This window comes from Mesorhizobium sp. WSM4815 (assembly GCF_055811575.1).
Genome location: NZ_JBVVQS010000102.1, coordinates 112,192 through 167,903 on the forward strand (window position 1 = coordinate 112,192; position 55,712 = coordinate 167,903).

55 protein-coding genes, 1 tRNA gene and 1 pseudogene (2 of these 57 only partly in view) are annotated in these 55,712 nt (G+C 63.2%); 37 read left to right on the top strand and 20 right to left on the bottom strand.

The features are described from left to right. From AC0L2B_RS29280 to AC0L2B_RS29300, 5 genes are all read right to left on the bottom strand, one after another. Positions 1–805, bottom strand: partial view of a fumarylacetoacetate hydrolase family protein gene (locus tag AC0L2B_RS29280; RefSeq protein WP_473747847.1) — the 5' portion only. It extends 41 nt beyond the left edge of the window; the window shows 805 of its 846 coding nt (coding positions 1–805); its start codon is at positions 803–805; the stop codon falls past the left edge of the window. A gap of 61 nt (positions 806–866) precedes the next feature. Next, the gene (locus AC0L2B_RS29285; protein ID WP_473747848.1) at positions 867–1,598 is read right to left on the bottom strand and encodes an SDR family oxidoreductase; all 732 of its coding nucleotides are present in this window, start codon (positions 1,596–1,598) and stop codon (positions 867–869) included. Between the two features lie 328 nt (positions 1,599–1,926). Next, complete coding sequence (locus AC0L2B_RS29290) at positions 1,927–4,299, bottom strand: aldehyde dehydrogenase family protein (RefSeq protein ID WP_473747849.1); 2,373 nt, start codon at positions 4,297–4,299, stop codon at positions 1,927–1,929. A 16-nt stretch (positions 4,300–4,315) separates the two neighbouring features. Beyond that, positions 4,316–5,365 (bottom strand): deoxyribose-phosphate aldolase, encoded by a 1,050-nt coding sequence (deoC, locus tag AC0L2B_RS29295; RefSeq protein WP_473747850.1) that lies wholly within the window; start codon positions 5,363–5,365, stop codon positions 4,316–4,318. A gap of 433 nt (positions 5,366–5,798) precedes the next feature. Further along, the gene (locus AC0L2B_RS29300; protein WP_287203042.1) at positions 5,799–6,626 is read right to left on the bottom strand and encodes a ferredoxin--NADP reductase; all 828 of its coding nucleotides are present in this window, start codon (positions 6,624–6,626) and stop codon (positions 5,799–5,801) included. Positions 6,627–6,847: 221 nt separating this feature from the next. Between AC0L2B_RS29300 and AC0L2B_RS29305 the strand changes: the two genes are divergently transcribed. The 10 genes from AC0L2B_RS29305 to AC0L2B_RS29350 all read left to right on the top strand — a co-directional run bounded on the left by AC0L2B_RS29305 (position 6,848) and on the right by AC0L2B_RS29350 (position 20,325). Continuing rightward, on the top strand, positions 6,848–8,932 hold the full coding sequence (locus AC0L2B_RS29305; RefSeq protein WP_473747851.1) for a hydantoinase/oxoprolinase family protein: 2,085 nt from the start codon (positions 6,848–6,850) through the stop codon (positions 8,930–8,932). 211 nt (positions 8,933–9,143) lie between these two features. Continuing rightward, positions 9,144–10,889: a hydantoinase B/oxoprolinase family protein gene (locus AC0L2B_RS29310; RefSeq protein WP_473747852.1), complete on the top strand. Its 1,746-nt coding sequence runs from the start codon at positions 9,144–9,146 to the stop codon at positions 10,887–10,889. Positions 10,890–11,006: 117 nt separating this feature from the next. Continuing rightward, entirely contained in the window at positions 11,007–11,783 is a 777-nt protein-coding gene (locus AC0L2B_RS29315; RefSeq protein WP_473747853.1) for an ABC transporter substrate-binding protein, read from the top strand. A gap of 397 nt (positions 11,784–12,180) precedes the next feature. Next, complete coding sequence (locus AC0L2B_RS29320; RefSeq protein WP_473747854.1) at positions 12,181–13,308, top strand: transporter substrate-binding protein; 1,128 nt, start codon at positions 12,181–12,183, stop codon at positions 13,306–13,308. After that, on the top strand, positions 13,305–13,907 hold the full coding sequence (locus AC0L2B_RS29325) for an ANTAR domain-containing response regulator (RefSeq protein WP_473747855.1): 603 nt from the start codon (positions 13,305–13,307) through the stop codon (positions 13,905–13,907). Before AC0L2B_RS29320 ends, AC0L2B_RS29325 begins: the two co-directional genes overlap by 4 nt. Then, on the top strand, positions 13,885–14,793 hold the full coding sequence (locus tag AC0L2B_RS29330) for an ABC transporter permease (protein WP_128170086.1): 909 nt from the start codon (positions 13,885–13,887) through the stop codon (positions 14,791–14,793). Before AC0L2B_RS29325 ends, AC0L2B_RS29330 begins: the two co-directional genes overlap by 23 nt. Then, positions 14,790–15,710: an ABC transporter permease gene (locus AC0L2B_RS29335; protein WP_128170087.1), complete on the top strand. Its 921-nt coding sequence runs from the start codon at positions 14,790–14,792 to the stop codon at positions 15,708–15,710. The genes AC0L2B_RS29330 and AC0L2B_RS29335 overlap by 4 nt, the downstream gene beginning before the upstream one ends. Before the next feature lie 92 nt (positions 15,711–15,802). Continuing rightward, positions 15,803–17,398 carry an ABC transporter substrate-binding protein gene (locus AC0L2B_RS29340; protein ID WP_473748257.1) on the top strand — a complete coding sequence of 532 codons (1,596 nt, stop codon included), beginning with the start codon at positions 15,803–15,805 and terminating at the stop codon, positions 17,396–17,398. After that, positions 17,388–18,332, top strand: a complete 945-nt coding sequence (locus AC0L2B_RS29345; protein WP_473747856.1) for an acetamidase/formamidase family protein — start codon at positions 17,388–17,390, stop codon at positions 18,330–18,332. The genes AC0L2B_RS29340 and AC0L2B_RS29345 overlap by 11 nt, the downstream gene beginning before the upstream one ends. 208 nt (positions 18,333–18,540) lie before the next feature. After that, positions 18,541–20,325 (top strand): ABC transporter ATP-binding protein, encoded by a 1,785-nt coding sequence (locus AC0L2B_RS29350; RefSeq protein WP_473747857.1) that lies wholly within the window; start codon positions 18,541–18,543, stop codon positions 20,323–20,325. A 30-nt stretch (positions 20,326–20,355) separates the two neighbouring features. Here the strand turns inward: AC0L2B_RS29350 and AC0L2B_RS29355 are convergent, their stop codons facing one another. Further along, a complete protein-coding gene (locus AC0L2B_RS29355) occupies positions 20,356–20,844 on the bottom strand; it encodes a methyltransferase family protein (RefSeq protein ID WP_473747858.1) in 489 nt (162 codons plus the stop codon). Between the two features lie 120 nt (positions 20,845–20,964). Between AC0L2B_RS29355 and AC0L2B_RS29360 the strand changes: the two genes are divergently transcribed. Continuing rightward, the gene (locus AC0L2B_RS29360; RefSeq protein ID WP_473747859.1) at positions 20,965–21,474 is read left to right on the top strand and encodes a MarR family winged helix-turn-helix transcriptional regulator; all 510 of its coding nucleotides are present in this window, start codon (positions 20,965–20,967) and stop codon (positions 21,472–21,474) included. A 210-nt stretch (positions 21,475–21,684) separates the two neighbouring features. Further along, positions 21,685–22,008 carry a hypothetical protein gene (locus tag AC0L2B_RS29365; protein ID WP_473747860.1) on the top strand — a complete coding sequence of 108 codons (324 nt, stop codon included), beginning with the start codon at positions 21,685–21,687 and terminating at the stop codon, positions 22,006–22,008. A gap of 73 nt (positions 22,009–22,081) precedes the next feature. On the opposite strand, the gene AC0L2B_RS29370 is transcribed toward AC0L2B_RS29365, so the two are convergent. Continuing rightward, entirely contained in the window at positions 22,082–22,315 is a 234-nt protein-coding gene (locus AC0L2B_RS29370; protein WP_473747862.1) for a hypothetical protein, read from the bottom strand. Between the two features lie 273 nt (positions 22,316–22,588). Here AC0L2B_RS29370 and AC0L2B_RS29375 point away from each other — a divergent pair, with 273 nt between their 5' ends. Further along, positions 22,589–26,227, top strand: coding sequence for a class I SAM-dependent DNA methyltransferase (locus AC0L2B_RS29375; RefSeq protein ID WP_473747864.1), 3,639 nt, complete (start codon positions 22,589–22,591; stop codon positions 26,225–26,227). A 29-nt stretch (positions 26,228–26,256) separates the two neighbouring features. On the opposite strand, the gene AC0L2B_RS29380 is transcribed toward AC0L2B_RS29375, so the two are convergent. From AC0L2B_RS29380 to AC0L2B_RS29400, 5 genes are all read right to left on the bottom strand, one after another. Then, positions 26,257–26,664, bottom strand: a complete 408-nt coding sequence (locus AC0L2B_RS29380; RefSeq protein WP_473747866.1) for a hypothetical protein — start codon at positions 26,662–26,664, stop codon at positions 26,257–26,259. 10 nt (positions 26,665–26,674) lie between these two features. Then, entirely contained in the window at positions 26,675–26,977 is a 303-nt protein-coding gene (locus AC0L2B_RS29385; protein WP_473747868.1) for a hypothetical protein, read from the bottom strand. 23 nt (positions 26,978–27,000) lie between these two features. Then, positions 27,001–28,005, bottom strand: a complete 1,005-nt coding sequence (locus tag AC0L2B_RS29390; protein ID WP_473747869.1) for a hypothetical protein — start codon at positions 28,003–28,005, stop codon at positions 27,001–27,003. 448 nt (positions 28,006–28,453) lie between these two features. Next, a tRNA-Arg gene (locus AC0L2B_RS29395) sits at positions 28,454–28,530 on the bottom strand. A 385-nt stretch (positions 28,531–28,915) separates the two neighbouring features. After that, entirely contained in the window at positions 28,916–29,800 is an 885-nt protein-coding gene (locus AC0L2B_RS29400) for a D-alanyl-D-alanine carboxypeptidase family protein (protein WP_473747870.1), read from the bottom strand. 592 nt (positions 29,801–30,392) lie between these two features. Here AC0L2B_RS29400 and AC0L2B_RS29405 point away from each other — a divergent pair. Together AC0L2B_RS29405 and AC0L2B_RS29410 are read left to right on the top strand one after the other, a co-directional pair. Continuing rightward, positions 30,393–31,499 carry a hypothetical protein gene (locus AC0L2B_RS29405; protein ID WP_473747871.1) on the top strand — a complete coding sequence of 369 codons (1,107 nt, stop codon included), beginning with the start codon at positions 30,393–30,395 and terminating at the stop codon, positions 31,497–31,499. A 308-nt stretch (positions 31,500–31,807) separates the two neighbouring features. Beyond that, positions 31,808–32,428 carry a nucleoside triphosphate hydrolase gene (locus AC0L2B_RS29410; protein WP_473747872.1) on the top strand — a complete coding sequence of 207 codons (621 nt, stop codon included), beginning with the start codon at positions 31,808–31,810 and terminating at the stop codon, positions 32,426–32,428. Between the two features lie 50 nt (positions 32,429–32,478). On the opposite strand, the gene AC0L2B_RS29415 is transcribed toward AC0L2B_RS29410, so the two are convergent. Further along, positions 32,479–32,805: a hypothetical protein gene (locus AC0L2B_RS29415; RefSeq protein WP_473747873.1), complete on the bottom strand. Its 327-nt coding sequence runs from the start codon at positions 32,803–32,805 to the stop codon at positions 32,479–32,481. Between AC0L2B_RS29415 and AC0L2B_RS29420 the strand changes: the two genes are divergently transcribed. Next, entirely contained in the window at positions 32,792–32,920 is a 129-nt protein-coding gene (locus AC0L2B_RS29420; RefSeq protein WP_287303274.1) for a hypothetical protein, read from the top strand. The two genes, AC0L2B_RS29415 and AC0L2B_RS29420, sit on opposite strands and share 14 nt — an antisense overlap. A 29-nt stretch (positions 32,921–32,949) precedes the next feature. Here the strand turns inward: AC0L2B_RS29420 and AC0L2B_RS29425 are convergent, their stop codons facing one another. The 3 genes from AC0L2B_RS29425 to AC0L2B_RS29435 all read right to left on the bottom strand — a co-directional run bounded on the left by AC0L2B_RS29425 (position 32,950) and on the right by AC0L2B_RS29435 (position 35,199). Beyond that, positions 32,950–33,654 (bottom strand): glutathione S-transferase family protein, encoded by a 705-nt coding sequence (locus AC0L2B_RS29425; RefSeq protein WP_473747875.1) that lies wholly within the window; start codon positions 33,652–33,654, stop codon positions 32,950–32,952. A 77-nt stretch (positions 33,655–33,731) separates the two neighbouring features. Continuing rightward, positions 33,732–34,940 (bottom strand): beta-ketoacyl-[acyl-carrier-protein] synthase family protein, encoded by a 1,209-nt coding sequence (locus AC0L2B_RS29430; RefSeq protein ID WP_473747876.1) that lies wholly within the window; start codon positions 34,938–34,940, stop codon positions 33,732–33,734. Between the two features lie 4 nt (positions 34,941–34,944). Continuing rightward, entirely contained in the window at positions 34,945–35,199 is a 255-nt protein-coding gene (locus AC0L2B_RS29435) for an acyl carrier protein (protein WP_010912831.1), read from the bottom strand. A 204-nt stretch (positions 35,200–35,403) separates the two neighbouring features. On the opposite strand from AC0L2B_RS29435, the gene AC0L2B_RS29440 reads away from it, so the two are divergent. The 4 genes and pseudogenes from AC0L2B_RS29440 (at position 35,404) to AC0L2B_RS29455 (ending at position 37,315) form a co-directional block, all read left to right on the top strand. Continuing rightward, on the top strand, positions 35,404–36,246 hold the full coding sequence (locus AC0L2B_RS29440) for an urease accessory protein UreD (protein ID WP_473747877.1): 843 nt from the start codon (positions 35,404–35,406) through the stop codon (positions 36,244–36,246). Positions 36,247–36,289: 43 nt separating this feature from the next. Next, entirely contained in the window at positions 36,290–36,592 is a 303-nt protein-coding gene (locus AC0L2B_RS29445; RefSeq protein ID WP_292523071.1) for an urease subunit gamma, read from the top strand. A 40-nt stretch (positions 36,593–36,632) separates the two neighbouring features. Further along, positions 36,633–36,872 (top strand): annotated as a pseudogene (locus AC0L2B_RS29450) (DUF1272 domain-containing protein); the annotation flags it as partial. Positions 36,873–37,009: 137 nt separating this feature from the next. Beyond that, positions 37,010–37,315, top strand: coding sequence for an urease subunit beta (locus AC0L2B_RS29455; RefSeq protein ID WP_473747878.1), 306 nt, complete (start codon positions 37,010–37,012; stop codon positions 37,313–37,315). Between the two features lie 68 nt (positions 37,316–37,383). On the opposite strand, the gene AC0L2B_RS29460 is transcribed toward AC0L2B_RS29455, so the two are convergent. Together AC0L2B_RS29460 and AC0L2B_RS29465 are read right to left on the bottom strand one after the other, a co-directional pair. Further along, positions 37,384–37,878, bottom strand: coding sequence for a hypothetical protein (locus AC0L2B_RS29460; RefSeq protein WP_473747879.1), 495 nt, complete (start codon positions 37,876–37,878; stop codon positions 37,384–37,386). A gap of 126 nt (positions 37,879–38,004) precedes the next feature. Then, positions 38,005–38,388, bottom strand: a complete 384-nt coding sequence (locus AC0L2B_RS29465) for a hypothetical protein (RefSeq protein WP_023801509.1) — start codon at positions 38,386–38,388, stop codon at positions 38,005–38,007. A gap of 191 nt (positions 38,389–38,579) precedes the next feature. Here AC0L2B_RS29465 and ureC point away from each other — a divergent pair, with 191 nt between their 5' ends. From ureC to AC0L2B_RS29500, 7 genes are all read left to right on the top strand, one after another. Then, the gene (gene ureC, locus AC0L2B_RS29470; protein WP_473747880.1) at positions 38,580–40,292 is read left to right on the top strand and encodes an urease subunit alpha; all 1,713 of its coding nucleotides are present in this window, start codon (positions 38,580–38,582) and stop codon (positions 40,290–40,292) included. 106 nt (positions 40,293–40,398) lie between these two features. After that, on the top strand, positions 40,399–40,887 hold the full coding sequence (locus AC0L2B_RS29475; protein WP_473747881.1) for a DUF29 domain-containing protein: 489 nt from the start codon (positions 40,399–40,401) through the stop codon (positions 40,885–40,887). Positions 40,888–41,044: 157 nt separating this feature from the next. Further along, a complete protein-coding gene (locus AC0L2B_RS29480; RefSeq protein WP_473747882.1) occupies positions 41,045–41,608 on the top strand; it encodes an urease accessory protein UreE in 564 nt (187 codons plus the stop codon). Continuing rightward, the gene (locus AC0L2B_RS29485; RefSeq protein WP_473747883.1) at positions 41,601–42,272 is read left to right on the top strand and encodes an urease accessory protein UreF; all 672 of its coding nucleotides are present in this window, start codon (positions 41,601–41,603) and stop codon (positions 42,270–42,272) included. The genes AC0L2B_RS29480 and AC0L2B_RS29485 overlap by 8 nt, the downstream gene beginning before the upstream one ends. After that, positions 42,269–42,709, top strand: coding sequence for a DUF3995 domain-containing protein (locus tag AC0L2B_RS29490; RefSeq protein ID WP_473747884.1), 441 nt, complete (start codon positions 42,269–42,271; stop codon positions 42,707–42,709). The genes AC0L2B_RS29485 and AC0L2B_RS29490 overlap by 4 nt, the downstream gene beginning before the upstream one ends. Then, positions 42,706–43,347 (top strand): urease accessory protein UreG, encoded by a 642-nt coding sequence (ureG, locus tag AC0L2B_RS29495; RefSeq protein WP_473747885.1) that lies wholly within the window; start codon positions 42,706–42,708, stop codon positions 43,345–43,347. The genes AC0L2B_RS29490 and ureG overlap by 4 nt, the downstream gene beginning before the upstream one ends. 84 nt (positions 43,348–43,431) lie before the next feature. Then, positions 43,432–44,199 carry a class II aldolase and adducin N-terminal domain-containing protein gene (locus AC0L2B_RS29500; RefSeq protein WP_473747886.1) on the top strand — a complete coding sequence of 256 codons (768 nt, stop codon included), beginning with the start codon at positions 43,432–43,434 and terminating at the stop codon, positions 44,197–44,199. 41 nt (positions 44,200–44,240) lie between these two features. Here AC0L2B_RS29500 and AC0L2B_RS29505 read toward each other — a convergent pair whose 3' ends face one another. Then, on the bottom strand, positions 44,241–44,873 hold the full coding sequence (locus tag AC0L2B_RS29505; RefSeq protein ID WP_236393226.1) for an HAD family hydrolase: 633 nt from the start codon (positions 44,871–44,873) through the stop codon (positions 44,241–44,243). 222 nt (positions 44,874–45,095) lie between these two features. Between AC0L2B_RS29505 and AC0L2B_RS29510 the strand changes: the two genes are divergently transcribed. Beyond that, on the top strand, positions 45,096–46,052 hold the full coding sequence (locus AC0L2B_RS29510) for a sugar-binding transcriptional regulator (protein WP_473747887.1): 957 nt from the start codon (positions 45,096–45,098) through the stop codon (positions 46,050–46,052). An 11-nt stretch (positions 46,053–46,063) separates the two neighbouring features. On the opposite strand, the gene AC0L2B_RS29515 is transcribed toward AC0L2B_RS29510, so the two are convergent. Further along, positions 46,064–46,258, bottom strand: coding sequence for a hypothetical protein (locus tag AC0L2B_RS29515; protein ID WP_473747888.1), 195 nt, complete (start codon positions 46,256–46,258; stop codon positions 46,064–46,066). A gap of 110 nt (positions 46,259–46,368) precedes the next feature. On the opposite strand from AC0L2B_RS29515, the gene gcvA reads away from it, so the two are divergent. From gcvA to AC0L2B_RS29560, 9 genes are all read left to right on the top strand, one after another. After that, positions 46,369–47,277, top strand: a complete 909-nt coding sequence (gene gcvA / locus AC0L2B_RS29520) for a transcriptional regulator GcvA (RefSeq protein ID WP_473747890.1) — start codon at positions 46,369–46,371, stop codon at positions 47,275–47,277. A gap of 190 nt (positions 47,278–47,467) precedes the next feature. Then, positions 47,468–48,778, top strand: a complete 1,311-nt coding sequence (locus AC0L2B_RS29525) for an ABC transporter substrate-binding protein (protein WP_473747891.1) — start codon at positions 47,468–47,470, stop codon at positions 48,776–48,778. Positions 48,779–48,899: 121 nt separating this feature from the next. Beyond that, positions 48,900–49,772, top strand: a complete 873-nt coding sequence (locus tag AC0L2B_RS29530; RefSeq protein ID WP_091596287.1) for a carbohydrate ABC transporter permease — start codon at positions 48,900–48,902, stop codon at positions 49,770–49,772. A gap of 208 nt (positions 49,773–49,980) precedes the next feature. Continuing rightward, positions 49,981–50,805 carry a carbohydrate ABC transporter permease gene (locus tag AC0L2B_RS29535; RefSeq protein WP_023801521.1) on the top strand — a complete coding sequence of 275 codons (825 nt, stop codon included), beginning with the start codon at positions 49,981–49,983 and terminating at the stop codon, positions 50,803–50,805. 50 nt (positions 50,806–50,855) lie between these two features. Then, positions 50,856–51,860, top strand: a complete 1,005-nt coding sequence (locus AC0L2B_RS29540) for an ABC transporter ATP-binding protein (protein ID WP_473747892.1) — start codon at positions 50,856–50,858, stop codon at positions 51,858–51,860. Beyond that, positions 51,857–52,627, top strand: coding sequence for an L-iditol 2-dehydrogenase (locus AC0L2B_RS29545; protein ID WP_473747893.1), 771 nt, complete (start codon positions 51,857–51,859; stop codon positions 52,625–52,627). Before AC0L2B_RS29540 ends, AC0L2B_RS29545 begins: the two co-directional genes overlap by 4 nt. A gap of 182 nt (positions 52,628–52,809) precedes the next feature. Then, entirely contained in the window at positions 52,810–54,288 is a 1,479-nt protein-coding gene (locus AC0L2B_RS29550) for a mannitol dehydrogenase family protein (RefSeq protein ID WP_473747894.1), read from the top strand. A gap of 40 nt (positions 54,289–54,328) precedes the next feature. After that, complete coding sequence (locus tag AC0L2B_RS29555; RefSeq protein ID WP_473747895.1) at positions 54,329–55,012, top strand: HAD-IA family hydrolase; 684 nt, start codon at positions 54,329–54,331, stop codon at positions 55,010–55,012. Further along, positions 55,009–55,712 carry the 5' portion of an FGGY-family carbohydrate kinase gene (locus AC0L2B_RS29560; protein WP_473747896.1) on the top strand. It continues 883 nt past the right edge of the window, so the window shows 704 of its 1,587 coding nt (coding positions 1–704); it begins with the start codon at positions 55,009–55,011; the stop codon falls past the right edge of the window. Before AC0L2B_RS29555 ends, AC0L2B_RS29560 begins: the two co-directional genes overlap by 4 nt.

The following is a 55,712-nucleotide window of genomic DNA, read 5'->3' on the forward strand; positions in this document are numbered from 1 at the left end:
CTTCGATGCCGAGCTCGACGACGTCGCCGGGCTTCAGGAACACCGGCGGCTTCATGCCCAGCCCAACGCCGGGCGGCGTGCCGGTCGAGATGATGTCGCCAGGATGCAGCGACATGAACTGGCTGAGATAGGAGACCAGGTAGGCGACGCCATAGACCATGGTTTTGGTCGAGCCGTTCTGCATCGTCTTGCCGTTGACCTTCAGCCACATCGGGATGTTCTGCGGGTCCTGGACCTCGTCCTTGGTCACCAGCCATGGGCCGATCGGCCCGAACGTGTCGCAGGATTTTCCTTTGGTCCACTGGCCCTGGCGCTCGGCCTGGAAGGCGCGCTCGGACACGTCGTGCGCGACGCAATAGCCGGCGACATAATTGAGCGCCTCGGCCTCGGTGACGTATTTGGCTTTTCTGCCGATGACCACGCCAAGCTCGACTTCCCAGTCGGTCTTGACCGAGCCGCGCGGGATCAGCACGTCGTCGTCAGGCCCGACGATGGCCGAGCTTGCCTTCATGAAGATGATCGGCTCCGGCGGCACGGTGGCGCCGGTCTCGGCGGCGTGGTCGGAATAGTTGAGGCCGATGCAGATGAATTTGCCGGTGCCGGCAACGCAGGCGCCGATGCGCGGCTTGCCGGAAACCGCCGGCAGCGATTGCGGATCGAGCTTCGACAGCGTTTCGAGCGCTGCCGGGTCGAGCGCCTTGCCGGCAATGTCGGTGACATGGGCCGAGAGGTCGCGGATCGTTCCATCCGCATCGAGCAGGCCGGGGCGTTCGCTCCCCGCTTCGCCATAGCGCAGCAGTTTCATTCTTTTTCTCCTGATTGCGGCGCAGAGGCCGTTTGCAAACTCAGAGTTTTCAAATGGCCTCTTAGATCGACCAGCCACCGTCGATATTATAAGCCTGTCCCGACGTATAGGTGGCGCCGGCCAGATAGACGGCGAGATCGGCGATTTCCTCTGGTGTGCCGAGGCGGCCCATCGGCTGGCGGGCGATGAAGGCGGCGCGGGCAGCCTCGTAGTCGCCCTGCGCATGCATGCGGTCCTCCAGCGACGGGCTTTCGACCGTGCCCGGGCAAATGGCGTTGCAGCGTATGCCCCTGCCGACATAGTCGGCGGCGACCGATTTGGTCAGGCCGATGACCGCCGCCTTGGTCAGCCCATAGACGAAGCGGTTGGGCACGCCCTTGGTCGAGCCGGCCAGCGACGCCATGTTGATGATCGAGCCGTCGCCGCGCTCCAGCATGCCGGGCAGCACGGCGCGGATAGTGCGGATCATCGAGCGGACGTTGAGATCATAGGCAAAATCGAGATCGGCGTCCTTCATCTCGAGGATCGAGCCGGAGTGGACGAAGCCGGCGCAGTTGAACAGCACGTCGACAGCGCCGATCTCGGCGAAGGCGTTCTCGACCGCCTCGTCGTTCAGCACGTCGAGCTTGTGGGTCTTGATGCCAGCCGTCTTGCCGAGTTCGGCGAGCAGCACCTCGTTGATGTCGGTGGCGTGGACGACAGCGCCCGCCTTGGCGAAAGCCAGCGCGCTCGCCCGGCCGATGCCTTGCGCCGCCGCCGTGACGACAACGACCTTGCCTGCCAGATCCGCCATGCCTTTTTTCTCCCTCTGTGGCCGCCCGGGTGCTATTCGCCTAGGGGTGGAAAATGTTTTTTCTCGGTAAAGAACATCTTTTAGCCCGTCAAGCCCGGAGGTTCCCTACTCTTTCCAGGCATTGGCGCTGCCCCTCATTGCCCTGCCGGGCATTTCTCCCCGTATAGTGACGGGGAGAAAGAAGGCGGCCGCAGCCTCGGCGCACATTCTGCAACGTTGGACATTGGCGAAACCATCGATGAGAGCGTCCCTCTCCCCGTCACTATACGGGGAGAGGATGCCGGCAGGCAGGTGAGGGGCGGCGCCGACGTCGACAATCGACACACGCTCAGTCGCCGTAGGGCACCCAGACGTTCTTGACCTCGACGGCACGGCGCAGCAAGGCATCGCCGGCAGCCTCGGCCGACGCCCAGTCGAGGCTGCGGCCGTTGCCGGTCCAGACGCGCTTGAGATTGCCGACGGAGTCGGCTTCGGCCCTGGCGCAGGTCTCGGCATCGGCGAACAGCCAGAGCCCGTCGACATCGTCGTGCCTGGCCAGCACGCCGGCGAGCTCGGCGGTGCGGCCGGTGACGATGTTGATGGCGCCGGCCGGAACGTCGGAATATTCGATGACCTGGTAGAGATCGGTGGCAAGCAGCGGATATTTTTCCGACGGCACCGCGACCACGGTGTTGCCCATGGCCAGCGCCGGCGCCACCAGCGAGATCAGGCCAAGCAGCGGCGCATTGTCGGACGCCACGATGCCGACGACGCCGACCGGCTCATGCAGCGCCAGTGTGACGGCGCGGGCCGGCGGCTGGTGGACGCGGCCCTCGAACTTGTCGGCCAGGCCGGCATAGAGGAACAGCCGCTCGATCGACATCTCGACCTCGTCGCGCGCGGCCTTGGCGGTGGCGCCGGTGAGCTCGGTGAGGCGCGCCGCAAATTCATCGGCACGGCCGGACAGGTTCTCGGCCAGATAGTACAGCACCTGGCTGCGGTTGTAGGCGGTCGCCTCCGGCCAGGCCTTGCAGGCGCGTGCAGCCGCGACGGCATCGCGAATATCCTTGCGGCTGCCGAGACCGACCTCGCCGGCAAACTTGCCCTTGGCAGTGGCTATATCAAGCGAATAATTGCCGTCCGGCCTGACCTGCTTGCCGCCGATGAACAGCTTTGCCGTGCGGTCGATGGCGTCGCCTTCCGCCCGCTCGACAGGATTTGTCGTAGCCGCTGCCGGCTTGACGACCGGGCCGAGCGGCAGCTTTGCCGAAAAATATTCGAGCATGCCCTCGCGCCCGCCTTCGCGACCAAAGCCGCTCTCGCGGTAGCCGCCGAAGCCGCAGGCGGCGTCGAACATGTTGGTGCCGTTGACCCAGACGACGCCGGCCTTCAATTGCGGCGCGACGTGCAGCGCAAGGTTGACGTTCTCGCTCCACACCGAAGCGGCCAGGCCGTAACGCGTGTTGTTGGCGAGCTCGATCGCTTCCTCGGTGTTGCGGAAGGTCATGGTCGCCAGCACCGGCCCGAATACTTCTTCCTGGGCCAGGATATTGGCCGGAGAAACACCGGTGGCGAGTGTCGGCAGGTGATAATAACCGGAAGACGGCAGCGCCACGTCCGGCTGCCAGCAGACGGCGCCCTGCTTGGCGCCTTCGGCGACCAGCCCCTTGACGCGATCGAGCTGGGTCAGGTCGACCAGCGGGCCGATATCGGTGTTCTTGTCGAGCGGGCTGCCGACGCGCAGCCGACTCATCCGCGCCTTGACCTTGGCGATGAAGGCTTCAGTGATGCCCTCCTGCACCAAAAGCCGCGAGCCGGCGCAGCAGACCTGGCCCTGGTTGAACCAGATGCCGTCGACCAGTCCCTCGACGGCGCTGTCTAGGTCGGCATCCTCGAAGACGACGAAGGCCGACTTGCCGCCAAGTTCCAGCGATATTTTTTTGCCCGACCCGGCGGTGGCCTTGCGGATGATCTTGCCGACCTCGGACGAGCCGGTGAAGGCGATTTTTTGGACGCCGGGATGATTGACGATTGCCCCACCCGCCTCCGGCCCGCCCTGGACGATGTTGACGACGCCCTTCGGCACGCCGGCGCGCTGGCAAATCTCGGCGAACAGGATGGCGGTAAGCGGCGTGAACTCAGCCGGCTTGAGCACCACCGTGCAGCCGGCGGCCAGCGCCGGCGCGATCTTCCAGGCCAGCATCAACAGCGGAAAGTTCCACGGGATGATCTGGCCGACGACGCCGACGCCCTTCTGATCAGCGAAATCCTTGTCCAGCGCCTGCGCCCAGCCGGCATGGTGGATGAAATGGCGGATGGCCAGCGGCACATCGATGTCGCGGCTTTCGCGGATCGGCTTGCCGTTGTCGATCGATTCCAGCACCGCAAACAGCCGCTGGTGGCGCTGCATGGCGCGGCCGATGGCATAGAGCACTTTGGCGCGTTGATAGCCGGTGGCTGCGGCCCATTTCGGCAGCGCCTTGGCCGCGGCCGAAACCGCGGCATCGATATCGGCAGCACCGGCATCCGACACCTTGGCCAGCAATTTTCCCGATGACGGGTCGCTGGTATCAAAAGTCTTGCCGCCGCCGGCCGCCTTCCAGTCGCCGCCGATGAACAGCCCCTTGGAAAAATCCCGCGCCGCAAGCCAGGCATCGGCCTCATTGCGGGCCTCCGGCGCCGGCCCGTAGTCCATGGCGTGATAGCGTTCGAGAATGTTCATCAGGCGCTCCCGATAGTCACGCCATCGCGTGGCGATGATTGGCCGAATAATGACCGGTCAAATGATGCTCGAGCTGGCGCTCGATGTCGGTCAAAAGGCTGGACGCGCCGAAGCGGAACAGGTCCGGCTCCAGCCATCGCCGGCCAAGCTCTTCCTTCATCAGCACCAGCCAGTCGAGCGAAGCCTTTGCCGTGGAAATGCCGCCGGCCGGCTTGAAGCCGATGAGGTAGCCGGTCTCCTCGAAATAGGCGCGGATGGCGCGCACCATGGCGAGGCCGACCGGCAATGTCGCGTTGACGCTTTCCTTGCCGGTCGAGGTCTTTATGAAATCGGCGCCGGCCATCATCGCCACCATCGAGGCGAGCATGACGTTGCGCAGCGTGGCGAGGTCGCCGGTGCCTAGGATGACCTTCAGATGCGCCTCGCCGCAGGCGGCGCGCATCGCAACGATCTCGTTGTAGAGTTCCTGCCATTTCGCGGCAAAGACCAGGCCGCGTGGAATGACGACGTCGATCTCGTCGGCGCCGTCGCTGACCGAGGCTTCGATCTCCTGCAGCCGCGTCGACAGCGGCGTGAGGCCGTGCGGAAAGGCGGTGGAAACGGCGGCGACATGGATGCCGCTGCCGCGCAGCGCATCGACGGCGGTGGCGACGAAGGGGTGATAGACGCAGACCGCCGCCGGGCGTATCTTTTCACCTGCAATGCCGAGGCCTTCCACGATGTCGCGGCGGAACGGATTGACCGCCTTGGCGCACAGCCGGCGCACGCGCTCGTCGGTGTCGTTCGAGTTCAGCGTCGTCAGGTCCATGCAGGCAACGGCGCGCAGCAGCCAGGCGGCCTGGTTGTCGGCCTTGATCGAGCGCCGCTTGGTCAGGCTGGCGACACGCCGTTCCAGCGCCGAGCGGTTGACGCTGCGCATCGATTCCATGAAGCCGAGATCGAGCTTCATGCCGGGATTGCGGGCAATGCCATGCGCTTGCGGCGCCGGCGCATTGGCGGCGGTGCGCGCCGGCAGCGGCGTGATCTTCGAAGGTCCGCGCTCTGCTTCGCGGCTGGTGCTGCTCATCTCCTGCCCCTTTGTTCGACGACTTGCGGTCGAAGATAGACCGTGAAGCAGCGCTTCACGAGTCCTTCAGGCGGTCATAGTTGAAAAAGCCAGCTGTGACATCAGCTGAACAGCGCTGCGGCGCTCTCCCTTCTCCCCTTGTGGGAGAAGGTGGCCGCCCACGGATCTTGCCTCCGGCAAGCCCGAGGAGAGGCTCCGCGGGTGTTCCAGCTTGGCACCGCCGCACTCCGTCCAGCAGCCCTCAACCGTCTTGGCGCTGCGCGCCAAGCGCCAGCGCGCGCTCTCCCTTCTCCCCTTGTGGGAGAAGGTGGCCGCGAAGCGGCCGGATGAGGGGTGTTCCAGCTTGGCGCCGCCGCATTCCGTCCAGCACCCCTCAACCGTCTTGGCGCTGCGCGCCAATCCACCTTCTCCCACAAGGGGAGAAGGAAAGAACCTACCCGACAAACGCGCGCTCGACGACGAAGCTTGCCGGATGATGCAGCGAGCCTTCCTCGAAGCCGAGGCTTTCGGCCAGTTCCTTGACATCCCTGAGCATGTGCATCGAGCCGCAGATCATGATGCGGTCGGTCTCCGGGTCGAGCTTGTCGATGCCGAGATCGGCATAGAATTTTCCCGAGCCGATCAGCGCGGTGATGCGGCCCATGCGCTCGGAGGTTTCGCGCGTTGTCGAATTGTAGAGCGTGACGCGGCCGCCGGTCAGCTCGCCGATCAGCGGGTCGTTCTCCAGCTCTGCAACCAGCTCCTGGCCGTAGGTCAGCTCGGCATTGTCGCGGCAGGTGTGGGTCAGCACGACCTGCTCGAATTTCTCAAAAGTGTCGGGGTCGCGCAGCAGGCTGGCGAAGGGCGCGATGCCGGTGCCGGTCGAGATCATGAACAAGCGTTTGGCCGGGGTCAGCGCGTCGACCACCAGCGTGCCGGTCGATTTTTGCCGCATGATGACGGTGTCGCCGATCTCGATCTTCTGCAGGTGCGAGGTCAGCGGGCCGTCCGGCACCTTGATCGAAAAAAATTCCAGCTCGTCGTCCCAGGCAGGGCTGGCGATCGAATAGGCGCGGAACACCGGCTTCTCGGCATTGGGCAGGCCGATCATGACGAACTCGCCGGAGCGGAAGCGCAGCGACTGCGGCCGGGTGATGCGGAACGAAAACAGCCGGTCGGTATAGTGCTTCACCGAGACGACGGTTTCGGCATAGACATTGGCCGGAATTGGGAACTGCAGCGGCCGGGCGCCGGCGGTGTTGAGCGCGGATGTGGTGTTCATCAAACCTAACCTTCTGGCCCAACCCGAGGGCGCTGACGCCAAAACTTCTACTGCGCGCCCGAACCGATCAGGTTCCGGCGTGCCGTTTGCACACTGCCAAGCGGTAAGCTCTTGTGTCCGGAATTTATTAGTATACAAATGATATTTGCGTCAAGACGCCAGGCTGAAACACCTTTCCAAACTGAGACATATCTGTAGTCCTGACATTTCGGGTTTCGACAATGGAAGAGAATTTTTCGGCGCAGACGCTGGATTCCTCGGGCAGCGTCGTCGCCGGCATCGACGTCGGCGGAACCTTTACCGACCTGCTTCTGATCGACGGCCGTCACGGCGGCAAGGTGCATATCGCCAAGACCCCGACCACCATCGACAACCAGGCCTTCGGCGTCGTTTCGGCGCTCGACGCCACCGGTTTTCCCATCCGCGGCATCGACCTCATCGTGCACGGCACGACGACCACCACCAACGCAGTGCTCGAGCGCCGGCTGGCCAGGACCGGCATGATCACCACGCGCGGCTTTCGCGACGTCATCGAGCTAGGCCGGCGGACGCGGCCGCAGGCCTATGGCATGACAGGCAGCTTCGTCCCGATCATTCCGCGCAATCTGCGGCTTGAAGTGGCGGAGCGCGTCGAAGCCTCGGGCGCAGTGCGCATTCCGCTCGACGAAGCCGAGATGCGCGCGGCGATCTCGCAGCTGATCGCGGCCGGCTGCGAATCCCTCGTCATCCATTTCCTGCATTCCTACGCCAATCCGGCACATGAGCGGCGCGCCGCCGAGATCGCCGCCGCGCTCTGGCCGAACAGCTACATCACGACAGGTCACGCATTGCTGTCGGAAGCGCGCGAATTCGAGCGCGGCGTCACCGCTTCGGTCAACGCCTCGGTGCAGCCGATCCTCGAGCGCTATGTCGAGCGGCTGCGCAAGGAATTGGGGTCAAAAGGCTACGCCCGCGACTTCCTGATCATGAACGGCAATGGCGGCATGATCTCGGCCCGCTTTGTCACCCGTGAATCGGCCAAGACCGTGATGTCCGGCCCGGCCTCCGGCGTCATCGCCGCCGCCTATACCGGAAAACGCGCCGGCTTCGAAAACCTGGTCACCTACGACATGGGCGGCACCTCGACCGACGTGGCGCTGATCCGCAACGCCGAACCGGCGGTGTCGAACGAGATCGAGATCGAATATGCGATGCCGATCCATGTGCCGATGGTGGCGGTGCACACCGTCGGCGCCGGCGGCGGCTCGATCGCCCGCGTCGATGCGGCCGGCCTGATCCAGATCGGCCCGGAAAGCGCCGGCGCCAATCCCGGCCCGATCTGCTACGGCCGCGGCGGCAGCGAGCCGACCATCACCGATGCCAATCTGGTGCTCGGCCGGCTGGCGCCGAAAAAGCTGCTTGCCGTCGAAAACCCGGTCACATCAGAGCATGTCACCGGCATTTTTGAAGACAGGATCGGCCGCCCCACCGGCCTGTCCGGTGTCGAAGCGGCGGGCGCGGTGCTGCGGCTCGGCAACATCAAGATGGCCGGCGCCATCCGCATGGTCTCGGTGTCGCGCGGCCACGACCCGCGCGATTTCGCGCTGTTCGCCTTCGGCGGCGCCGGACCGCTGCATGCGACAGCACTGGCGCGCGAGCTCGGCCTGCCAAAAGTGCTGGTGCCGGCGCGGCCGGGCATCACCAATGCGCTCGGCTGTGTCGTCGCCGATCTCAGGCACGATTTCGTCAACACCGTCAACCAGCCGGTAGCCGGGCTCGATGAAATCCAGCTTCACGCGATATTGGAACGACACCGAAACGAAGGCGAGGAGCTGATCGGCAAGGAAGCGGTGAAGCCGGAGACGATCCGCGTCACCCATTCTGCCGACATGCAGTTCGTCGGCCAGACCCACATCATCAACGTGCCGCTGCCGTCGTCTTCGGTGACGCGCGCGGTACTGCAGCAACTGTTCGAAAAAGCCTATTTCGCCCGCTTCAAGGTCGAGCTGCCGGAAATCCGCGCCAATCTGGTCAACCTCAACACCTCGGTCACCGGCGTGCGGCCGGCGATCGATCTTTCGCGATTGATCGACCCGGCTGGCCGCGCCAGAACGCTTGATGAGGCGTGCCGCGAAATCCGGCCGGTCTGGTATGGCGGGCGCTGGCACGACACGCCGGTCTATAGCAGGGAAAATCTGCCGCTCGACGCCGCCATAGAAGGGCCGGCGATCCTCGAACAGATGGACGCCACCACCGTGCTCGAGCCCGGCGACCGGGCGCGCTCGGACGCCGACGGCAACATCATCATAGAGGTGGGGCAGTTATGATAAGGCTTTCATCGAAGAGGACCCCCACCCCTAACCCCTCCCCACAAGGGGGAGGGGGATTTGGTCGAGCCACCAGTTCCTGGCATCGACACGCAGCGATTTGCTGCTTTCAGCGCCAACGAGAATCCCCCTCCCCCTTGTGGGGAGGGGTTAGGGGTGGGGGTCCTTCTTCGTCAGAATCCGCCCGCCTCGTCCAACTTGAGGCGCGCGGATGATCACTCTCGACACCATTACGCTTTCGGTCATCCAGGCGGCGCTGCAGCAGGTCTGCGACGAGATGGACCTGACGTTTTCGCGCGCTGCCTTTTCGCCGGTTATCGCCGAGGCCAACGATCGCTCCGACGGCATCTATTCGGCCGTCGATGGTTCGTTGATCGCGCAAGGCAGCCAGGGCCTGCCGGTGTTCGTCGGCGTCATGCAGTATTCGACCAGGACAGTGATCGAGATGATCGCCGACGGAAGCTGCCTGCCGCCCGAGCCCGGCGACATCTACATCGTCAACGACCCCTATCTCGGCGGCACCCATCTGATGGATGTGCGCTTCGCCATGCCGGTCTACCGCGACGGAAAAATCTTCTGCTGGCTGTCGAACACCGGCCACTGGCCCGATATCGGCGGCTCGGTGCCCGGCGGCTTTTCCGCCTCGGCAACGGCGGTCGAGCAGGAAGGCCTGCGGCTGCCGCCGGTGAAACTGTTCAAGCAGGGCGTGCTCGACCGCGAGATCTACGCCATCATCTGCTCGAACATCCGGGTTGCCGACCAGCGCATCGGCGATATCCGCGCACAGGCGGCGGCACTGCTGATCGGCCAGGATAGGCTCAACGGCATCCTCGATCGTTACGGTGACGAAACGGTCGTCGAGGCGATCGCCGAACTGCGCCGCCGCGCCGCCGAGCAGATGCGCGCCAACATATCGGCCATTCCCGACGGCATTTACCGCTCCAAAGCCTTCGTCGATTCCGACGGGGTGGTGAACGAGCCGCTGACCATCGCGCTGGCGGTCGAGAAACAAGGCGACACGCTCAGCTTCGATTTTTCCGGCTCATCAAAACCCTGCGCCGGGCCGATGAACAGCGTGCTGGCGACGACCTTGTCCTCGGTCTATCTCGCCATGCGTCACATTTTCCCCGACGTGCCGATCAGCGCCGGCGCCTTCGAGCCGCTGATCGTCAAGCGGCCGGAAGGGACTTTCCTCGACGCCAAATATCCGCGCCCGGTGTCGGGCTGCGCCGCCGAGGTTTCGCAGCGCATCGCCGAAGCGGTGTTCGCGGCCATGGTGCAGGCGCTGCCCGACAAGGTGACGGCGGCCCCGGCCGGCTCCAGCGGCAATTTCGCGCTCGGCGGCAACGACCCGGCCCGCGGCCGCGACTACGTCATGTACCAGATCTCCGGCGGCGGCTATGGCGGCAATGCCGGTCACGACGGCCTGACCAATGGCTGCTCGACCATCGGCATTTCCAAATCGCCGCCGGTCGAGATCATGGAGCAGGCGTTTCCGGTGCTCTACCGCCATTACGCCCTGCGCGAAGGCTCGGGCGGCGCCGGCAGGCATCGCGGCGGTTTCGGCCTCGCCTATGAGGTCGAGATCCTGCGCGGCGACGCCCGCGCCTCCTTCGTCATGGACCATGGCCGTTTCGGCCCGCAGGGCGCGCTCGGAGGCAAGGACGGCGCGGTCAACACGGTGACTGTTTTTCGCGACGGCCAGCAACATGTGCCGCCGCACCTCTCCAAGGAGCAGGACATCGCGCTGCAGGCCGGCGACCGCGTGCGCGTCGGCACGCCGGGCGGCGGCGGCTATGGCGATCCCCTGCAGCGCGATCCGCAACTGGTGCTGCGGGATGTCGCCCTGGGCTACTACACGCCCGAACAGGCCAGCGAGAAATTTGGCGTCGCCCTGTCGCCGGACGGCTCGGCAATCGACCAAGCCGCCACCGATCGGGCACGAGCAGCCGGCTGACCGCCGAAGCCTGCAATCGGCCTTGCCGCGCCGTGATCGCCGCAGGCCATGTCGTTTCCGTCTCCGCCGCGCCCACAAAACCCCGTAGACTCGGGCTCCACAACGGAGATCTGGATCATGCGCCTTTTCGGTCGTTTCTTGGCTGCAGCTTCCGTCGCCATGGCTGTCGCCACCGGCGCTGCCTCTGCCCAGGACAAGAAACTCAGGCTTGGCACCGAGGGCGCCTATCCGCCCTTCAACTATGCCAATGCCGATGGCACGCTGGGCGGCTTCGACATCGATCTCGGCAAGGCGCTTTGCGCCGAGATGAAGACCGAGTGCGAGTTCGTCGTGCAGGATTTCGACGGCTCGATCCCGGCACTGCAGGCCGGCAAGTTCGACGCCATCATCAACATCACCATCACGCCGGAACGCGCCGAGAAGGTCGACTTCACCCACAAATACTACCAGACGCCGCCGGCCATCGCGGTGCCGAAGGGTTCGACCGTCACCGGCACCTCGCCCGAGGACCTGAAAGGCAAGGCGCTTGGCGTGCAGAGCGCCACGATCCACCAGAATTTCGCCGAGCAGAAATACGCAGGCTCGACCATAAAACCCTATCCGACCGGCGACGACGCCCGCACCGACATGGTCAACGGTCGCCTCGACGCGGTGATGGACGGCTCGATCCTGCTGACCGAATGGCTGGAGAAGCCCGAGGGCGCCTGCTGCAAGCTGCTCGGCACCCTGGCGCCAGACCCGGCCATCCATGGCCCGGGTGTCGGCATCGCGCTGCAGAAGGGCAACAAGGAGTTGGCCCAAAAACTCGACGCGGCGATCGACGCGCTGCGCGCCAACGGCAAATACAAGGAAATCAACGACAAGTATTTTGCCTTCGACGTCTACGGCGAGTAGCGAGTCCCGGGCAATCGCCTCAGGTTTGCGCTGCCCCTCATCCGCCTGCCGCACCTTCTCCCCGTATAGTGACGGGGAGAAGGGGATTTCCTGCACCGCTGCCGATTGGCGAAATCCTCGGTGACGGCGTCCTTCTCCCCGTCACTATACGGGGAGAAGTGCCCGGCAGGGCGATGAGGGGCAGCGCCAACATCGACAATTGGTGAAGCCCGAACGGCGCTCCCCCTTCTACAGCAGCATCGTCGGGCCGGCCTCCACTTTCCCGCTTGACTGACCCGCCGTACCGAATACGCTGTTGGGGAAAATACCGGCTCCGACCGCCGGGCGGCAAAAATGCCTCGTATGCCTCGCCTTCCGCGGCGGCGGCTGCGGGGCATTGTTATTTTTGGGGATTTGCTTGGGACGGCTTATCGAAATCGGCATCCTTTACTCGCGGTCGGGCAACTACCGCCTGCTGTCCGAATCCTGCCGTTCCGGTGCGATGACGGCCATCGCCGACATCAATGCCGATCCCGCCATCCCGATCGAATTCGTTCCGGTGGAGCGCGACCCGCAAGGCAACATCGACGGCTACGCGACGGGCTGCGCCGACATTCTCGCCAACAGCGGCGCGCGCCACATCATTGGCTGCATCACGTCATGGAGCCGCAAGGAGGTCATCCCGATCCTCGAGCGCGCCGGCGGCACGCTCTGGTATGCCTGTCCCTATGAGGGCTTCGAAGCAAACGAGCATGTCGTCTACATGCACGCTTGCCCAAACCAACATCTCGTTCCGCTGCTGGCCCATGTCGTGCCGCGCTTCGGCGCCAACGGTTTCCTGCTCGGCTCGAACTACATCTGGGGCTGGGAGACCAACCGTGTCGCCCGCGACCTGATCGCCGACGCCGGCGGCAAGGTTTTGGGCGAGCGCTATCTGCCGCTCGGTGAGGTCGATGTCTCCAGGCTGATCGCCGAGATCCAGGCGACCCGGCCGGATTTCGTCCTGAACAACCTGATCGGCTCGTCGTCCTACGCCTTTATCACTGCCTATGCCGAGCTCGCCGAACGCGACCCGCATTTCAGGCCGGAGCGCTGCCCGATCCTGTCCTGCAATCTCACCGAATGCGAGTTGCCGGCGCTTAACGAGGCGGGCAATGGCCACCTTTCCGTCGGGCCATACTTTCACGACATCTCGGCAGCGGATCGCCAGGGCGATTCGCCGCCCTCCATCATGCCTGCCTCGTCCTTCGAGGCGGCGGCCTATGCCTCGGTGCGGACGCTTGCCGAAATCCTCGCCCGCAATCCCGGCGCACAATGGCCGGATCTTTCCCAGGCCTTTGCCGGAACCTCGTTTCGAACCCCGCTCGGCGACATCTCCATCGATCCACAAACCCAGCACGCCACCTTGCCGGTGCAGATCGGGCGCATCGAGGGCACCGCGTTCAAGACTGTGATGGTGACCAAGGGTGTCGCGCCCGATCCCTATCTGTCCCGCTATGACCGGACCGAGACATTCGGCCGCCCACGCCTGAGGGTGGTCTCGTGAGCAAGGTCCCGCGCATCCCGAATCTCGGCGGCGCCAGGGCCTTTGTCCTGCATCGTCCGCATCCGACGGTGCTAGCTATCACGCGGCAATTGTCGGCCATCGGCCTCGAGACGGTCGGCTGCTGGCCGGAACTGCCGGCCGAGGCGCTGGCGGCGGACTTCGTTTTCTTCGATGCCGATCTCGGCTTCGACGAACAATTCCCGTGGGCGCCGGGTGAGGCGCCGATGCCGCTGGTCGCGCTGATCGGCTCCGAAGCGCCGGGCCGCATCGAGTGGGCACTGTCGCACAAGGCCGACGCCCAGTTGCTGAAGCCGGTCGGCAATGCCGGCGTCTACAGCGCCCTTTTGATCGCGCGGCAGAGTTTCGAGGCGCGCAAGCTTTTGGCAAGCGAGATATCGTCGCTTCGCCTGCGCGTCGCGGAGCGCCAGACCATCGTGCGCGCGGTGGAAGCCCTGTCGAAAGGTGCCGAGGACGGCCGCGCCTATGCGCAGCTGCGGTCGCTGGCGATGAGCTGGCAGATCAGCGTCGAGGAGGCCGCGCGCAGGATCGTGGCGATGACGGAAGAAGAAGGCGGCGATGACCAGTCCCATCGCGCCTGACCTTCCGGCAACCGGGCGCATGCCGGCCAGGCCGCGCGCCGGCGTCTGGCGGCGCCTGGTCAAGCGTCCCCTGGCATTGATCGGCCTGGTGATCGTTGCCGTCGTCCTGGCCGGCGCCGTCCTGGCGCCGTGGCTGACGGGCTACGATCCGAACGAGCAGATGTTCGACGGGCTGACGCTTGAAGGCGCGCCCTTGCCGCCGAATGCCAGCTTCTGGCTGGGCACGGACCTGCTCGGCCGCGATCTGCTGACCCGCATCCTTTTCGGCGCACGCACCTCGCTGATCATCGGCATCGTCGCCAACGGCGTGGCGCTTCTGATCGGCACGCTGGTTGGCGTCACCGCGGGCTATTTCCGCGGCTGGATCGGTGGCGCGCTGATGCGCTTCACCGACCTGATGATGGCCTTTCCGGCGCTGCTGCTCGCCATCTGCCTGGCGGCGGTGCTCCAGCCGAGCCTGTGGATCGTTGCCATGGTGATCGCCCTGGTGAACTGGGTGCAGACCGCGCGGGTCATCTACACCGAGACAAGCTCGCTCGCCGAGCGCGAGTTCATCGACGCCGAGCGCACCATCGGGGCCAGCGCGCCACGCATCCTGTTTCGCCATATCCTGCCGCATCTGCTGCCGACGATCATCGTCTGGGGCACGCTCGGCATCTCGACCACGGTGCTGCTCGAAGCAACGCTCAGCTATCTCGGCATCGGCGTGCAGCCGCCGACCGCATCCTGGGGCAACATCATTTTCGAGAACCAGACCTATTTCCAGGCAGCGCCCTGGCTGGTCTTCTTTCCGGGTGCGGCGATCCTGGCGCTGGCGCTGGCCTTCAACCTCATCGGCGATGCGCTGCGCGACATCCTCGATCCGACGCAAAGGGGCCGGGCATGATCGCCTATCTCGGCCGCCGCGTTATCCAGTCCGTGCTCATCCTGCTCGGCGTCTCATTGATCACATTTGCACTGCTCTACCTGCTGCCCGCCGACCCCGTCCGCCAGATCGCCGGCCGCAGTGCCACGCCCGAAACGGTCGAGAACATCCGCCGGCAGCTCGGCCTCGATCAGCCCTTCTTCATCCAGTACTGGCACTATCTGACCAGCCTGCTCAGCGGCGATCTCGGCCGCTCCTACATCCAGCGTTCCGAGGTCACGGAGCTCATCGTCTCGCGGCTGCCGGCAAGCCTGCTGCTGATGGTCGGCGCCATCCTTTGCGAGCTGGCGATCGGCCTGACGATGGGCCTTGTTGCCGCCGTCAGGCGCGGCACCGCCACCGACCAGACGCTGATGGTCGCGTCCTTTGTCGGCGTCTCGGCGCCGCAGTTCGTCGTCGGCCTGCTGCTCCTTTACGTATTCGCCGTGCAGCTCGGCTGGTTTCCGATCGGCGGCTACGGCACCTGGCGCCATCTGGTGCTGCCGTCCCTGACCATGGGAATACTCGGCGCCGGCTGGTACGCCCGCATGATGCGCTCGTCGATGATCGACGTGCTGCGCCAGGATTATATGCGGACCGCCCGCGCCAAGGGCCTTGCGCGCGGCGCTATCATCTTCCGCCATGCACTGCCCAACGCCATCCTGCCGGTCATCGCCATGATCGGCATCGACATCGGCATCTTCATGGGCGGCATCGTGGTGGTCGAAAGCGTGTTCGGCTGGCCCGGCATCGGCCAGCTTGCCTGGCAGGCCATCCAGCGCGTCGACATTCCGATCATCATGGGTGTCACCCTGGTTTCGGCCTTCGCCATCGTGCTCGGCAATCTCCTGGCCGACACCGTCGCACCGTTCATCGATCCGCGCATCAAGCTCAGATGAAGGCCAAAAAAAGACCGGTAACAACCAGAGAAAGGGAACATCAGATGAAGAAATTCTTGACCTCCACCGTTGCGGTATCGGCGCTCGCGCTGATGCTCGGCATGACAAGCGCCCGCGCCGAACACGCCGTCGATCCGAACGCCAAGCCGGGCGGCGCGATCACCATTACCTACAAGGACGACGTCGCCACGCTCGATCCGGCCATCGGCTATGACTGGCAGAACTGGTCGATGATCAAGAGCCTGTTCGACGGGCTGATGGACTACAAGCCGGGCACCACCAATCTGCGGCCCGACCTCGCCGAGAGCTACGAGATTGCGCCTGACGGCAAGACCTTCACCTTCAAGCTGCGCCAAGGGGTGAAGTTCCACAATGGCCGCGAGATGACTGCCGACGACGTGAAATATTCGCTCGATCGCGTCACCAATCCGAAGACGCAGAGTCCGGGCGCCGGCTTCTTTGGCTCGATCAAGGGCCATGAGGATGTCGCTGCAGGCAAGGCGGAAAGCCTGGCGGGCGTCACCGTGGTCGACCCCTACACCATCAAGTTCGAACTGACCCGGCCCGACGCCACCTTCCTGCATGTCATGGCCATCAACTTCTCGCATGTCGTGCCGAAAGAGGAGGTCGAGAAATACGGCGCGGATTTTGGCAAGCATCCGGTCGGCACCGGGGCTTTCAAGTTCGCCGAATGGACGCTCGGCCAGCGCGTCGTCTTCGAGCGCAACCCGGATTACTGGCACAAGGGCCTGCCGCATCTCGACAAGGTCACCTTCGAGATCGGGCAGGAGCCGATCGTCGCGCTGCTGCGGCTGCAGAAGGGCGAGATCGACGTGCTCGGCGACGTTATTCCGCCGGCCAAGTTCCAGGAGGTGATGGCCGATCCCGAGCAGAAGGCCCGTGTCGTCGAGGGCGGCCAGTTGCACACCGGCTACATCACCATGAACACCACCATGGCGCCTTTCGACAATGTGAAGGTGCGGCAAGCGGTCAACATGGCGATCAACAAGGACCGTATCGTCCAGCTGATCAACAACCGCGGGGTGCCGGCCAACCAGCCGCTGCCGCCATCGATGCCCGGCTACGACAAGGAATTCAAGGGCTATCCCTATGACGTGGCCAAGGCCAAGGCTTTGCTTGCCGAGGCCGGTCATCCCGATGGTTTCGACACCCAGCTGTTCGCAATGAATACCGATCCCAACCCGCGCATTGCCCAGGCGATCCAGCAGGACCTGGCGGCAGTCGGCATCAAGGCCAGCATCCAGTCGCTGGCGCAGGCCAATGTCATCGCGGCCGGCGGCGACAAGGCCGGCGCGCCGATGATCTGGTCCGGCGGCATGGCCTGGATCGCCGATTTCCCCGATCCGTCGAATTTCTACGGGCCGATCCTCAGCTGCGCCGGCGCGGTTCCGGGCGGCTGGAACTGGTCGTGGTACTGCAACAAGGATCTCGACGCCAAGGCGGCGGAGGCCGACTCGATCGTCGACCCGGCCAAATCAGGCGAACGTGCCAGGATGTGGAGCGCGATCTACGGCAAGATCATAGAAGACGCGCCCTGGGTGCCGGTCTTCAACGAGCAGCGCTTCACCATGAAATCGCCCCGGATGGGCGGCGCCGACAATCTCTATGTCGACCCTGTCCATATCCCGATCAACTACGACAATGTGTATGTGACCGATGTGCAATAACTGCGACTACACCATCCACGGGCGCCATCACCATTTCGGCTGGGACAATTCCTTTGTCTCGACTGAGCGGGTGGCGCCCGGTTCGACGATCGAGTTTCAGTGCCTGGACTCGTCCGGAGGCCAGTTGACGCTGGACAGCACTGTGGACGACGTCGCTTTGCTCGACTTCGCTAAGGTGAACCCCGTCACCGGGCCCATCTATGTCGACGGGGCTGAGCCGGGCGACGCGCTGAAGATCACAATTGAGGCGTTCAAGCCGTCCGGATTCGGCTGGACGGCGAACATTCCGGGGTTCGGGCTGCTCGCCGACGATTTTCCGGAGCCGGCGCTGAACATCTGGACATACGACGCCGCCTCGCTCGAGCCGGCGCTGTTCGGCAAGCATGCGCGGGTGCCGCTAAAACCCTTTGCCGGCACCATCGGCAACGCGCCGGCTGAAATGGGCCTCCACTCGGTGGTGCCGCCAAGGCGCGTCGGTGGCAATCTCGACATCCGCGATCTCGCGGCCGGCACCACGCTCTATCTGCCGGTGGAGGTGGCCGGTGCGCTGTTTTCGGTCGGCGACACGCATGCCGCGCAGGGCGACGGCGAAGTGTGCGGAACGGCGATCGAAAGCCCGATGGATGTCGTGCTCAAGCTCGACCTGATTAAGGATGCGCGGTTGAAGACACCGCGCTTCACCACGCCAGGGCCAGTGACGCGCCATCTCGATGCCAAGGGCTATGAGGTGACGACCGGCATCGGACCGGACCTGATGACGGGCGCCAGGGAAGCGGTCTCGCAGATGATCGACCTGCTTGCCGGCCGCTACGGAATGGATCCAGTCGAGGCCTACATGCTGGTTTCGGTCTGCGGCGATCTCCGGATCAGCGAAATCGTCGACATGCCGAACTGGGTGGTGTCGTTCTACTTCCCGCGCTGCGTGTTTGAATGAACGCTGCGTTCCGTCACACCCCCCTCTGGTCTGCCGACCATCTCCCCCGCAAGGGGGGAGATCGGACGTCACGAGGGATTTCGCCAATCTTCAACGGCGAAGAATGGCCGCGGGGGCGAAACTGCCAATCTCCCCCCTTGCGGGGGAGATGTCCGGCAGGACAGAGGGGGGTGCGCAGGAACACGACCTTCTCCCGGCCGCGCCCACAATGACCCTCGCCGACAACCCCATCCTCGATATCGCCAACCTCTCCGTCAGCGTGCGCGGCGAGGACGGCGAACGGGAAGTCGTGTCGGACCTGTCGCTGACGCTCAAGCGTGGCGAGACGCTTTGCATTGCCGGTGAATCCGGGTCCGGCAAATCGATGACCGCGCTGGCGATCATGCAGTTGCTTCCGCAGCCCGCCGCCCGGATAGAATCCGGCGCGATCCGGCTTCGCGATATGGATCGGAGAGAGATCGACCTCGCGACACTCAACGAGCGTCGGATGCGCCGCATTCGCGGCGACCGCATCGCGATGATCTTCCAGGAGCCGATGACCTCGCTCAATCCGGTGCTGTCGATCGGCCGGCAGCTGGTCGAATCCATCGAGGCCCATACCGGCCTGTCACGCGCCGAGGCGCGCCGGCGCGCCATCGAGGCGCTGAAGGCCGTCCGCATCCCGGAAGCCGAAAGCCGGCTAAAACAGTTTCCGCACGAACTGTCCGGCGGTATGCGCCAGCGCGTGATGATCGCCATGGCGCTGGCGCTGAAACCGGATGTGCTGATCGCCGACGAGCCGACGACGGCGCTCGACGTCACGGTGCAAGGCGAGGTGCTGGAACTGTTGCGCGATCTGCAGCGCGAACACGGCACCAGCGTCATCCTCATCACCCACGACATGGGCGTGGTTGCCGAAATGGCCGATCGCGTCGTCATCATGCGGCACGGCCGCATGGTCGAGCAGGGAACAGCCGCCGACATCTTTGCCCGCCCGCAAGCCGACTATACGCGTGAACTGCTCGCCGCCGTGCCGCGCATTGGTACCGGCGTCGGCCGCCAAAAATCCGCCGAACAAAAATCCGTCGAAACGGAAATGCCCGGAAGCGTGGCGGTGGTCAACGATCTGCATGTCCGCTTCGACCTGCGCGGTGGCTTCTTCGGCCAAGTGAACCGCCGTGTCCACGCCGTCGAAGGCATCAGCTTCTCGATCGCGCCGCACGAGACGCTGGCGCTGGTCGGCGAATCCGGCTGCGGCAAGTCGACCACCGCCAAGGCGCTGGCCGGGCTCGTGCCCTACCACGGCGATATCGTCATTGGCGGGCGCAATCTGGCGGGCCTTGGCCGTGACCAGCGCAAGGCGGTTCGCCGCGATGTGCAGATGATTTTCCAGGATCCCTATGCCTCGCTTGACCCGCGCATGCGCGTCGGCGACCTCGTTGCCGAGCCGCTGTTGATCCATGGCATCGCTTCGAAGGAAGAGCGTAGCCAGCTTGTGGCGGCGCTGTTCGAACGCGTCGGCCTGTCGGCCGACCAGATGGAGCTCTATCCGCACGAATTCTCGGGCGGCCAGCGTCAGCGCATCTGCATCGCGCGCGCTCTCGCGCTCAGGCCCAAACTCATCATCGCCGACGAAAGCGTTTCGGCGCTCGACGTGTCGGTCCAGGCCCGGGTGCTCGACCTGCTGAAGGAACTGCAGCGCGAATTCGGCATCGCCTATCTGTTCATCTCGCACGACATGGCGGTGGTCGAGAACATTTCCGATCGTGTCGCCGTAATGTATCTCGGCCAGATCGTCGAAATGGGCACCCGCGACCAGGTCTTTTCGAACCCGCGCCATCCCTACACGAAGCGCTTGATCGAGGCCGTGCCGGTGCCCGATCCGGCAAAGCGCCGGCCGCGTTTCGCGCGTCTCGACCAGGAGATCCCGAGCCCGACTCGAAAAATTGGCGAAGAGCCGCCGAAACTGGCCCTGAAGGATTTTGGCAACGGTCATCTCGTTGCGGTTTCCTGACGTGCGCAACTGTCGGCATTCTTGCGACGCTCAGAGCCAGCGCCGCACGCGTTGCCTGTAGTCGAGATACGCACTGCCGAAACGCCGTTCGAGATAGGCCTCCTCGCGGGCGACGACGCCGTAGCGGATCAGGATTGCAAGCGGCAGCGTGAGGACAAGGATCCAGATATTCTGCGCGGCCACGCCGATGCCGCCATAGATGAGGAACATGCCGAGGTAGATCGGATTGCGCGTCCATCCGTGGATGCCGGTCATCACCAGCACGCGCGTCGGCTCATTCGTCGGCACCGGCGTCGCCGCGCGGGAGAAATTGCGAATGCCCGCCGCGAAAAGCGCAAAACCGATCAAGATCAGCGAGCCGCCGATGATCCAGCTAACCAGCCCCAGACTGGGGAACGGCAAACGCAGCAGGCGATCCAGCACGAAGCCGATCAGCAGAGCGGCGAGAAAGAGCAGGGGCGGTCTCGCGATGACGCCTGCGGTTCCGCTGTCGGTTTGCCCAGCCGGGTCCATTTCCATGCCTGCTCCCGCAGATGCCTAGCCTATGAAGCCAGAGTCGCCCACAGATGACAACCAAGGTGTCATCCTAAAAATTGACAACGTAGGTGTCAATCGCCGAAATTGACCTAGACAAAGGGAATGGAAGCGATGGCGGCACGACACGGGACCGACCGAACGAAGGGAGCGGATCCCATCGTTGACGGCAAGGCCGAGGCGGTCACCGAGTTGATGCTCGAAGTGGCCCAGTGCTTCTTCAGAATCCGGGCTCTCGGCCAGAAGACAGGGCTCATCACCAGTTGGGGCGGCGGTGCGTTCGGCTTCATGCGAAGCCTGGCGCTGCTTGGTCCGCTCACCGTGCCGCAGATCGCCCAAATGCGGCCCACCAGCCGTCAGCGCATGCAGCGGCTGGCGGATGAGCTTGCGGCCGAGGGGCTGGTCGAATTCGTCGACAATCCAAAACACCGGCGCTCGAAGCTTGTGCAGCTGACGCGCAAGGGCGCCGCGCGCTACGGTGAGTTGAACGCCCAGCTGTTGGCGATCGCCTCGACCATGGGCGTCGCTCTCGACGAAGCCGACATCCGCAAGACCATCGGGATCGTACGGCAGCTGAGCGACGACGTGAAAGTGCGCTCGGAGCGGCTGCCGTAGCGCTGGCGCAAAGGCGGCGCGGCGCCATTGATGGGAATCCTGCTTGAGCGCCTCCCCGATCGCGTGCCGTTTCAGCCCGGATGCGCTTGGCTGTTGCCGCTTCCGTCCGGCCCCGCCGGCGAACATTTGCCAGCCGGAACCTCTGCGGAGCTGAGGCGTTCGAACCGCAGGGGCTGAGAGCTGCACCTGCAATTTGCAAAGAGTACTGCAATGGCTCAGAAATCAAAGATAACCACAGGCACGAACGACCGGCCGCGCAACGAAACCATTGGCCAATCCGGCGAAGGTCTGCCTGATGACAGCAGCACGTCGCTTGAAGTCGACGAGACCGCCGCCCGGATGACAGGCAAGCTGCAAGGCAGACCTGCGCAACTTGCGGAAGGTCAAGCTAATCCCGACGAAGTCCCGGCTGGCATTCCTGGCACCGGCGAGAATTTCTGTCGCCGCTGCGCCGGGACAGGCATGATCGACGGCCGCACCTGCCCCGAATGCGGCGGAACCGGAAAGGTGACGACGCCGATAGGCGGAGGCTAAGGCGATCAGGGGGAGCGATCTCGCGGCAACCTCGACCCCTGAAGAGCCAAGGGGCCGATGGCAATTGTGCGGGTCAGATCGCCGGCACCCATTTCCAGAACACGCCCTCCATCCGGTCGGGGTAGTGCTTGAACTCGCATTCGAAGCGCCATCCGTAAGTCTTTGCGGCCGCCAGCGCTGCCTTGCTGACTGGGTTCATGCCGGTTCCCGGCGCGAACCAGTCTTCCAGCAAGTCGTCGGGCACGTAGGCGCCGATCCTCAAAGGCAGCTTTTCGAGGACGACATCCATTTCCTCAGGTGCGGACAATGAGGTCTCCCTTCAGGTCTACCTACGAACAAGTCATTCGAAGCCGATTGGGTTCCAGAGCATTGGTGAGATTGGAGGTGAGCGTGATGGGTGGGGTTGCTCGCGCTGGTTGATGGGTGAATTCGGCGCAGGGTCGCCCAAAAGTTGACTGGCCGAACCGAGAGGCCCTGGGGAAAGTTCGCCCGCAGTCCGAGTCAGTACGTGCACGACAAAATTCATCACCCCCATGGTCATCTTTCGCATTGTCTTTGTGGGCCACGTTCGAATATTTAGATGGCATTGGGGGAACAGCCAAACAACCTAGCCAAACTTGACGCGCTGATTGCTGCCGGTTCGCAGTCCGGCGGATCGGAGCTTGCCAACTATCAGCTCTTCGTCATCGGTCTGTGCGAGGCACTTGGGCTTGAGCGTCCGAACATGGCGCAGGAACAGAACCACCTGAACGACTATGTGTTCGAGCGCCGGGTGGATTTCAAGCATCCTGACGGCACTCGCTCTGCGGGGCGGATCGACTGCTATCGGCGTGGCTGTTTCATCCTCGAAGCCAAGCAGTCGGGTAAACGCCAGGCTGCAAAGGTCGATACCAGCCAGTTACTCTTGATCCCGGAGGACGCCACTCACCGCAAGCCCGGCCAAGCCAAACGCGGTACTCGCGGATGGGACCAGGTGATGCTCGCTGCTCGCAAGCAAGCAGAGGACTACGCACGTGCGCTTCCGGTCGAACACGGTTACCCGCCCTTCCTGCTCGTAGTCGATGTAGGTCACGTGATCGAGATCTATGCCGACTTCTCCGGTCAGGGGAAGAACTACGCACATTTCCCCGACCGCCAGACATATGGCATCAGCATGGACGACCTTCGCGACAGTAAGATTCAGACACGCCTACGAGCGATCTGGACCGATCCGCTTTCGCTCGACCCGACACGCATATCGGCTGAGGTCACGCGCGACATAGCGGAACGTCTTGCCAGGATCGCCAAGCGGCTTGAAGGCAAGCATGACGCCAAGGACGTGGCGGAGTTCCTGATGCGCTGCCTGTTCACAATGTTCGCTGAGGACGTGAACCTCATCCCAGAGAAAGGCTTTCAGAAGCTCCTCGGTCAGATGAAGGATACACCAGAGCATTTTGTGTCTGCGTTGGAGAGCCTTTGGGCAGTCATGGACACGGGCGGCTATGCACCTCATCTCAACGCCACCTTAAAGAAGTTCAACGGCTCGCTTTTCAAGAAGCGCTCTGCCCTCCCGCTAGACAAGGACGATATCAACGAGTTGTGGATAGCGGCGGGCAAGGACTGGTCGAATGTTGAGCCTGCGATCTTCGGCACGCTGCTTGAGCGTGCACTGGACCCTCGCGAACGGTCTAAACTCGGCGCGCATTACACGCCGCGCGCCTACGTCGAGCGTCTGGTCGTGCCCACCATCATTGAACCGTTGCGTGCCGACTGGGAGCTGGTTCAGGGGCAAATAAAGGAGCTGCGCGACAAGAGCGACCACGCCGGGGCCTTGGCGGCAGTGAAGGCGTATCACCACAAGCTCTGCACGACACGCGTGCTGGACCCGGCCTGTGGCACTGGCAACTTTCTCTATGTCAGCCTCGAATTGATGAAGCGCCTCGAAGGCGAGGTGCTGGAGGCGCTAGATGATCTTGGCGAGGATCAGGCGCGCTTCGCCATGGAAGGGGAGACGGTCAACCCGCGCCAGTTCTACGGGCTGGAGTTGAATCCGCGTGCAGTTCCCATCGCCGATCTCGTACTCTGGATCGGTTATCTGAAATGGCAGCTCAAGACCGCCGGTCCCAGCTCGATCACCGAACCGATCCTGCACGCCTATGGCACCATCACCCGGCAGGACGCTGTCATCGTGTATGATCGGCAAGAGCTGTTGCGGGATGCCGGCGGACGCCCCTTGTCGCGCTGGGATGGTGTGACCAGAAAGCTGCACCCGATCACGGGCGAGGAAATTCCCGACTCGGACGCGCAAATGCCGGTCTACACCTATGTGAACCCTAAGCGTGCGCCATGGCCCGAGGTCGAGTTCATCGTCGGTAACCCGCCCTTCATCGGTGGCAAGGATATGCGCGCCGAGCTGGGCGACGGCTACGCGGAAGCCTGCTGGGCGGCGCGCCCGTATATTTCGGGCGGGGCAGATTTCGTGATGCACTTCTGGGACGAGGCTGCGACCCGGCTGCTGCGCAAGCCGATGAAGGGCCAGACAAATCCGCTAAGGCGCTTCGGCTTCATCACGACTAATTCCATCACCCAGACCTTCTCCCGCCGTGTCATCGAGCGCCACATGGCTGCCAAGGAGGTGCTATCGCTGGTCTTCGCGGTCCCGAATCATCCATGGCTGAAAGCGTCAGACAAGGCTGCCGTGCGCATCGCCATGACCGTCGCGGAGAAAGGTGAGCACGAGGGCGTTCTGGCGGAGGTCATGTCGGAGTCGGGGCTGAACACCGACACGCCTCAGGTGGCGCTGGAAACTCGCGACGGGAGAGTTCGCGCGAACCTCACGATTGGGGCCGACATCGCGTCCGCAAAGTCTCTGCTTGCCAACGACCTACTGTCCAGCCCCGGCGTGAAGCTCCATGGCGCGGGCTTCATCGTCACACCTACACAAGCAAAGGGGCTGGGACTTGGGACGGTTGAAGGGCTGGAAAAGCACATCCTGCCCTATCGAAATGGGAGGGACATAGCGCAGCGCCCGCGCGGTGTAATGGTCATCGACCTATTTCCGCTAGACGTGGAGGAAGTCCGCACACGTTTTCCAGCCGTATATCAGCACGTACTGGACAATGTGAAACCGGAACGAGATTACAACAATCGAGCCAGCTACCGCGATCTCTGGTGGATCTTCGGTGAGCCGAGACGGGACTTGCGTCCGGCACTAGAGAGGTTGCCGCGCTATATCGTAACCGTCGAGACCACCCGGCACCGGACATTTCAGTTCCTCGATGCCAGCATCCGACCTGACAACAAGCTGATTGCTATCGGTCTCGCGTCCGCCGGACATACCGCCGTGCTATCCTCGCGCCTGCACGTGGTTTGGTCCATCGCCAAGGGCGCATGGATGGGCGTTGGCAATGATCCCGTCTACGCAAAGAGTGAGACGTTCGACCCGTTTCCGTTTCCGGTTGCGGTTGATCCGAAACTGACACCCGTCAATCCGCTCTACGCCCAGCAAGAACGCCTTCGCGAGCTTGGCGAACGGCTGAACGATTTCCGCAAGGAACGTTTGGCCGAACACTCCTTCCTGACTATGACCGGCCTCTACAACGCGCTGGAGCGACTGCGCGAATTGGAGAACAGCTGCGACGTGCCGCAGCTGACCGCCGCGGAGCGCGACGTGCATCAGGCGGGGCGGATCTCGATGCTGAAGGAGATCCATGACGACATCGACCGCGCCGTGCTCGCCGCCTACGGCTGGGAAGACCTGATCCCTGCGCTGGTTGGTAAGCCAGGCGCAACACTGCCATCGCCCTACAAGACAGAAGCGCAGGAACAGGCGGAACAAGAACTGTTGACCCGGCTGGTCTGGCTCAATCAGGAACGGGCGATGGAGGAAAAGCGCGGCGTCGTGCGCTGGCTGCGCCCCGACTACCAGATCCCGAGGCTGGGTGTGAAAGCGCCGAAGGTGGAAGGCGAGCACGTCGGCACGCTCGACATCATCGTGCCTGGAACCTCGGACAAGCTGAAATGGCCTTCCGACGGGCTTGAGCAGATCAGGTTGGTTCGCGACCTGCTCGCTAAGGCTCCAGCACCGACTCCGCCCGACGCCATCGTCAGCGTGTTCGAAGGCAAAAATACTGCAAAGCGCCGCGGTCGTATCGAGGAGGTGCTTGAAACACTGGTCGCCACCGGCATTGCCCGAGCAGGGGAGTTGGACGGGCGGCGCAAATACTTCCTACCGCGCTAAAGGCCGGAACCTTAGTCAGAAATCTTGGACTAGGTCAGACGGCTCAATGCCTTCCTAGCGACGAGAATGAACAATACGGCAGCCAAACCAAGGCACGCAACGCCAACATTAGTGGTCTCGACAGACGCACCAAGAATATTGATTTTGGTGGCGGTCTGCGAGCCGGTGAGACCTACCAGTTTGAGCCCATAATATAGAAATGCGAGACACAGCACAAATGCCATGGCAGTAATTACAGTTGCGTACCTATGAGAACTCAATGCCTTTCCTCCATCTCCCGAAATGATCAGCGCAAGCGCAACGAAGTGCTCAATCTTCTCTCTGTCTTGCGGGCCCAATTCACTAAGTCTTTGTTTAAAAATACTGAGCCTGTCCTCTTCTGGGGTTGAGGCTAGTTCACCAATAATGCTATCACTTATCTCGCGCCAGCTTCCCACCCTATTCGCCTCAATTCGGCGATCGGTAGATGAGTTCGACATCATGGCTCAAATCAATAGCTTGCATGCGATCAGCTGTATCGTCATACATTTTATTCGGTATATCACTTATACTCTTAAAGTCACCCAATCCTGTCCCTGTGACCCGGGAGTGGATACGGTAGATCGCTCGAATATCTCCGCGACTAACGAATTTTGTAAGTTCTTCGTTAAGTGCGCTTGATGCAGGCGCATCAACAATTTCAACAACGCGGCGAAACGGATATTCGACCGGTCGGTCTGATCGGCGCATAGCTTGCACCAAGTCAGCCAACCTCCGTTTCCAGCCCGACGGCATCATACGTTATGCTCGATGACAGTTTCTAGAATGCGCTCGTACTCTGTCCTAGTCACCTTGCTAGTTATGGCAAACTCGTTAGCGTCTCCACTGAAAATCAGGTTCACATCGCGCGCAAGTGTCCCGTTCTTTCGAATAGTTACGCTCGCCCGATCGCAATGGGCATGGTCTTTCTTTGCCAGGAAACGGTCGACGCTCGCAACTGCCTCTACGTCGTCGTACATGCTGGCACCCGGAAAACCTGTGGCGGCGACCAGGCGTGTACCGTCAAGGTTTGTATGCTGTGTATGACGGAGACCAAAGGTCGCCATGACTGTAGATCGCTTTGTCCGATCCAACAAAGCCGCCTTGAGCTTGTCTAGATTGTCGTCTCGCCAATCCAGCCTATCAACTAGCGGCGATAATAGCGTAAAGACTGAATTGGTAAGGCCAGAATAGCTTATGGAGTCAGAGTGAGACTGTATCCTAATTTCAGCCCGACCATTCTCCATTATCCTCATAATATTTACCGCTCGGTATGGGACCTCGTTGTATGTTACAATGAGTTTTCCGCCGTTCGACGTGTCTGACTCCTTCTCAAGAGAGGCCCTCCTCTCAACGATCTTGAAGACAACTGATCTAATACCGCTCTCCGTATCCTGGCGAACCTCAACAATAGTTGGCTTAACAGGCATGTCCACTATGGAGATGGTATCAACAGCAGGAAATCCCGCGGACGTTAGCCTTTGATCGAGCGTTCCATCGAATAGCTTTGACAGGTTTCTGCCTGCTACCAATGTGTATAGGAATATATGCTGACTTCCGTGTTCTTCTGTCTGCCGCAGAAGTTCTGTCAGGTCATCGCTTGACAAGGCGTCGCGCTCGACAGCGGCCTTGAGCCGTAGATCGATCATCTGTGCCCAAGAGTTACCTGAGTAGGGCAAATCTCGTGAGCGAAGGAAATTGCTTACCTGCTCTAGCGTACCCTGTCGCTTGATCAGGCCGTACATTGTCTCAAGGCTCATGTCCCCTCCCACCCAGTCATTAAGAATTCCGCCACCTATTGCATACCATTTCCAATGGCTCAGCGCACGAGTCACTAGACTTTATCAGACGTTTCCTGCGCCGAGTGGCGAAGGTCATCGTTTCGCTCATCGATGGGTCAGTGGTCTGACTTTTCCGCAACGGTGGTGCGCCCTAGCTGAACGGATCGTAGGTAAGTGCGGAACGGTCCAGCTCTTGCTCGATCTGACGTATCCATTGCACTGCGTCAGTCCGGTTGATGAAGCTTTTTGTTTGTTGAGTATGTCCAAGCCGCCGGACACGTGCCTGTCATTTGTCATTTCGCTTACGTGCGGACGCCATCGGCACTCCTCTCAGTGGGACTAGATTGGTACCGACTGACGGAATAAACATTTCCACCGGTAGGATTGCCGCGTTAAGTCCTTGCTATCAAAGGGTGCCCCGAAAGATTGGCGCACCCGACAGGATTCGAACCTGTGACCTCTGCCTTCGGAGGGCAGCGCTCTATCCAGCTGAGCTACGGGTGCCTTCAGGATCGACAATCCGGAAAACGAACCAGCCGGTAAACCGGCCAGCCACGGCTTCTTAGCGGAAGCAGGCGCAGGCTTCAACGGGCAAGTGGCAGGCGGCAGGGCTGCGAACTCGGAATAACGCATTTTTCGGATTCCACGGGGCGCACGATCCGGAGCCTGCGATCTCGAAGATGCGAGAAGCAAGTCCGAAGGCCGGCAAACCTGCGGTTTTATCGGACCTATGAAGAATGGCGCCGAAGCCTAATATGAAAAACCCGCCTCGGCGGGCGGGCGCAAATCAGCACTATGAATAAATTCCTACCATAATCGCCGTCACCTGTCAAGGTGAAACCACCGATCAAGAGCCTCGCCCCTCATCGCTCCCGAACGCCACGCCTCACTACTCCTCGGCATACAGCAACCTTGTCGTCGTGTTCGACGCCGGCGACAGGTTGCGCTGGATCAGCGCCTCGACGTGGTCGTTGCGCTGGCGCGCGCTGTCGGCGCCCATCACCACCAGGATCAGCCGGCGGCCGTCGGCATCGTAGGAGGTGACGATGTTGAAGCCAGAGGCTCTGATATAGCCTGTCTTGATGCCGTTGACGCCGCGGACGCGGCCGAGCATGTCGTTGTGGCCGCGCACCAGCCTGCCCCGGAACATGAAGTCGCTTTCGGAGAAATAGTGGAAATGCTGCGGGAAGCGGGCGCGCAGCGCCGTGCCGAGCACCGCCATGTCGCGCGCCGTCGTCAGCTGGCCGGCGTCCGGCAGGCCCGAAGCGTTGCGGAAGACGGTGCTGCGCATGCCGATCTGGCGCGCTTTGGCGGTCATCATTGCGGCAAACGCCTGTTCGCTGCCGCCGAGATATTCGGCGACGGCGACCGCCACGTCATTGGCCGATTTGACGGTGATCGCCCGGATCGCCGATTCGACTTCGATCGTCTCGCCGCGCCGGAAGCGCAGCTTGGTCGGCGGCTGCCTGGAGGCGTTGTCCGACACCGGGATCGGCGTCGTCTTGCTGATGCGGCCCTGATCCAGTGCCTCGAACAGCAGGTAGAGCGTCATCATCTTGGTCAGCGACGCCGGATAGCGCGGCGCCGTCGAATTGGCCTCGAACAGCGTCTTGCCGCTGCTGCCATCGATCACAACAGCCGCATATTTCTGCGCCGGCGCCGGCACCGCCAGCATGGTCTCCGTCGGCGTCGTCGCGCAGCCGGCGACCAGCACCAGCAGCGCAAACGCCGCGACAAATTTTTTGATGAGCGGAAAGAGGCGCAGTTTGGACATTCTGAAGGTAAGCTGTTGCTGAAACGAGTGGGAAACTAGCCTAACCCAATGGCGCCGTCCATTTGGTTAATGCCGGTGTTCACGGCAATCGCTTCAGGTTTGAATTCCCCGGGCGTTGGCGCCGCCCCTCACCTGCCTGCCGGCATCCTCTCCCCGTATAGTGACGGGGCGAGGGGCGCTGTCATCGATGGTTTCGCCAATCACCGGCGTTCGCAAGAAGGGGCGCCGGCTTTGCGGCCAGCTTCTTTCTCTCCCGTTTACGGCAGGGCTATCGCTGGGCCGAGGCTTTCGCTTTACGATGGACCCCCACCCTAACCCTCCCCACAAGGGGGAGGGAACGCTGCCGCGCGCCTTTACTTTCCCTTTGGCGCGCCGGAGAGCCAGGCATTTTTTTCCGAGGTCAGCGCCAACGGAAGTCTCCCTCCCCCTTGTGGGGAGGGGTTAGGGGTGGGGGTACATCGTAGAGCGAAAGCCTCGGGGCTAGGGGTACGTGGCCGGGTAAATGCGTCTCTGACATGCAAAGCCCATCACGCAGCTTGCGCAACCGCCACCGAGCGGGTTTGCTGGCGCCGGCAGAATCAGCAGGTGCGCCATGGATACGCTCACGATCACGGCAAAAGGCATTTCGGTAACGGTCGATCTCACCGTCGGCCATCTTGCCGACATGACGGTCGATATCGACGGGCGCCGGCTAAAACCGCTGCATCGCGCGCCGTGGATCGACGAGCCGCGCGAGACGCTGCCGCAGGACCTGCCGGCCGGCACCGTTAGGCTGTCCGGCGATTTTTTATGCGCGCCGTTTTCGCGCAGCGATGTCGAGGAAGCGCCCTTGCACGGCTGGCCGGCCAACAGCCCATGGGATGTCGTTGCCTCCGCGGCGACAGTCGATGGCTGGCGCGCCGTTTTCCGGCTGCAGCACAAGGTTTTGGGCGCCACGGTCGAGAAAATCCTGACCCTGCGCGACGACCATCCCTTTCTCTACCAGGAACATGTCTTTTCCGGCGGTTCGGGCGGCATTTCCGTCGCCCATCATCCGATGACGGTGATGACGGACGGCGGCAGGCTGGCTTTCTCGCCGAAGCGGTTTGCGGCAACGCCGGACGACCCGCTCGAGCCCGATCCGGCCCGCGGCCGCTTTCTTTTCGCCTATCCCGCGCGTTCCGCCGACCTGACGCGATTTCCCGCCGCCGATGGCGGCACGCTCGACCTGACCGACTATCGCATCGACCACAGCCGAGAGGATTTCGTCACTCTGGTCGAGGCCGACCATGGCGGGCCGGGCTGGACCGCGCTGGCGCGAAAAGCGGAAGCCGATCTCGTTGTGGTGCTGAAAAACCCGGCCGAGCTGCCGGTCACCATGCTGTGGATCAGCAATGGCGGGCGCGACTACACGCCGTGGAGCGGCCGCCATCGCGGCGTGCTCGGCATCGAGGACGGCCGCACCGCGCTCGGCCATGCGGCGTCGCTGGGTCACAACTGGCTGAAGCGGGAAGGGGTAGCGACCGCCTTTGCCCTTGGCGAAGGCGGCAACGTCTCGTTCCGCCACGTCATCGGCGCCTTGCCCATATTCGACGGCGAGCCGCCGCGCGACATCACCACCGCGCAGGCGTATATGCGCATTGCGGCCGCTGACGGTTCGACGCGGGATGTCACTTTCGACGGCGATTTCCTGCGGCTGGGGCGGTCAGTTTCTGGTTGATTGGCGAGCGGCCACGTGCAGCTTTCCCTTCTCCCCTTGTGGGAGAAGGTGGCCTCGCGAAGCGAGGTCGGATGAGGGGTGTTCCAGGGAACACCAACGTCTCATTCCGTCCAACACCCCTCATCCGTCTCGGCGCTGCGCGCCGATCCACCTTCTCCCACAAGGGGAGAAGGAAGAAGCGCGGCGCTAACATCCCGGCCAATGAGGGGCGGCGGCGACCCCGACAATTGGGCGATCTTCAATCCCGGGTTTGAAATTTCCGCGAACTATCGCCAAGATGCAGCCGAAATTATCACCCGGAATCACGCATGTCCGAGATTGCTCACCTCGCCGCCACCATCTTCAAGCGCGCCGGCAAGGCGCGGCGCTTTGTCGTTGCCATCGCCGGTCCTCCGGGCGCCGGCAAGTCGACGCTGTCGGCCCGCCTGCATGAGCTGCTGCCGGAAGGCGCGGCCGAAATCGTGCCGATGGACGGTTTCCATTACGACGATATCGTGCTCGAGCGGCGCGGCCTGCGCGCGCGAAAAGGCGCTCCGGAAACTTTTGACTTTGCCGGCTTCGAAACCTTGCTGAAGCGCATCCGCGCGGCCGAGCCCGACATCGCCATTCCGGTGTTCGACCGCAGCATGGAGCTGTCGCGCGCGGCTGCTTCGATCATCGCCGCCGACACCAAGTTCATCCTGGTCGAAGGCAATTATTTGCTCCTTGACGAGGAACCGTGGTCGCGGCTGGCGTCGCTGTTCGATTTCTCGATCTTTGTCGATGTGCCGCGCCCCGAGCTCGAGCGCCGGCTGCTCGAGCGGTGGCACGAGCATGGCCGCACCGACGAGGACGCCCGCGCCTGGATCGCCTCCAACGACATGCCCAACATCGACCGCGTGCTTGCCCGCCGCCGCCCCGCCGATCTGGTGATCGGCGATCACGCCTGATTTGCAAGGACGGCCCGCGCCTGGAACCTTAGGAGTTTCCGGCCGTTGTGTCAGATACGGCAATGATGCTGACATGAGGAAGACTGTCCGATGGCTACTCCGATGGCAACCAAGGCAAGAAAGCCTGCGCCCGGCAAGGGCAGGGCAACTCGATCCAGGGCAACTGGATCAAAGGCAACTGAATCAAAGGCAACTGAATCGAAGACCGGCGCCGGCCCGGCTGTCGCCGCCCGCTCCAAGGATGCAAAACCTACCTTTGGCAAGGCAGCACCGAAGAAGGTGACGCCGACCGCAGCCAAGACCTCGGCAAAACCGGCCAGGTCGAGGAAGTCGGCAGGTGGCGGCTCGATGGCGGACAGCGCGATGCGCACCGTCAAGACGACGGCCAATGTCGCGGCCGGCGCGGTTGTCGCCACCGCCAAGACCGCTGCGTCGCTCGCCGCTTCGGTCATGGGCAAGGGTGGCTCAAAACCCAAAGCCAAGACAAAGTAGTCGGTTCGCGGCACCAGCCGCCGATTGAGCTAACGCCGCGCGGGGATGTTGAGACCCCGTTGCACCGCCGGCCGGGCAAGGCCGCGCTCCAGCCATGCCGCGACATGGGAAAAATCGTCGAAGCCGACAAGTTCCCTTGCCTCGTAAAAACCGATCAGATTGCGCACCCAGCCCAGCATCGAGATATCGGCGATGGTGTAATCGTCGTCCATGATCCAGCTGCGGCCCTTCAGCCTCGTCTCGAGCACACCGATCAGCCGCCGCGATTCGTCGCGGTAGCGCGCCAGCGGGCGCTTGTCGGCGATCTCGCGTCCGGCGAATTTGTGGAAGAAACCGACCTGCCCGAACATCGGCCCGATCGAGGCCATCTGGAAGAACACCCACTGGATCGTTTCGTAACGCCGCGCCGGGTCGGCCGGGATCAGCCTGCCGGTCTTGTCGGTGAGGTAGAGCAGGATGGCGCCGGATTCGAACAGCCCGATCGGCTTGCCGCCGGGGCCGTCCGGATCGATCATCGCCGGGATCTTGCCGTTCGGGTTCAGCGACAGGAATTCCGGCGTCCAGCTCTCGTCCTTGCCGATGTTCACAGCATGCGCCTCGTAGGGCAGGCCGAGTTCCTCCAGCGCGATCGACACTTTTACCCCGTTCGGCGTCGGGAACGAATAGAGCTGGATGCGGTCGGGATAGCTGGCCGGCCAGCGCGTGGCGATCGGAAAGGCGGACAGGTCGGTCATCGAAACTCCTGGGCGGGGATTTTTCGCGCGGCAGCGCGTGGCAAAGAAGTCTCGCCGTAGCTGGGCAACCGATTGCGTCAGACCGCCTTGAACGCCAGCACCGCATTGGTGCCGCCGAAGGCGAAGCCGTTGCTGATCGCCGCGCGCACCTTGCGCTCGCGCGCCACATTCGGCGTGATGTCGAGATCGCAATCGGCGTCGGTTTCGCGAAAATTGGCCGTCGGCGGCACGATGCCTTCGCGGATCGCCATCACGCAGGCGATCAGCTCCAGCGCGCCCGACGCGCCGAGGCAGTGGGCATGCATCGATTTGGTCGAGGAGATCGAAAGCCTGTGCGCATGGTCGCCAAAAACGCGCTTGATCGCCGCCGTCTCGATCTGGTCGTTGGCCTTGGTGCCGGTGCCATGCGCATTGACGTAGTCGATGTCCTCCGGGTTGAGCCTGGCATCGACGAGGCAGAAGCGCATCGCTGCCTCCGGTCCTTCGATGGTCGGCGCGACGATGTCGGAGGCATCGCCGGAAAGCCCGGCGCCGGCAATTTCGGCGAGTATAGTGGCGCCGCGCGCCATGGCATGCTCGTAGGTTTCCAGCACGACCATGCCGGCGCCTTCGCCGAGCACCAGGCCTTGGCGATCGGCCGAGAACGGCCGGCAGGTGTCGGGTGCCAGCACCCGCAGGGCCTCCCAGCCTTTGAGGATGCCCCAGACCAGCGGCGCATCGGTGCCGCCAGCGAGCATGACGTCGGCGCGGCCGAGCCTGATCTGGTCGACCGCCGAGGCAATGGCGTGGTTGGACGAGGAGCAGGCCGAGGTGATGCCGAAGACCGGCCCGCGCAGGCCGAGATTCATGCTGACATGGCCGGCCGCAGCGCCGGGCATCACTTTCGGCACGGTGAAGATGCCGGTGCGGTTCTTGCCTTCGAGCAGGATGGCGCGATAGCTCTCTTCGATCGCCTCCCAGCCACAGACGCCGACGCCGACGACGGAGCCCATCCGGTAGGTGTTGGCCGCGTGCAAGCTTAGCCCGGCCTGCTCCGCGGCCTCCCTTGCGGCGATCGTCGCCAAAAGGCTGAAACGGTCCATCGAGACGGCCTGCTTGCGATCGATGCCGTGCTCGGGAAGCGTCCTGATTTCGCAGCCGACCCTGATTTTCAGGTCATGCAGCTCCGAATTGACGATCGGGCCGATGGCCGAGCGGCCGGCGCGCATCTCGCCCCAGATCGCCGGCACGTTGGTGCCGAGCCCGCACAGGCCGCCGATGCCGGTAATGACGACGCGCTTGTGCATTCAGTCAGGCTTTTTTCGCGATCAGCGCGCGAACCGCCTCGACCATGTCGCCGACGTTTTTCAAATTGCTCCAGGCATCGACCGTGTTCATTTCGATCTCGATGCCATATTGTTCCTCGAGATCGAAGATGATCTCCGTCAGTTCCAGCGAATGGATGCCAAGTGAGGTCAGTTCGGTGCTGGTGGTGATTTCTTCGCCACCCGGCTCGGCATGGGCCTTGATCTTCTCGATGATGTCCGTTGCCAGCTGGTCAGCCATTCGGTTCCTTCCCCAACCCTTGTCGTTCCCCGACGCCAACGGATCGGCGCCTGTTTTTCCCCAGGCTCAAATTGTCATCATCGCCTTGTATCCCGCCAGGCGCTGTGTGACCGTACCAAGACGGCTCCTCTATAGAAACCGAAACGTTGTCAAGCAACAAGCTTATATGTCGACAAAGCCGGCGCTGTGGTTATCGTTGCCACCATGGATATGATCGAACCTGGCCTGACCTTTGTGCCGCCGGCCCAACGCGTCGCCGGAACGGCGCGGCTCGGCTGTGACAGGAATGGCGGCCGCACGCGTCTTCGGCGGCTTTATCAGGATGGTTCCGCCAAGATCCGCATGCCGGCCGTCTCGGCCGATCCGCTCGAAGCCGTGCTGATCAACACCGCCGGCGGGCTGACCGGCGGCGACCGCCTCGGCTGGGAGGTCGATGTCGGCGCCGGCGCTTCCGCCACCATAACCACCCAGGCCTGCGAGAAGGTCTACCGCGCCGCATCCGATCGTGCCGAGGTGCGGGTGAAGCTGACTGTCGGCCCTGGCGGCCGCATCGCCTGGCTGCCGCAGGAAACCATCGTCTTTGACCGATCGGCCTTTGCCCGCAGGCTCGACCTGGAGCTTGCCGCCGGTGCCGAGGCGCTGGTGCTCGAGGCGACCGTCTTCGGCCGCCTCGCCATGGGTGAACGCGCGGCGTACGGCAATTTCCACGACCGCTGGCGCGTCAGTCAGGACGGAGCGCTGGTTCATGCCGAGGATTTCCGCATCGGGCCGGACATAGCGGCCATTCTGAGCGGTTCGGCCGTGGCCGGCGGCGCCATCGCCATGGCGACGGTGCTGATGATCTCGCCGCGGGTCGAGGATTTGCTCGATCCGGCCCGGGACATCATCGGCGGCCAGGGCGACGCCAGCGTCTGGAGTGTGAAGAAATCTGGCAAGCTTCTTGCGAGGCTGTTTGCCGAGGACGGCTACCAGCTCCGCAAGCGGCTGGTTCCGCTCGTCGAATTGCTCAACGGGCGGGCGGGTCTGCCCAAATTATGGTCACTCTGATTCCGATTACGCCACTCCTTTCTACGCTATCCTAGGGAAACGCATGAACCTGACGCCAAGGGAAAAGGACAAGCTGCTCATCGCCATGGCAGCACATGTGGCGCGCAAGCGGCTCGAACGCGGCGTCAAGCTCAATCACCCGGAGGCGATCGCGCTGATCACCGACTTCGTCGTCGAAGGCGCCCGCGACGGCCGCCAGGTCGCCGAGCTGATGGAGGCCGGCGCCCACGTCGTCACCCGCGCGCAGGTGATGGAGGGCATCGCCGAGATGATCCACGACGTCCAGGTCGAGGCGACGTTTCCCGACGGCACCAAGCTGGTGACCGTGCATGAACCGATAAGATGAGGGCCGATACGGTGAGGGCCGACAAGGTGAGGTGAGAAAAATGCTTGAGCTGCGCCCCAACTGCGAATGCTGCGACAGGGACCTGCCGCCTGAGGCGACGGATGCGCTGATCTGCACCTTCGAGTGCACCTTCTGCGCCGAGTGCGTGGACCGTGTTCTGGGAGGCATTTGCCCTAACTGCGGCGGTGATTTCGCAGCGCGCCCGATCAGGCCGGCTGCGATGCTGACCAAATATCCCGCCTCGACAAAGCGCGTCCTCAAGGCCGAAGGCTGCGGCCCGGCCCGCAACGCGCGTGACCGCACGATCCTGACAACGGAAGGCATATCGATGGTCCCCGCAACGATCAAACGCACCTCCCTCTCGGCGATCCTGCTGCTCGCCGCCGGCCTCGTCTTCGGCGTCTTGTGAGGCTGGCGATGATCCCGGGCGAAATCATCACGGCAGCCGGCGAGATCGAGCTCAACAAGGGCCAGCCGACCATCACCATGAAGGTGGCCAACAGCGGCGATCGGCCGATCCAGGTCGGCAGCCACTATCATTTCTTCGAGACCAATGAGGGGCTGAAATTCGATCGCGACAGAACGCGCGGCATGCGCCTCGACATCGCCGCCGGCACCGCGATGCGCTTCGAGCCCGGCCAGGAGCGCGACGTCACCTTGGTGCCGCTCGGCGGCAAACGCGAGGTCTACGGGTTCCAGCAGAAGATCATGGGCGCGTTGTGAGATCCCCTGGTCGCGTTGTGCGATCCCCTGGTCGCGGTTTGCGATCCAGAGCGTCGCGCGGTTTCGGCTCAGCCGGGCGGCTTGGCCGCCGCGTAGATGACGACCTTGCCAGGATCGTCGAATTCGACGGCGAGAACGTCTTCGGTCAGCACGCGTCGCGAGTCGATGGCGTTGAACAGCAATGCGTTCGCCTCGATCTCCTTGCGCAGTTCCGCAATGTCGTCCTGATGCTGCTCGACCTTGCTTTCGATCGCCGGCGGCAGACCGCCCTCCGTGCGCGCCGCGTCGGTGAGGAACACGATATCGACCTTGTCGAGCTTGGATGTCTTGCGCACAGTGCCGATGTTTTCACGCGTCCGGTCGATCGCCGTAGTGACTTTACCGGCCTCGACAGCGGTGTTGGTTTCCTCCTGGCCGACCTCCGAGCCGATGATCTTGTTCTGGGTCTCGGGGCCTTCAAGGCCCTGCGCATTCAGCCCGGCCTGGGGAGCGCTCGCCGCAAGAAATGCAGTCGCGGCCAGCGTATGCAGCCATCTGCTGTCGGGGAAGGTGGTGATCGCCATCGCTCGCTCTCAGAGCCTCTCTCGAGACTGGTTTCCAGGCCAAAAAGTCGAAACGTATTCCGCCCTGCGAAGGTTCCCTCCCCGATGCGGCAGGCCGGCCTCGTGCCGGCCCGCCACAGCGCGTCGTCAGCTCGCCTTCTTGGTGATCAAGGTCAGCGAGCCGTTGGCGTCCATGCTGGCGGCGATCACTTGCGCCGAGGTGAGCCCCTTGGCTTCGAGCGCGGATTTGACCTGTGGGGTCGCGTCGATCGAGCTGCGCAATTTCTGCAGGCCGTCCTCGCCGCGCTTGGCGATCACTTCGTTGACCTTGGTCTGCGTTTCCTTGGGCAGTTCCTCGATGTCGACGACGTTGACGGTCTGGATCGCCGGCGCTTGCGGCTGAGCGCCGGGTGCTGCGGGAGCGGGCGAAGCCGGCGGCTCGGCAGGTTGCGGCGCAGGCTGTTGCTGGGCGCTGGCAGCGGTCGCGAGCAGCAGGGTGGCGGCGGCTGCGAGAGATATCGTTTTGCGCATAAAACTTCCTTTCCATCGATTGGCAAACGGTCGTTTTGGGGTGACCTCGCCACCTCAAACGTTAAATGGGATCGGAAGGTGTCGCCCAGCAGGTCATTGCGTGACCATAGGATGGCGACAATGTGGGGCCGGGCTTCGACCGGCTGTGTCTTGGATCCGTATTTGGGTCCGTATTTCGGGAGCAATTGCTGATGGCTAGAATCACCCGCGCTGCCTATGCGCAGATGTACGGCCCGACCGTCGGCGACAAGGTGCGGCTTGCCGATACCGAGCTGTTCATCGAGGTCGAGAAGGATTTCACCCTGCATGGCGAAGAGGTGAAATTCGGCGGCGGCAAGGTCATCCGCGACGGCATGGGCCAGAGCCAGGTGTCCCGCGCGCAAGGCGCGGTCGACACCGTCATCACCAATGCGCTGGTCGTCGATGCTTCGGACGGCATCTTCAAGGCCGATATCGGCCTCAGGGATGGCCGCATTGCCGCGATCGGCAAGGCCGGCAATCCGGACATGCAAGACGGCGTCACCATCATCATCGGTCCCGGCACCGAAATCATCGCCGGCGAGGGCAAGATCCTCACCGCCGGCGGCTTCGACGCGCATATCCATTTCATCTGCCCGCAGCAGATCGAGGAAGCGCTGATGTCAGGCATCACCACCATGCTCGGCGGCGGCACCGGACCGGCGCATGGCACGCTGGCGACGACCTGCACGCCGGGGCCGTGGCATCTGGCGCGCATGATCCAGTCCTTCGATGCCTTCCCGATGAATATCGGCCTGTCGGGCAAGGGCAACGCGTCGTTGCCGGCCGCGCTTGAAGAAATGGTGCTGGGCGGCGCCTGCTCGCTAAAGTTGCACGAGGACTGGGGCACGACACCGGCGGCAATCGACTGCTGCCTGTCGGTCGCCGACAACTATGACGTGCAGGTGATGATCCACACCGACACGCTGAACGAATCCGGCTTTGTCGAGAACACGGTGGCGGCGATCAAGGGCCGCACCATCCACGCCTTCCACACCGAAGGCGCCGGCGGCGGCCATGCGCCCGACATCATCAAGGTTTGCGGCCTGCCCAATGTCATCCCGTCGTCGACCAATCCGACCCGGCCCTACACCGTCAATACGCTGGCCGAGCATCTCGACATGCTGATGGTCTGCCATCATCTGTCGCCGTCGATCCCCGAAGACATCGCCTTCGCAGAAAGCCGCATCCGCAAGGAGACCATCGCCGCCGAAGACATTTTGCACGACATCGGCGCCTTCTCGATCATCTCGTCGGACAGCCAGGCGATGGGCCGCGTCGGCGAAGTGGCGATCCGCACCTGGCAGACCGCCGACAAGATGAAGCGCCAGCGCGGTTCGCTGCCGCAGGAGACCGGCGACAACGACAATTTCCGCGTCCGCCGCTACATCGCCAAATACACGATCAACCCGGCCATCGCGCACGGCCTGTCGAACGAGATCGGCTCGGTGGCGGTCGGCAAGCGCGCCGATCTGGTGCTGTGGAACCCGGCCTTCTTCGGCGTCAAGCCGGACATGGTGCTGGTCGGCGGCATGATCGCGGCCGCCCCGATGGGCGATCCCAACGCCTCGATCCCGACGCCGCAGCCGATGCACTACCGGCCGATGTTCGGAGCCTATGGCAAGGCGATGACCAACTCGTCGGTGACCTTTGTCTCGAAAGCCGCGCTCGATGCCGGCCTGCGCGGCCGGCTCGGCGTCGACAAGCAGATGGTCGCCGTCGACAACACCCGCGGCGGCATCGGCAAGCATTCGATGGTGCTCAACGACGCCACCCCGCATGTCGAGGTCGATCCCGAAACCTACGAGGTGCGCGCCGACGGCGAATTGCTCACCTGCGAGCCGGCCACGGTGCTGCCGATGGCGCAGAGATACTTTTTGTTCTGATCCCTACAAACGCCCTGTTGGCGGGGCGTCAAATTCGGTGCTCAGTTGCCCAAGGCTCTCTCGTGCCGTTTTGCGATTGTCTCGAAATTGCGGCATGATGGGCCTCATGAACAGGATTGATCGTCTCAGGGCCCTCACTCCCTACGAAGCGGACTACGTCCAGTGGTGCGCCGAGCAAGGCGCATTGTTGCGCGAAGCTCGTTTCTCCGACCTCGATCGTGAGAATCTTGCCGAGGAGATCGAGAGCTTGGGGAGACGTGACAAACGAGAGATTCGCAGTCGGATAGAGGTGCTGCTTGCACATCTCCTGAAATGGGAATTCCAACCCGGCCATCGAAGTCACAGTTGGCAATCGTCAATTTCCGAACAGCGCATCTGGATCGGAAACATCATCAAGGACAGCCCGAGTCTTCGCCGATATCCCGCTCAGATTTTCGACGAGGCATATAAAGACGCTTTGCTTGTCGCGGTCAGGGAAACGGGTCTCAGGAAATCTCACTTTCCAGGCGAACCTTCCTTCACATGCAAGCAGGCGCTCGATGAACGATTTTGGCCGGGCAATCCACTCTCGATGGGCGATTTCCTGCGGGATTAGCTGGCTTCTTCGGCGACCGTCGCTTTCACATCGCCTTTGTCGCCGCCGCCCTGGTCTACCAGATATCGTTCATCCTGCGGCTCTTCGACACGATCGTTTGAGCAGCATTGGGGCGGCGGATGCGATAGGCTACGCTTGTTGGGAGAGGCAGATTTACATGAAGCTCGACATCCGCACCGATTTCACCAAATTCCCGCGTGCCGTCTCGGTTCTGAGCGCCAGCGAGGCAGGAGCGGTCGCGCCCTACGATCGTGCGGTGCTAGCCCATGACGAGCGGCATCTGCGCCGCCGCGCCATCGAAACGGCCCGTAGCGATAGAGTGCTGGTCGACCTGCCCGAGCCGGTGGCCCTGAACGATGGCGACCGGCTGGTGCTGGAGGATGGCCGTCATATCGAGATCGTCGCGGCCGAGGAACCGCTCTACGATATCCGTGCCAGCGGCCCTGTCCATCTCGCCGAGCTTGCCTGGCATATCGGCAACCGCCACCTTGCGGCCGCCATCGAAGCGGAACGCATCCTCATCCTGCGCGACCATGTCATCAAAACGATGCTGGAAGGGCTGGGTGCCACGGTGAGCGATGTTTCCGAGCCGTTCAAGCCGCTGCGCGGCGCCTATTCCGGGCACAGTCACGGTCATGCCCATGCCGAGGCGCACAGCGAGTCGCATTCCCGTACCCATAGCGAATCGCATTCCCACAGCCATTCGCACGACCATGACTGACCAGCCTTCCAACGTCGCTTTGTTGCGGCTGATGGCGTGGCTGTCGCCTGCCTTCCCGGTCGGCGGTTTTTCCTACAGCCATGGTCTCGAACAAGCCGTGCATGCCGGGCTGGTCGCCGACAGCAAAGACCTCGCCGCGTGGCTGGAGACGCTGGTCGAGATGGGCTCGGGCTGGAACGATGCCGTGCTGTTTGCCGAAAGCTGGCGGCGCGCCCGCCAGCCCGGCGATCTCGCCGAAATCGCAGCGCTCGCCGAGGCCTTGGCCGGCTCGCGCGAGCGCCACACCGAGACCATGCTGCAGGGCGCCGCCTTCCTCAAGGCGGCATCGGCATGGCCGTGTCAGGTGCTCGACCGTCTGCCGGCCGAGTGCGCCTATTGCGTTGCCGTCGGTGCAACTGCCGGTGGCAACGCCATTGCCCTGCACGATGCACTGTCGGCCTTCCTGCACAGCTTCTTTTCCAACCTCGTCCAGGCCGCGATCCGGCTCGGCGTCGTCGGCCAGACCGGCGCCACGGCGCTGCTCGCCGGCTTCGAACCGCTGGCGCTCAGCGTCGCCGCCCGTGCTGCCGGCTCGACGCTGGATGATCTCGGCGGCTGCGCGTTTGTCTCGGATGTCATGGCGATGAAACACGAAACGCAATATTCGCGGCTTTTCCGCTCATGATCGTCCTCGCCTTCGCCCTCTCGTTCGTCCTGCTGCTGATCACCACCTTGCATGTCTATTGGGGCATTGGCGGGATCTGGCCGGGCAGCGACGCTGGCTCCTGCGCCCGCGCGGTGGTCGGCTTTCGCGGCGTCGACGAAATGCCGGCGCCCTTCGCCAGCTTCGCCGTCGCCGCCTGCCTCGGCCTGGCGACACTGTGGCCGCTGGCGCTCGAAGGCGTGTTTGCCACGCCCTTTCCCAAGGCCGGGCTTGCCGCGACAGCGCTGCTCATCGCGCTGGTCTTCCTGGGGCGCGGCATTGCCGGCTTCACGCCGTGGTGGCGCCGGCTGGCGCCCGAACAGCCTTTCGCGCGGCTCGATGTCAGCTATTATTCGCCGCTCTGCCTGGTTGTAGGGCTCGGCTTTGCAGTGCTAGCCATCATGGAGTTCCCTGGATGACACAAGCCAATGGTCCTCTTCGCGTCGGCATCGGCGGCCCCGTCGGCTCCGGCAAGACGACGCTCACCGAAAAGCTCTGCAAGGCGCTGCGCGACGAGTTCTCGATCGCCGTGGTCACCAACGACATCTATACCAAGGAAGACGCCATGATGCTGGCCCGGCTGCAGGCGCTGCCCGAGGATCGCATCATCGGCGTCGAGACCGGCGGCTGCCCGCACACCGCCATCCGCGAGGACGCCTCGATCAATCTGCAGGCGATCGCCGAGATGACCAGGAAATTCCCGGATCTCGACATCGTCTTCATCGAATCGGGCGGCGACAACCTCGCCGCCACGTTTTCCCCCGACCTCGCCGATCTGACGCTCTACGTCATCTCGGTCTGCCAGGGCGAAGAAATCCCGCGCAAGGGCGGCCCGGCGATCACCCGGTCGGATTTCCTGGTCATCAACAAGAGCGATCTCGCCCCCTATGTGAACGTCAATCTCGATGTCATGGAGAGCGATGCCGCCCGCATGCGCGGCAAGCGGCCGTTCGGATTTACCGATCTGTCGCGCGGCAAGGGCCTGCAGGACGTGATCGATTTTATCGTTGAGCATGGCGGGCTGCGCATCGACGCCGCCAGAAGCACTGCGGCGTAAGCCGAACCCTCGCCTGCACCAAACGAAACCGGTTGCGCGCATCGGCGGCGCACGGCATCCTTGCTTCTTTCACGGAGGTTTTCGATGAGCATCGCCCGCCTGCAGAAGGAAATGCTGACCAACCTGCCCTTTTACGAGGAACGCGTCGATCTGGCCTGCGCCTTCCGCTGGACGGCGCGGCTCAACATGCATGAAGCGGTGGCCAATCATTTCTCGCTGGCCGTCAACGATGACGGCTCGCAATTCCTGATGAATCCCAACCAGGTGCATTTCTCGCGCATCAAGGCGAGCGACCTGCTGCTGATCGACGCCAACGATCCCGATACGCTCTCCGGCCCGGATGCGCCCGACCCGACGGCATGGGGGCTGCATGGCGCCATCCATCGCAATGTCCGTCATGCGCGCTGCGTCATGCATGTGCACTCGATCCACGCCACGGTGCTCGCTTCGCTCGCCGACTCGACGCTGCCGCCGATCGACCAGAACGCGGCGATCTTCTTCAACCGCCACGTCGTCGACAGCCATTATGGCGGGCTCGCCTTCGAGGAAGAAGGCGAACGCTGCTCGCAGCTGCTCACCGATCCGAAGGTCAAGGTGATGGTCATGGGCAACCATGGCGTGCTGGTCATCGGCGATACCGTCGCCGACACCTTCAACCGCATGTTCTATTTCGAACGCGCCGCCGAGACCTACATCAAGGCGCTGTGGACCGGCCGTCCGCTGCGGGTCCTGTCGGACGAAATCGCCGAGAAGGCAGCAGCGGAGCAGGAAGATTATCCCGGCCAGGCCGAGCGGCACCTGTCCGAATTGAAGGCGATCCTCGACGAGCAGGAGCCGGTCTACCGGAACTGATGCCTCCTTCTCCCCGTCACTATCCGGGGAGAAGGACCCTCTTAAAGCCCGAGTTCTGCCCGCAATTCGTCGGCGCTGCTGATGACGATCGCGCCGGGCGGCCCTGCCATGGGCGCTTCCGGCCAGAAGATCGTCTTCATCCCCGCCGCCAGCCCAGCCGTGGAGCCGGTCACGCTGTCCTCGACGGCCACGGCATCGGCCGGATCGACACCGGCCAGCCATGCGGCGCGCAAAAAAGGTTCGGCATGCGGCTTGCCTTCGCGCACGTCGTTGCGGCTGATCGTCTTCATGCCGGGATAGAAAAGACCGACCATGCGCAGATTGGCGTCGACGACCAGCCGGTCGGAATTGGACACCACCGCTTGCGCCACGCCGAGCGCGCGCAGTTCGTTGTAGATCTCGATGGCGCCGGGGCGCGGCTTCAGCGTCTCGGCCATTGGCAGATAGTGGTCGTATTTGCGCACGATCCAGTCGTCGAAGGGCAGGTCGAGGCCGAACTCGTCCCGCAGCATCTCGTAGACTGGCCATGCGGCGATGCCGAGCACGCGCTCATGCAGGTTGGCCGGCGCCGCGATGCCGACGCTATGCAGCGCCGCTATCAGCGCCGCCTCGTGCAACGGCTCGCTGTCGACCAGCGTGCCGTCCATGTCCCAGAAAACCGCTTTCGGCGTCATGCAAGGCTCCTTTGCCGAATCCCTTAAAGGGTTTGCCTCGGGAGATAAACCGCCGCGCCTGGCTGCACCAACATTGCGGGCTATAATGATCCTCTCGGAACACTGCAGGCACCCCGGGAGCTTACCTAAGCAATTGCCCTGTCTGCAGGCAATTGCTTACAAACGCATTCCCGGGTAAAACCAAGGCGCTCCCGCTCGGTGCTGGGGCAGGGAGGCAGCAAGTTGAATTCCCGGCAGGACAGCGGCAGCAACAGGCTGGACGACGCGGCGCGTGCCGGCTGGCTCTATTATGTCGCCGGCAACACGCAGGACCAGATTGCCTCGACGCTCGGCATCTCACGGCAGACGGCGCAGCGGCTGGTGTCGCTGGCGGTATCGGAAGGGCTGATCAAGGTGCGTGTCGACCACCCGATCGCCAATTGCCTCGACCTCGCCGCCCGGCTGAAATCGCGCTTCGCCCTCGATCTGGTCGAGGTGGTTCCAAGCGATTCCGCCTCCTCCTCGACTATTGGCGTCGCCGTGGCGGCGGCCGCCGAGATCGAGAGGCGGCTGCGCTCGCCGGTGCCGATCGTCATGGCGATCGGCACCGGCCGCACGCTGAAGGCGGCAATCGAGCAGCTGCCGCCGATGGAATGCCCGCAGCACAAGGTGGTGTCGCTGACCGGCAACATCTCGCCCGACGGTTCGGCCGCCTTCTACAACGTCATCTTCACCATGGCCGACAGGGTCAAGGCACGCTCCTTCCCGATGCCGCTGCCGGTCATCGCCTCCTCGCCGCAGGAGCGCGAGATGCTGCTCAGCCAGCCGATGATCCAACCGACGCTGGCGCTTGCCGCGGAAGCCGACGTCACCTTCGTCGGCATCGGCGATCTCGGCCCCAAGGCGCCGCTTTACGAGGACGGCTTCATTTCGGAGAGTGAATTGAAAGCGCTGCAAAAGGCAGGCGGCGTCGCCGAGATCGTCGGCTGGGTGTTCGATCGCGAAGGCCGGATGATCGAGGGCATCACCAATGACAGGGTGTCGTCGGCATCGTTGCCGTCGCGAGAAAAATCGCTGGTTATCGCACTCGCCATGGGCGAGCGCAAACTGCCGGGCATCCTTGCAGCTGTGAACCGGCGGCTGGTCAACGGTCTCATCACCGACGAGCGGACCGCCGCCGCCTTGCTGGCGGCCAGCTGATTTGCGATAAATCAAGCAGAGCTATTTGCGCCGGCATAAGGATCGTTGCCGTCGAGCAAACCCATGTCGCGCTGCAGATGCGGCGGCAATTCCCTGATGTCGAGATAGGCCCGTTTCCTGGCTCCGTGCCGCGCCAATCCACGCGCCAGCCGCAAAAACCAGCCTTGGCCTGGCGTCAGAAATAGCTTTTCCTGTACAATGGTCATGATCTTCAGCCTTCGTTATCTCTAGACGAGAGTGATCGTCGACCTCAAATATCGGCCGGATCGGCCCTTGCTGCCAATCAAACGTCGATCACGGCCCATAAGGAGGACTTATGCCCGAACTCAAGTCACGGCAGGTCTCACAACTCCCTCCGCTTCAGGCGATCCGGGTGTTCGAGGCGGTGGCGCGGCATCTTTCCTTCACCAAGGCCGCCGGCGAGCTTGGCATGACGCAGGCGGCGGCGAGCTATCAGATCAAGCTTCTGGAAGAGCGCGTCGGTGCGCCTTTGTTCCTGCGCCGGCCAAGGCAGATCGTGCTGACCGAGGCGGGGCAACGCCTGGCGCCTGCGGTCAGCGAGGCGTTCGCCTTGTTGGCTGGAGCCTATGTTGCGGCGCGCAGCGGCGCCGACGGAGTACTTTGTGTCTCGACGCTGCTGACCTTTGCCTCGAACTGGCTGGCGCAGCATCTTGGTTCGTTCCAGGTCGCGCATCCGTCGCTGGCGGTGCGTCTCGATACATCGAACCGCCTCGTCGACTTCGCCCGCGAGGACATCGACATCGCCATCCGTTCGGGCGGCGGAAACTGGCCGGGCGTGGAGGTGCACAAGCTTTTCAATGCGGACTTCACGCCGATGCTGAGCCCGAAACTCGCGGCGACCATCGGCGGGGTGAAGGAGCCGGCCGATCTGTTGCGCCTGCCGATCCTCGACCCCGGCGACATCTGGTGGCGGGACTGGTTTATCGCCGCCGGCCTGCCGGTCGAGGAACTGGCCAAGCGCCCCGGCTCCAGCATGGGGGCGCAGGCCTATGAGGCCAACGCCGCGATCGCCGGGCAGGGCGTGGCGATCGTAACGGCCGCTCTTTTCAAGGCCGAGCTTGCCGATGGCCGCCTGATCCAGCCTTTCGATCTGGTCGGCGACGACGGCCACGCCTATTGGCTGGTCTATCCCCAGGCGCGGCGCAACGTGCCGAAGATCCGCGCTTTTCGCGAATGGATCCTGGCTGAGATTGCCGGCCAATAGTCGATAATCCACCCGGTCAAGCGGGCACCGACATCCGGCCTGTTCGCGCGCAAGAATCCTCCGGAGCAAGATCCGCACGAGGCTGCGTGCTGCGCTGCAGCAACGAATCCGGCTTGACATAAATCACGCGAGGTGAGTAATTGCTCACAGCCAAAGCAAATGCTCAGCTTGGTCCATGGGAGGAATTTTGATGAAACTTCGCACGCTCACCCTGGGTCTGTTGTCGGCCAGCACCCTCGCGTTCGCCGCGCATGCCGAATCCATCACCATCGCCACCGTCAACAATGGCGATATGGTCCGCATGCAGACGCTGACCGACGATTTCACCGCCAAGAACCCCGATATCCAGCTCCAGTGGGTCACGCTCGAGGAGAACGTGCTGCGCGAGCGCGTCACCACCGACATCGCCACCAAGGGCGGCCAGTACGACGTGATGACCATCGGCACTTACGAAGTTCCGATCTGGGCCAAGCAGAGCTGGCTGCTGCCGCTCGACAAGCTCGGCGACGACTATGACGTCAAGGACATCATCCCGGCCATCGCCGGTGGCCTTTCGGTCGACGGCACGCTTTATGCAGCACCGTTCTATGGCGAAAGCTCGTTCGTCATGTACCGCAAGGACCTGATGGAGAAGGCCGGGCTGACCATGCCCGACGCGCCGACCTGGGACTTCGTCAAGCAAGCCGCCGAGAAGATGACCGATCGCGCCAATGGCGTGAACGGCGTCTGCCTGCGCGGCAAGGCCGGCTGGGGCGAGAACATGGCCTTCCTGACCGCCATGTCGAACTCCTTCGGCGCACGCTGGTTCGATGAGAACTGGAAGCCTCAGTTCGACCAGCCCGAGTGGAAGAGCACGCTGCAGTTCTATGTCGACCTGATGAAGGCCAATGGCCCGGAGGGCGCGTCTTCGAACGGCTTCAACGAAAACCTGGCGCTGTTCCAGCAGGGCAAGTGCGGCATGTGGATCGACGCCACCGTCGCTGCCTCCTTCGTCTCCGACCCGAAGAACTCAACGGTCGCCGACAAGGTCGGTTATGCGCTGGCGCCCGACAATGGCCTGGGCAAGCGCGGCAACTGGCTGTGGGCGTGGTCGCTGGCCATTCCCGCCGGCACGCAAAAGGCTGACGCCGCCCAAAAATTCGTATCCTGGGCAACCAGCAAGGCCTATCTCGAGCTCGTCGCATCGAAGGAAGGCTGGGCCAATGTTCCGCCCGGAACACGCACCTCGCTCTACGCCAACCCCGAATACCAGAAGGCGGCGCCGTTCGCCAAGATGACGTTGGACTCGATCAACGCCGCCGATCCGACGCATCCGACCGTCAAGCCGGTGCCTTATGTCGGTGTCCAGTTCGTCGCCATCCCTGAGTTTCAGGGCCTTGGCACCACCGTCGGCCAGCTGTTCTCGGCCGCACTCGCCGGCCAGACCAGCGTCGACGACGCTCTGAAGCAGGCCCAGGACGCCGCCACCGCAACGATGACCGAGGGCGGTTATATCCAGTAGGCTCCTCCCGGTGCCGAAAGCCGGTTGCCTATCTTAACCGGCAGGGGCCGCCCGAATCCCAGTTCGGGCGGCCACCTTCACAACACTGAAAAATTTGGCTGACCTTTGAAGGGTGACCGTCATGGCTACTCAGCAGACCCGTTCGCTTGCCCGCTTCATGATGGCGCCATCCGTGGTGCTGCTATTCGTCTGGATGATCGTGCCGCTGGCATTCACCCTGTGGTTCTCCTTCCAGCAGTACAATCCGCTCAACCCGATCCGCGACGGCTTCGTCGGCTTCTCGAATTACGCGCTTTTCTATTCCAATCCGGCATTCCTGCAGTCGATCCTCAACACGCTTATCCTCGTGGCCAGCGTGCTTTTGATCACGGTGATCGGCGGCATCCTGCTGGCGCTGCTGATCGACCAGCCGATGTGGGGACAGGGCATCGTCCGCATCCTCGTCATCTCGCCGTTCTTCGTCATGCCGCCGGTCGCCGCGCTGGTCTGGAAGAACATGATCATGCATCCGCAATACGGCGTCTTTGCCGACATTGCGCGTTTCTTCGGCGGGCAGCCGATCGACTGGTTTGGCCAATACCCGATGCTGGCGATCATCATCATCGTCGCCTGGCAATGGCTGCCGTTTGCGACGCTGATCCTGTTGACCTCCCTGCAGTCGCTCGACGGCGAGCAGAAGGAAGCCGCCGAGATGGACGGCGCCGGTTTTGTCAGCCGCTTCATCTATCTGACGCTGCCGCATATGTCGCGCGCCATAACCGTCGTCATCCTGATCCAGACGATCTTCCTTCTGTCGGTCTATGCCGAGATCCTCGTCACCACCAATGGCGGCCCGGGTTACGCCTCCACCAACCTGCCCTTCCTCGTCTACCAGAAGGCGTTGCTGGAGTTCAAAATCGGCCAGGCATCCGCCGGCGGTATCATTGCCGTCATTTTAGCCAACATCGTCGCCTTCTTCGCCATGCGCGCGGTCGGCAAGAACCTGGACAAATAAGGGAGGAAACGATGGCACGGGCGCTGAACCACCCCCACTCCGTCCCGCTGCGCGGGACACCTCTCCCCCTGCCCGGGGGAGAGGAAACGCCTGCATCGAAGCCGCGCCCTTCCTCTACCCCGTCGATCGGGGGAGAGGTGGTTTGCGCAGCAAACCGGAGTGGGGGTCGACCCTGCCGCCAACATCGCCGCTACGGGAGGACCTGACCATGGCACGTGCAGTCAGCACCCAGCACAAGACGATCGCGACCGCGGCCGCCTGGATCGTCGCCCTGCTGATCTTCTTCCCGATCCTTTATACGATCATCACCTCGTTCAAGTCGGAGCAGGAGGCCATCCAGGGCTTCAACCTGTTTCCGTCGGGAACCACGGAAAGCTACACCGCGGTCGAGGCGCAGAGCGGCTACTTCAAGTTCTTCCTCAACTCGGTGTTCCTGTCGGTCGGCTCGACCATCCTGGCCTTGCTCGTCGCCATACCGGCGGCCTGGTCGATGGCGTTCTCGCCGGGCAAGTGGACCAAGGACATCCTGATGTGGATGCTTTCCACCAAGATGATGCCGGCGGTCGCCGTGCTGTTCCCGATCTACCTGATCTTCCGCGATACCGGACTGCTCGACAGCCGCATCGGCCTGATGATCATGCTGATGCTGATCAACCTGCCGATCGTGGTGTGGATGCTCTACACCTATTTTCGCGAGATCCCCGGCGAGATCCTGGAAGCGGCGCGCATGGACGGCGCATCGCTCTGGAACGAGATCGTCTATGTGCTGACGCCGATGGCGGTGCCGGGCATCGCCTCGACGATGCTGCTCAACATCATCCTGGCGTGGAACGAGGCGTTCTGGACGATCCGGCTGACCACCACCGAGGCCGCGCCGCTTACTGCCTTCATCAGTTCCTTCTCCAGCCCGCAAGGGCTGTTCTGGGCCAAGCTTTCGGCGGCCTCGACGCTGGCGATCGCGCCGATCCTGATCATGGGCTGGTTCAGCCAGAAGCAGCTGGTGCGCGGCCTGACCTTTGGCGCCGTGAAGTAACACCGCCGCAAGCGATGAACGACGGACAATAACCCCTCGGGGAGGAAACCATGGGAAACATCACGCTCAAGCACGTCTCCAAGTCGTTCGGGTCGACGATCATTATTCCGGGCATCGACCTGGTCATCGAAAACGGCGAGTTTGTCGTCTTCGTCGGCCCGTCGGGCTGCGGCAAGTCCACGCTGCTGCGACTGATCGCCGGGCTGGAGGACACCACCGCCGGTACCATCAACATCGACGGCCGCGACGTCACCGGCGAGGCGCCGGCCAGGCGCAAGCTGGCCATGGTGTTCCAGTCCTATGCGCTCTATCCGCACATGACGGTGGCCAAGAACATCGCCTTCCCGCTGAAGATGGCGGGCGAGGACCAGGCCACCATCGACCGGAAGGTCAAGGACGCGGCGCGCATCCTGAACCTCACCAACTATCTCGATCGCCGCCCCGGCCAGCTCTCCGGCGGTCAGCGCCAGCGCGTCGCCATCGGCCGCGCCATCGTGCGCCAGCCATCGGCTTTCCTGTTCGACGAACCTCTGTCCAATCTCGACGCAGCACTGCGCGGCACCATGCGGCTGGAGATCAGCGAACTTCATCATCAGCTCAAGACGACGATGATCTACGTCACCCACGACCAGGTCGAGGCGATGACCATGGCCGACAAGATCGTCGTGCTCAACGCCGGCAACATCGAACAGGTCGGCTCGCCGATGGAGCTCTACAAGACGCCGAAGAACCTGTTCGTCGCCGGCTTCATCGGTTCGCCCAGGATGAACCTGATCGAAGGCGCGCCGGCGGCCAAACATGGCGCCAAGACCGTCGGCATCCGTCCCGAGCATATGAACATCTCGACGACTTCAGGCGAATGGAAAGCCACGGTCGGTGTTGCCGAGCATCTCGGCTCCGACACGTTTCTGCACGTTCAGGCCGACGGTGTCGGGCCGCTGACGGTGCGCGCCGACGGCGAACTGGCCGCCCATCACGGCGACACGATCTATCTGACGCCGGACCAGACCAAGCTGCACCGCTTCGGCGCCGACGGAAAGGCGATGTTGCAATGAGGCTCGAGGGTAAATCGGCGCTGATCACCGGATCGGCGCGCGGCATCGGCCGGGCGTTCGCCGAAGCCTATGTTCGCGAGGGCGCCACCGTCGCCATCGGCGACATCAACCTTGAAGCCGCGGAAAAGGCCGCTTCGGAGATCGGTGGCAAGGCTTACGCCGTGAAACTGGACGTCACCGATCTCGCTTCGATCGAGGCGGCGGTCAAAGCGGTCGAGACAGGGGCCGGCGGACTGGACATCCTGGTCAATAACGCCGCTTTGTTCGACCTGGCGCCGATCGTCGAGATCAGCAAGGCGAGCTACGACAGGCTGTTTTCCGTCAATGTCGCCGGCACGCTGTTCATGCTGCAGGCAGCCGCCCGCTCGATGATCGCGGCTGGCCGAGGCGGCAAGATCATCAACATGGCGAGCCAGGCCGGGCGCCGCGGCGAGGCGCTGGTTGCCGTCTACTGCGCTAGCAAGGCAGCCGTCATCTCACTCACCCAGTCGGCCGGCCTCGACCTGATCAAGCACCGCATCAACGTCAACGCCATCGCGCCCGGCGTCGTCGACGGCGAGCACTGGGACCATGTCGATGCCCTGTTCGCCAAATACGAAAACCGGCCGAAGGGCGAGAAGAAGCGGCTGGTCGGCGAAGCCGTGCCTTACGGCCGCATGGGCACGGCGCAAGACCTCACCGGCATGGCGGTGTTCCTGGCCAGCGATGACGCCGAATACATCGTCGCCCAGACCTACAATGTCGATGGCGGCCAGTGGATGAGTTGAACTTTCCTTCTCCCTTGGGGGAGAAGGTGCCGAGTGAAACGAGGGCGGACGGGGGGTGTTCTGATGCAGCACTTCGTCCAGCACCCCTCAACCGTCTCGGCGCTGCGCGCCGATCCACCTTCTCCCACAAGGGGAGAAGGTCAGGCAGGCGCAGGCGCCGCAATGAGAAGGCGTTTGTTAAAATGACCGTAAAACTCTCATCGGCGGCACTGTCCCGCCTGCCGGAAAAAGTCGTCGGCCCGAAATATGATCGCGCCGCGCTCAAAGCCGGCATCGTGCATTTCGGCGTCGGCAACTTCCATCGCTCGCACCAGGCCGTCTATCTCGACGACCTGTTCAATGCGGGCGTCGGCCACGACTGGGCAATTGTCGGCGCCGGCGTTTTTGAGGGCGAAAAGGTCGGCCGCGGCAAGTTGCAGGAACAGGACTGGCTGACCACCGTGGTCGAGCAGGATTCTGGCCACATCAGCGCCCGCGTCACCGGCGCCACGATCGACTTCCTGATGCCGGGCGATGCAGCCGCGATCTTAGAACGGCTTGCCGACCCGGCGATAAGGATCGTTTCGCTGACCATCACCGAGGGCGGCTACTTCATCGATCCGGCATCCGGCGTGTTCAATCCGACCCATCCCGATATCGTCGCCGACGCGCAGCCGGGAGCAATGCCGAAGACTGTCTTCGGCATCATTCTTGCCGGGCTGTTGCGCCGCCGCGACGACGGCATAGTACCGTTCACGATCATGTCCTGCGACAACATCCCCCACAACGGCCATGTCACAGCCGACGGCGTCATCGGGCTCGCGCGGCTGATCGACGAGAAACTGGCGACCTGGGTGAGCGAGAACGTCGCCTTTCCCAACGGCATGGTCGACCGCATCACGCCGGCCACCACCGACCGCGAGCGCGGCATTCTGTCGAGCGAGTTCGGGCTCGACGACAATTGGCCGGTATTTTGCGAGCCGTTCAGGCAATGGGTCCTGGAGGACCATTTCACCGACGGCCGCCCGCCGCTGGAAAAGGTCGGCGTGCAGTTCGTCAGCGATGTCGCACCCTACGAGCTGATGAAGATCCGCATCCTCAATGGCGGCCATGCGACCATCGCCTATCCGGCCGGGCTGATGGACATCCATTTCGTCGACGAGGCGATGCAGGAGCCGCTGGTGCGCGGTTTTCTCGAAAAACTGGAGCACGACGAGATCATCCCGACGGTGCCGCCGGTGCCGGGTACCGTGCTGGAGGACTATTACCAGCTCATCGAGCACCGCTTCTCCAATCCGAAGATCGGCGACACCATTCGCAGGCTTTGCCTCGACGGCTCCAACCGGCAGCCGAAATTCATCATCCCGACCATCGCCGACCGGCTGAAGGCCGGCAAGGGCGTCGCCGGCCTGGCGCTGGAATCGGCGCTCTGGTGCCGATATTGCTTCGGCACCACGGATTCAGGCGCGGTCATCGAGCCCAATGATCCAAGTTGGGACCGGCTGCAGACGACCGCCAGGGCAGCAAAGGCTGCGCCTGCCGCCTGGCTGGCCATGGAGGACATCTATGGCGAGGTCGGCCGCTCGACGCCGTTTGTCGAGGCCTTTGCCAAGGCGCTCGAGGCGCTCTGGGCCGATGGCGCACGTACGACGCTGACGCGCTACCTCGCCGGCAACCTCTAAGATCGGCTCAATGCATGTCCCCGCCGATGAGGGCCCTGCAATGACGCCTGACCTGGTCATTTTCGACTGCGACGGCGTGCTGGTCGACAGCGAGGGGCTGTCCGTTTCGGCGCTGCTTAGCATGATCACGCTTGCCGGCGGCAGTGTCAGCGAGGATGCCGCCTATGAGCATTTCCTCGGCAAAAGCATGAAAAGCGTTCGCGAAATCCTCGGTCGCGACTTCGGACTTGATATCACCGACCAGCACCTGAGCGCGATGCGCGTCGGGCTGATGCGCAAGTTTCGCGACGAGCTGCAGCCGATCCCCGGCATCGGCCAGGTTTTGCCGAGGCTTACCGCGCCATGCTGCGTTGCTTCCTCCGGCACGCTGGACCGCATCCGCTATGCGCTCGACGTCACCGGGCTGCTCGGGCTGCTCGAGCCGCATCTGTTCAGCGCCGCCATGGTGGCGCGGGGCAAGCCGGCGCCGGACCTTTTTCTCCACGCAGCCGCCAAAATGGGAGCGATCCCGCAAAATTGCGTCGTCGTCGAGGACAGCCCCGTCGGCGTCGCGGCGGCACGGGCGGCGGGAATGCGCGTCCTCGCCTTCACCGGCGGCTCGCATGCCGGCAACCCGGCACTGAAAGCGCGGCTTGCGTCGAGTGAACCGGACTTTATATTCGCTGACATGCTGCAACTGCCCGATCTGATTGCAGGCCTGGGAGCGAGAGTAAGAACATCTTGACGAACAGTTTCGTTTGCGCGGTCGATGTCGGCACCGGGAGCGCCCGTGCGGGCATTCTCGACACCGGAGGCACCTTGCTCGGCCGCGCCGAGCATCCGATCGTCATGAACCGGCCGAAGGCCGATCACGCCGAGCACGATTCGCAGGATATCTGGTCGGCGGTCTGCATTGCGGTGCGCGCGGCCAATGAAAAAGCCGGCGTGGCAGCGCAGGACATCGTCGGCATCTCCTTCGACGCCACCTGCTCGCTGGTGGTGCGGGGCAAGGATGGTGGCCAGCTCAGTGTCTCGGTGACAGGCGAAAGGCGCTGGGACACCATCGTCTGGCTCGATCACCGCGCCATTGCCGAGGCCGATGAATGCACCGAAAGCGGCCACGCCGTGCTCGACTATATCGGCGGCGTCATGTCGCCGGAAATGGAGACGCCGAAGCTGATGTGGCTGAAGCGCAACCTGCCCGCGACATGGAACGAAGCCGGCTATCTATTCGACCTCGCCGACTTTCTCAGTTGGAAGGCAACCGGTTCGCTTGCCCGCTCGCAATGCACGCTGACCGCCAAATGGACCTATCTGGCGCATGAAGAGACCGGCTGGCGGCGCGACTTCTTCAAAGCCGTCGGGCTCGGCGATCTTTTCGAGCATGGCAATCTGCCTGACAAGGCCAGCCCGGTCGGCGCCGATATCGGCCGGCTGAGTAAGCA

Excerpts from the sequence above, each read along its gene's own strand:
- AC0L2B_RS29375 (WP_473747864.1), top strand. The coding sequence starts at position 22,589 with ATGGCATTGGGGGAACAGCCAAACAACCTAGCCAAACTTGACGCGCTG.
- AC0L2B_RS29485 (WP_473747883.1), top strand. The coding sequence starts at position 41,601 with ATGACTGACCAGCCTTCCAACGTCGCTTTGTTGCGGCTGATGGCGTGG.
- AC0L2B_RS29310 (WP_473747852.1), top strand. The coding sequence starts at position 9,144 with ATGATCACTCTCGACACCATTACGCTTTCGGTCATCCAGGCGGCGCTG.
- AC0L2B_RS29410 (WP_473747872.1), top strand. The coding sequence starts at position 31,808 with ATGTCCGAGATTGCTCACCTCGCCGCCACCATCTTCAAGCGCGCCGGC.
- AC0L2B_RS29405 (WP_473747871.1), top strand. The coding sequence starts at position 30,393 with ATGGATACGCTCACGATCACGGCAAAAGGCATTTCGGTAACGGTCGAT.
- AC0L2B_RS29350 (WP_473747857.1), top strand. The coding sequence starts at position 18,541 with ATGACCCTCGCCGACAACCCCATCCTCGATATCGCCAACCTCTCCGTC.
- AC0L2B_RS29490 (WP_473747884.1), top strand. The coding sequence starts at position 42,269 with ATGATCGTCCTCGCCTTCGCCCTCTCGTTCGTCCTGCTGCTGATCACC.
- AC0L2B_RS29290 (WP_473747849.1), bottom strand. The coding sequence starts at position 4,299 with ATGAACATTCTCGAACGCTATCACGCCATGGACTACGGGCCGGCGCCG.
- AC0L2B_RS29300 (WP_287203042.1), bottom strand. The coding sequence starts at position 6,626 with ATGAACACCACATCCGCGCTCAACACCGCCGGCGCCCGGCCGCTGCAG.
- AC0L2B_RS29500 (WP_473747886.1), top strand. The coding sequence starts at position 43,432 with ATGAGCATCGCCCGCCTGCAGAAGGAAATGCTGACCAACCTGCCCTTT.
- AC0L2B_RS29390 (WP_473747869.1), bottom strand. The coding sequence starts at position 28,005 with ATGAGCCTTGAGACAATGTACGGCCTGATCAAGCGACAGGGTACGCTA.
- AC0L2B_RS29360 (WP_473747859.1), top strand. The coding sequence starts at position 20,965 with ATGGAAGCGATGGCGGCACGACACGGGACCGACCGAACGAAGGGAGCG.
- AC0L2B_RS29480 (WP_473747882.1), top strand. The coding sequence starts at position 41,045 with ATGAAGCTCGACATCCGCACCGATTTCACCAAATTCCCGCGTGCCGTC.
- AC0L2B_RS29330 (WP_128170086.1), top strand. The coding sequence starts at position 13,885 with ATGACCAGTCCCATCGCGCCTGACCTTCCGGCAACCGGGCGCATGCCG.
- AC0L2B_RS29435 (WP_010912831.1), bottom strand. The coding sequence starts at position 35,199 with ATGGCTGACCAGCTGGCAACGGACATCATCGAGAAGATCAAGGCCCAT.
- AC0L2B_RS29425 (WP_473747875.1), bottom strand. The coding sequence starts at position 33,654 with ATGACCGACCTGTCCGCCTTTCCGATCGCCACGCGCTGGCCGGCCAGC.
- AC0L2B_RS29315 (WP_473747853.1), top strand. The coding sequence starts at position 11,007 with ATGCGCCTTTTCGGTCGTTTCTTGGCTGCAGCTTCCGTCGCCATGGCT.
- AC0L2B_RS29525 (WP_473747891.1), top strand. The coding sequence starts at position 47,468 with ATGAAACTTCGCACGCTCACCCTGGGTCTGTTGTCGGCCAGCACCCTC.
- AC0L2B_RS29365 (WP_473747860.1), top strand. The coding sequence starts at position 21,685 with ATGGCTCAGAAATCAAAGATAACCACAGGCACGAACGACCGGCCGCGC.
- AC0L2B_RS29445 (WP_292523071.1), top strand. The coding sequence starts at position 36,290 with ATGAACCTGACGCCAAGGGAAAAGGACAAGCTGCTCATCGCCATGGCA.
- AC0L2B_RS29355 (WP_473747858.1), bottom strand. The coding sequence starts at position 20,844 with ATGGAAATGGACCCGGCTGGGCAAACCGACAGCGGAACCGCAGGCGTC.
- AC0L2B_RS29530 (WP_091596287.1), top strand. The coding sequence starts at position 48,900 with ATGGCTACTCAGCAGACCCGTTCGCTTGCCCGCTTCATGATGGCGCCA.
- AC0L2B_RS29475 (WP_473747881.1), top strand. The coding sequence starts at position 40,399 with ATGAACAGGATTGATCGTCTCAGGGCCCTCACTCCCTACGAAGCGGAC.
- AC0L2B_RS29540 (WP_473747892.1), top strand. The coding sequence starts at position 50,856 with ATGGGAAACATCACGCTCAAGCACGTCTCCAAGTCGTTCGGGTCGACG.
- AC0L2B_RS29550 (WP_473747894.1), top strand. The coding sequence starts at position 52,810 with ATGACCGTAAAACTCTCATCGGCGGCACTGTCCCGCCTGCCGGAAAAA.
- ureC (WP_473747880.1), top strand. The coding sequence starts at position 38,580 with ATGGCTAGAATCACCCGCGCTGCCTATGCGCAGATGTACGGCCCGACC.
- deoC (WP_473747850.1), bottom strand. The coding sequence starts at position 5,365 with ATGAGCAGCACCAGCCGCGAAGCAGAGCGCGGACCTTCGAAGATCACG.
- AC0L2B_RS29305 (WP_473747851.1), top strand. The coding sequence starts at position 6,848 with ATGGAAGAGAATTTTTCGGCGCAGACGCTGGATTCCTCGGGCAGCGTC.
- AC0L2B_RS29400 (WP_473747870.1), bottom strand. The coding sequence starts at position 29,800 with ATGTCCAAACTGCGCCTCTTTCCGCTCATCAAAAAATTTGTCGCGGCG.
- AC0L2B_RS29465 (WP_023801509.1), bottom strand. The coding sequence starts at position 38,388 with ATGCGCAAAACGATATCTCTCGCAGCCGCCGCCACCCTGCTGCTCGCG.
- AC0L2B_RS29430 (WP_473747876.1), bottom strand. The coding sequence starts at position 34,940 with ATGCACAAGCGCGTCGTCATTACCGGCATCGGCGGCCTGTGCGGGCTC.
- AC0L2B_RS29545 (WP_473747893.1), top strand. The coding sequence starts at position 51,857 with ATGAGGCTCGAGGGTAAATCGGCGCTGATCACCGGATCGGCGCGCGGC.
- AC0L2B_RS29515 (WP_473747888.1), bottom strand. The coding sequence starts at position 46,258 with ATGACCATTGTACAGGAAAAGCTATTTCTGACGCCAGGCCAAGGCTGG.
- ureG (WP_473747885.1), top strand. The coding sequence starts at position 42,706 with ATGACACAAGCCAATGGTCCTCTTCGCGTCGGCATCGGCGGCCCCGTC.
- AC0L2B_RS29335 (WP_128170087.1), top strand. The coding sequence starts at position 14,790 with ATGATCGCCTATCTCGGCCGCCGCGTTATCCAGTCCGTGCTCATCCTG.
- AC0L2B_RS29345 (WP_473747856.1), top strand. The coding sequence starts at position 17,388 with ATGTGCAATAACTGCGACTACACCATCCACGGGCGCCATCACCATTTC.
- AC0L2B_RS29505 (WP_236393226.1), bottom strand. The coding sequence starts at position 44,873 with ATGACGCCGAAAGCGGTTTTCTGGGACATGGACGGCACGCTGGTCGAC.
- AC0L2B_RS29340 (WP_473748257.1), top strand. The coding sequence starts at position 15,803 with ATGCTCGGCATGACAAGCGCCCGCGCCGAACACGCCGTCGATCCGAAC.
- AC0L2B_RS29455 (WP_473747878.1), top strand. The coding sequence starts at position 37,010 with ATGATCCCGGGCGAAATCATCACGGCAGCCGGCGAGATCGAGCTCAAC.
- AC0L2B_RS29285 (WP_473747848.1), bottom strand. The coding sequence starts at position 1,598 with ATGGCGGATCTGGCAGGCAAGGTCGTTGTCGTCACGGCGGCGGCGCAA.
- AC0L2B_RS29535 (WP_023801521.1), top strand. The coding sequence starts at position 49,981 with ATGGCACGTGCAGTCAGCACCCAGCACAAGACGATCGCGACCGCGGCC.
- AC0L2B_RS29440 (WP_473747877.1), top strand. The coding sequence starts at position 35,404 with ATGGATATGATCGAACCTGGCCTGACCTTTGTGCCGCCGGCCCAACGC.
- gcvA (WP_473747890.1), top strand. The coding sequence starts at position 46,369 with ATGCCCGAACTCAAGTCACGGCAGGTCTCACAACTCCCTCCGCTTCAG.
- AC0L2B_RS29555 (WP_473747895.1), top strand. The coding sequence starts at position 54,329 with ATGACGCCTGACCTGGTCATTTTCGACTGCGACGGCGTGCTGGTCGAC.
- AC0L2B_RS29460 (WP_473747879.1), bottom strand. The coding sequence starts at position 37,878 with ATGGCGATCACCACCTTCCCCGACAGCAGATGGCTGCATACGCTGGCC.
- AC0L2B_RS29420 (WP_287303274.1), top strand. The coding sequence starts at position 32,792 with ATGCGCACCGTCAAGACGACGGCCAATGTCGCGGCCGGCGCGGTTGTC.